This is a genomic window from Arthrobacter sp. SE2 (assembly GCF_058244265.1).
In genome coordinates, this window is sequence record NZ_JBZAYA010000009.1 from 1 (window position 1) to 55,847 (window position 55,847).

General features: G+C 63.1%; 59 protein-coding genes and 2 pseudogenes (1 of these 61 running past the window's edge). 37 read left to right on the forward strand and 24 right to left on the reverse strand.

The window, feature by feature from the left end:
- Positions 1-52: 52 nt before the first annotated feature.
- Positions 53-514: pseudogene (locus AC4CS3_RS13415) on the reverse strand (IS110 family transposase); the annotation flags it as partial.
- An 82-nt stretch (positions 515-596) separates the two neighbouring features.
- Between AC4CS3_RS13415 and AC4CS3_RS13420 the strand changes: the two are divergent.
- The 3 genes from AC4CS3_RS13420 to AC4CS3_RS13430 all read left to right on the forward strand — a co-directional run bounded on the left by AC4CS3_RS13420 (position 597) and on the right by AC4CS3_RS13430 (position 2,024).
- Positions 597-806 carry a hypothetical protein gene (locus AC4CS3_RS13420; RefSeq protein WP_490783903.1) on the forward strand — a complete coding sequence of 70 codons (210 nt, stop codon included), beginning with the start codon at positions 597-599 and terminating at the stop codon, positions 804-806.
- Between the two features lie 229 nt (positions 807-1,035).
- On the forward strand, positions 1,036-1,467 hold the full coding sequence (locus AC4CS3_RS13425; protein WP_490783904.1) for a hypothetical protein: 432 nt from the start codon (positions 1,036-1,038) through the stop codon (positions 1,465-1,467).
- A gap of 95 nt (positions 1,468-1,562) precedes the next feature.
- On the forward strand, positions 1,563-2,024 hold the full coding sequence (locus AC4CS3_RS13430) for an LPD29 domain-containing protein (RefSeq protein WP_490784049.1): 462 nt from the start codon (positions 1,563-1,565) through the stop codon (positions 2,022-2,024).
- 467 nt (positions 2,025-2,491) lie between these two features.
- On the opposite strand, the gene AC4CS3_RS13435 is transcribed toward AC4CS3_RS13430, so the two are convergent.
- From AC4CS3_RS13435 to AC4CS3_RS13460, 6 genes are all read right to left on the reverse strand, one after another.
- The gene (locus tag AC4CS3_RS13435; RefSeq protein ID WP_490783905.1) at positions 2,492-3,262 is read right to left on the reverse strand and encodes an SDR family NAD(P)-dependent oxidoreductase; all 771 of its coding nucleotides are present in this window, start codon (positions 3,260-3,262) and stop codon (positions 2,492-2,494) included.
- Between the two features lie 72 nt (positions 3,263-3,334).
- Positions 3,335-4,708, reverse strand: a complete 1,374-nt coding sequence (gene gdhA / locus AC4CS3_RS13440; protein ID WP_490783906.1) for an NADP-specific glutamate dehydrogenase — start codon at positions 4,706-4,708, stop codon at positions 3,335-3,337.
- Positions 4,709-4,762: 54 nt separating this feature from the next.
- Positions 4,763-6,169, reverse strand: a complete 1,407-nt coding sequence (locus tag AC4CS3_RS13445) for an MFS transporter (protein ID WP_490783907.1) — start codon at positions 6,167-6,169, stop codon at positions 4,763-4,765.
- A 63-nt stretch (positions 6,170-6,232) separates the two neighbouring features.
- Positions 6,233-7,531: a flavin-containing monooxygenase gene (locus tag AC4CS3_RS13450; RefSeq protein ID WP_490783908.1), complete on the reverse strand. Its 1,299-nt coding sequence runs from the start codon at positions 7,529-7,531 to the stop codon at positions 6,233-6,235.
- Between the two features lie 42 nt (positions 7,532-7,573).
- The gene (locus AC4CS3_RS13455) at positions 7,574-8,293 is read right to left on the reverse strand and encodes an SDR family NAD(P)-dependent oxidoreductase (protein ID WP_490783909.1); all 720 of its coding nucleotides are present in this window, start codon (positions 8,291-8,293) and stop codon (positions 7,574-7,576) included.
- 146 nt (positions 8,294-8,439) lie between these two features.
- Positions 8,440-9,384 (reverse strand): LysR family transcriptional regulator, encoded by a 945-nt coding sequence (locus tag AC4CS3_RS13460; protein ID WP_269992311.1) that lies wholly within the window; start codon positions 9,382-9,384, stop codon positions 8,440-8,442.
- 306 nt (positions 9,385-9,690) lie between these two features.
- Here AC4CS3_RS13460 and AC4CS3_RS13465 point away from each other — a divergent pair, with 306 nt between their 5' ends.
- From AC4CS3_RS13465 to AC4CS3_RS13485, 5 genes are read left to right on the forward strand one after another with little or no spacing between them, the layout of a single operon-like run.
- Entirely contained in the window at positions 9,691-10,569 is an 879-nt protein-coding gene (locus AC4CS3_RS13465) for a substrate-binding periplasmic protein (protein ID WP_490783910.1), read from the forward strand.
- 57 nt (positions 10,570-10,626) lie between these two features.
- Entirely contained in the window at positions 10,627-11,412 is a 786-nt protein-coding gene (locus AC4CS3_RS13470) for an amino acid ABC transporter ATP-binding protein (protein ID WP_490783911.1), read from the forward strand.
- Position 11,413: 1 nt separating this feature from the next.
- On the forward strand, positions 11,414-12,052 hold the full coding sequence (locus AC4CS3_RS13475) for an amino acid ABC transporter permease (RefSeq protein ID WP_490783912.1): 639 nt from the start codon (positions 11,414-11,416) through the stop codon (positions 12,050-12,052).
- Positions 12,052-12,696, forward strand: a complete 645-nt coding sequence (locus AC4CS3_RS13480; protein WP_490783913.1) for an amino acid ABC transporter permease — start codon at positions 12,052-12,054, stop codon at positions 12,694-12,696. The genes AC4CS3_RS13475 and AC4CS3_RS13480 overlap by 1 nt, the downstream gene beginning before the upstream one ends.
- Complete coding sequence (locus AC4CS3_RS13485; RefSeq protein WP_490783914.1) at positions 12,696-13,544, forward strand: aspartate/glutamate racemase family protein; 849 nt, start codon at positions 12,696-12,698, stop codon at positions 13,542-13,544. Before AC4CS3_RS13480 ends, AC4CS3_RS13485 begins: the two co-directional genes overlap by 1 nt.
- A gap of 412 nt (positions 13,545-13,956) precedes the next feature.
- Here AC4CS3_RS13485 and AC4CS3_RS13490 read toward each other — a convergent pair whose 3' ends face one another.
- The 9 genes and pseudogenes from AC4CS3_RS13490 to AC4CS3_RS13530 all read right to left on the reverse strand — a co-directional run bounded on the left by AC4CS3_RS13490 (position 13,957) and on the right by AC4CS3_RS13530 (position 23,275).
- The gene (locus tag AC4CS3_RS13490; RefSeq protein ID WP_490784050.1) at positions 13,957-14,673 is read right to left on the reverse strand and encodes a transposase; all 717 of its coding nucleotides are present in this window, start codon (positions 14,671-14,673) and stop codon (positions 13,957-13,959) included.
- A pseudogene (locus AC4CS3_RS13495) lies at positions 14,647-15,020 on the reverse strand (transposase); the annotation flags it as partial. The gene AC4CS3_RS13490 and the pseudogene AC4CS3_RS13495, both read right to left, overlap by 27 nt.
- 181 nt (positions 15,021-15,201) lie before the next feature.
- Complete coding sequence (locus AC4CS3_RS13500; RefSeq protein WP_234748618.1) at positions 15,202-16,797, reverse strand: GMC family oxidoreductase; 1,596 nt, start codon at positions 16,795-16,797, stop codon at positions 15,202-15,204.
- The gene (locus AC4CS3_RS13505; protein WP_234748617.1) at positions 16,794-17,354 is read right to left on the reverse strand and encodes a gluconate 2-dehydrogenase subunit 3 family protein; all 561 of its coding nucleotides are present in this window, start codon (positions 17,352-17,354) and stop codon (positions 16,794-16,796) included. Before AC4CS3_RS13505 ends, AC4CS3_RS13500 begins: the two co-directional genes overlap by 4 nt.
- Before the next feature lie 6 nt (positions 17,355-17,360).
- Entirely contained in the window at positions 17,361-18,377 is a 1,017-nt protein-coding gene (locus AC4CS3_RS13510) for an ABC transporter permease (RefSeq protein WP_234748616.1), read from the reverse strand.
- On the reverse strand, positions 18,370-19,995 hold the full coding sequence (locus tag AC4CS3_RS13515; RefSeq protein ID WP_234748615.1) for a sugar ABC transporter ATP-binding protein: 1,626 nt from the start codon (positions 19,993-19,995) through the stop codon (positions 18,370-18,372). Before AC4CS3_RS13515 ends, AC4CS3_RS13510 begins: the two co-directional genes overlap by 8 nt.
- The gene (locus AC4CS3_RS13520) at positions 19,995-20,468 is read right to left on the reverse strand and encodes a hypothetical protein (protein WP_234748614.1); all 474 of its coding nucleotides are present in this window, start codon (positions 20,466-20,468) and stop codon (positions 19,995-19,997) included. The genes AC4CS3_RS13515 and AC4CS3_RS13520 overlap by 1 nt, the downstream gene beginning before the upstream one ends.
- The gene (locus AC4CS3_RS13525; RefSeq protein ID WP_234748613.1) at positions 20,465-22,093 is read right to left on the reverse strand and encodes a GMC oxidoreductase; all 1,629 of its coding nucleotides are present in this window, start codon (positions 22,091-22,093) and stop codon (positions 20,465-20,467) included. The genes AC4CS3_RS13520 and AC4CS3_RS13525 overlap by 4 nt, the downstream gene beginning before the upstream one ends.
- A gap of 102 nt (positions 22,094-22,195) precedes the next feature.
- Positions 22,196-23,275 carry a sugar ABC transporter substrate-binding protein gene (locus AC4CS3_RS13530; RefSeq protein WP_234748612.1) on the reverse strand — a complete coding sequence of 360 codons (1,080 nt, stop codon included), beginning with the start codon at positions 23,273-23,275 and terminating at the stop codon, positions 22,196-22,198.
- Between the two features lie 256 nt (positions 23,276-23,531).
- Between AC4CS3_RS13530 and AC4CS3_RS13535 the strand changes: the two genes are divergently transcribed.
- The 12 genes from AC4CS3_RS13535 to AC4CS3_RS13590 all read left to right on the forward strand — a co-directional run bounded on the left by AC4CS3_RS13535 (position 23,532) and on the right by AC4CS3_RS13590 (position 34,119).
- Positions 23,532-23,981: a GlcG/HbpS family heme-binding protein gene (locus tag AC4CS3_RS13535; RefSeq protein ID WP_234748611.1), complete on the forward strand. Its 450-nt coding sequence runs from the start codon at positions 23,532-23,534 to the stop codon at positions 23,979-23,981.
- The gene (locus tag AC4CS3_RS13540) at positions 23,978-24,751 is read left to right on the forward strand and encodes an SDR family NAD(P)-dependent oxidoreductase (RefSeq protein WP_234748610.1); all 774 of its coding nucleotides are present in this window, start codon (positions 23,978-23,980) and stop codon (positions 24,749-24,751) included. Before AC4CS3_RS13535 ends, AC4CS3_RS13540 begins: the two co-directional genes overlap by 4 nt.
- Before the next feature lie 530 nt (positions 24,752-25,281).
- Entirely contained in the window at positions 25,282-26,100 is an 819-nt protein-coding gene (locus AC4CS3_RS13545; RefSeq protein WP_234748609.1) for an N-acyl homoserine lactonase family protein, read from the forward strand.
- Entirely contained in the window at positions 26,097-26,954 is an 858-nt protein-coding gene (locus AC4CS3_RS13550; RefSeq protein ID WP_234748608.1) for an SDR family NAD(P)-dependent oxidoreductase, read from the forward strand. Before AC4CS3_RS13545 ends, AC4CS3_RS13550 begins: the two co-directional genes overlap by 4 nt.
- A complete protein-coding gene (locus AC4CS3_RS13555; protein ID WP_234748607.1) occupies positions 26,891-27,898 on the forward strand; it encodes an NAD(P)-dependent oxidoreductase in 1,008 nt (335 codons plus the stop codon). The genes AC4CS3_RS13550 and AC4CS3_RS13555 overlap by 64 nt, the downstream gene beginning before the upstream one ends.
- The gene (locus AC4CS3_RS13560; protein WP_234748606.1) at positions 27,895-28,299 is read left to right on the forward strand and encodes a cupin domain-containing protein; all 405 of its coding nucleotides are present in this window, start codon (positions 27,895-27,897) and stop codon (positions 28,297-28,299) included. Before AC4CS3_RS13555 ends, AC4CS3_RS13560 begins: the two co-directional genes overlap by 4 nt.
- Before the next feature lie 2 nt (positions 28,300-28,301).
- A complete protein-coding gene (locus tag AC4CS3_RS13565) occupies positions 28,302-28,706 on the forward strand; it encodes a carboxymuconolactone decarboxylase family protein (protein ID WP_234748605.1) in 405 nt (134 codons plus the stop codon).
- A complete protein-coding gene (locus AC4CS3_RS13570) occupies positions 28,703-29,593 on the forward strand; it encodes an NAD(P)-dependent oxidoreductase (protein WP_234748604.1) in 891 nt (296 codons plus the stop codon). Before AC4CS3_RS13565 ends, AC4CS3_RS13570 begins: the two co-directional genes overlap by 4 nt.
- Positions 29,594-29,629: 36 nt before the next feature.
- A complete protein-coding gene (locus AC4CS3_RS13575) occupies positions 29,630-30,328 on the forward strand; it encodes a GntR family transcriptional regulator (RefSeq protein WP_234748603.1) in 699 nt (232 codons plus the stop codon).
- Positions 30,329-30,442: 114 nt separating this feature from the next.
- The gene (locus AC4CS3_RS13580) at positions 30,443-31,216 is read left to right on the forward strand and encodes a carboxymuconolactone decarboxylase family protein (protein WP_234748602.1); all 774 of its coding nucleotides are present in this window, start codon (positions 30,443-30,445) and stop codon (positions 31,214-31,216) included.
- Positions 31,213-32,706 carry an NAD-dependent succinate-semialdehyde dehydrogenase gene (locus tag AC4CS3_RS13585; protein ID WP_234748601.1) on the forward strand — a complete coding sequence of 498 codons (1,494 nt, stop codon included), beginning with the start codon at positions 31,213-31,215 and terminating at the stop codon, positions 32,704-32,706. The genes AC4CS3_RS13580 and AC4CS3_RS13585 overlap by 4 nt, the downstream gene beginning before the upstream one ends.
- A gap of 390 nt (positions 32,707-33,096) precedes the next feature.
- Positions 33,097-34,119 (forward strand): hypothetical protein, encoded by a 1,023-nt coding sequence (locus tag AC4CS3_RS13590; protein ID WP_490783915.1) that lies wholly within the window; start codon positions 33,097-33,099, stop codon positions 34,117-34,119.
- Positions 34,120-34,661: 542 nt separating this feature from the next.
- On the opposite strand, the gene AC4CS3_RS13595 is transcribed toward AC4CS3_RS13590, so the two are convergent.
- The 3 genes from AC4CS3_RS13595 to AC4CS3_RS13605 are packed head-to-tail and all read right to left on the reverse strand — an operon-like array spanning position 34,662 to position 35,771.
- Positions 34,662-35,048, reverse strand: coding sequence for a DsrE family protein (locus tag AC4CS3_RS13595; protein WP_490783916.1), 387 nt, complete (start codon positions 35,046-35,048; stop codon positions 34,662-34,664).
- Positions 35,049-35,051: 3 nt separating this feature from the next.
- A complete protein-coding gene (locus AC4CS3_RS13600) occupies positions 35,052-35,468 on the reverse strand; it encodes a DUF302 domain-containing protein (RefSeq protein WP_490783917.1) in 417 nt (138 codons plus the stop codon).
- 45 nt (positions 35,469-35,513) lie between these two features.
- Complete coding sequence (locus AC4CS3_RS13605; RefSeq protein ID WP_441871858.1) at positions 35,514-35,771, reverse strand: metal-sensitive transcriptional regulator; 258 nt, start codon at positions 35,769-35,771, stop codon at positions 35,514-35,516.
- 124 nt (positions 35,772-35,895) lie between these two features.
- Here AC4CS3_RS13605 and AC4CS3_RS13610 point away from each other — a divergent pair, with 124 nt between their 5' ends.
- The 7 genes from AC4CS3_RS13610 (at position 35,896) to AC4CS3_RS13640 (ending at position 41,351) form a co-directional block, all read left to right on the forward strand.
- The gene (locus AC4CS3_RS13610; protein WP_490783918.1) at positions 35,896-36,513 is read left to right on the forward strand and encodes a rhodanese-like domain-containing protein; all 618 of its coding nucleotides are present in this window, start codon (positions 35,896-35,898) and stop codon (positions 36,511-36,513) included.
- Positions 36,510-37,268: a sulfite exporter TauE/SafE family protein gene (locus tag AC4CS3_RS13615; protein ID WP_490783919.1), complete on the forward strand. Its 759-nt coding sequence runs from the start codon at positions 36,510-36,512 to the stop codon at positions 37,266-37,268. The genes AC4CS3_RS13610 and AC4CS3_RS13615 overlap by 4 nt, the downstream gene beginning before the upstream one ends.
- 21 nt (positions 37,269-37,289) lie before the next feature.
- Entirely contained in the window at positions 37,290-37,631 is a 342-nt protein-coding gene (locus AC4CS3_RS13620; RefSeq protein WP_490783920.1) for a rhodanese-like domain-containing protein, read from the forward strand.
- A 47-nt stretch (positions 37,632-37,678) separates the two neighbouring features.
- Complete coding sequence (locus tag AC4CS3_RS13625; protein ID WP_490784051.1) at positions 37,679-37,993, forward strand: rhodanese-like domain-containing protein; 315 nt, start codon at positions 37,679-37,681, stop codon at positions 37,991-37,993.
- 52 nt (positions 37,994-38,045) lie between these two features.
- The gene (locus AC4CS3_RS13630; RefSeq protein ID WP_490783921.1) at positions 38,046-38,408 is read left to right on the forward strand and encodes a thioredoxin family protein; all 363 of its coding nucleotides are present in this window, start codon (positions 38,046-38,048) and stop codon (positions 38,406-38,408) included.
- Between the two features lie 116 nt (positions 38,409-38,524).
- On the forward strand, positions 38,525-39,934 hold the full coding sequence (locus AC4CS3_RS13635; protein ID WP_490783922.1) for an MBL fold metallo-hydrolase: 1,410 nt from the start codon (positions 38,525-38,527) through the stop codon (positions 39,932-39,934).
- Between the two features lie 217 nt (positions 39,935-40,151).
- On the forward strand, positions 40,152-41,351 hold the full coding sequence (locus AC4CS3_RS13640; RefSeq protein ID WP_490784052.1) for an MFS transporter: 1,200 nt from the start codon (positions 40,152-40,154) through the stop codon (positions 41,349-41,351).
- Between the two features lie 110 nt (positions 41,352-41,461).
- Here AC4CS3_RS13640 and AC4CS3_RS13645 read toward each other — a convergent pair whose 3' ends face one another.
- The 4 genes from AC4CS3_RS13645 to AC4CS3_RS13660 all read right to left on the reverse strand — a co-directional run bounded on the left by AC4CS3_RS13645 (position 41,462) and on the right by AC4CS3_RS13660 (position 45,976).
- The gene (locus tag AC4CS3_RS13645) at positions 41,462-42,076 is read right to left on the reverse strand and encodes a recombinase family protein (RefSeq protein WP_490783923.1); all 615 of its coding nucleotides are present in this window, start codon (positions 42,074-42,076) and stop codon (positions 41,462-41,464) included.
- A 101-nt stretch (positions 42,077-42,177) separates the two neighbouring features.
- Positions 42,178-43,371 (reverse strand): TniQ family protein, encoded by a 1,194-nt coding sequence (locus AC4CS3_RS13650; RefSeq protein WP_490783924.1) that lies wholly within the window; start codon positions 43,369-43,371, stop codon positions 42,178-42,180.
- Positions 43,368-44,285, reverse strand: a complete 918-nt coding sequence (locus tag AC4CS3_RS13655; RefSeq protein ID WP_319801826.1) for a TniB family NTP-binding protein — start codon at positions 44,283-44,285, stop codon at positions 43,368-43,370. The genes AC4CS3_RS13650 and AC4CS3_RS13655 overlap by 4 nt, the downstream gene beginning before the upstream one ends.
- The gene (locus AC4CS3_RS13660) at positions 44,279-45,976 is read right to left on the reverse strand and encodes a transposase (protein ID WP_490783925.1); all 1,698 of its coding nucleotides are present in this window, start codon (positions 45,974-45,976) and stop codon (positions 44,279-44,281) included. The genes AC4CS3_RS13655 and AC4CS3_RS13660 overlap by 7 nt, the downstream gene beginning before the upstream one ends.
- 336 nt (positions 45,977-46,312) lie before the next feature.
- On the opposite strand from AC4CS3_RS13660, the gene AC4CS3_RS13665 reads away from it, so the two are divergent.
- The gene (locus AC4CS3_RS13665) at positions 46,313-46,948 is read left to right on the forward strand and encodes a hypothetical protein (RefSeq protein ID WP_234748599.1); all 636 of its coding nucleotides are present in this window, start codon (positions 46,313-46,315) and stop codon (positions 46,946-46,948) included.
- A 57-nt stretch (positions 46,949-47,005) separates the two neighbouring features.
- Here AC4CS3_RS13665 and AC4CS3_RS13670 read toward each other — a convergent pair whose 3' ends face one another.
- On the reverse strand, positions 47,006-47,953 hold the full coding sequence (locus AC4CS3_RS13670; protein WP_234748598.1) for a LysR family transcriptional regulator: 948 nt from the start codon (positions 47,951-47,953) through the stop codon (positions 47,006-47,008).
- 271 nt (positions 47,954-48,224) lie between these two features.
- Between AC4CS3_RS13670 and AC4CS3_RS13675 the strand changes: the two genes are divergently transcribed.
- From AC4CS3_RS13675 to AC4CS3_RS13715, 9 genes are all read left to right on the forward strand, one after another.
- Positions 48,225-49,517, forward strand: a complete 1,293-nt coding sequence (locus AC4CS3_RS13675) for an ABC transporter substrate-binding protein (RefSeq protein WP_234748597.1) — start codon at positions 48,225-48,227, stop codon at positions 49,515-49,517.
- Between the two features lie 56 nt (positions 49,518-49,573).
- Complete coding sequence (locus AC4CS3_RS13680) at positions 49,574-50,533, forward strand: carbohydrate ABC transporter permease (RefSeq protein ID WP_234748596.1); 960 nt, start codon at positions 49,574-49,576, stop codon at positions 50,531-50,533.
- 3 nt (positions 50,534-50,536) lie between these two features.
- A complete protein-coding gene (locus AC4CS3_RS13685) occupies positions 50,537-51,373 on the forward strand; it encodes a carbohydrate ABC transporter permease (RefSeq protein WP_234748595.1) in 837 nt (278 codons plus the stop codon).
- Between the two features lie 8 nt (positions 51,374-51,381).
- Positions 51,382-51,588 (forward strand): hypothetical protein, encoded by a 207-nt coding sequence (locus AC4CS3_RS13690; RefSeq protein ID WP_234748594.1) that lies wholly within the window; start codon positions 51,382-51,384, stop codon positions 51,586-51,588.
- 90 nt (positions 51,589-51,678) lie between these two features.
- Positions 51,679-52,455, forward strand: a complete 777-nt coding sequence (locus AC4CS3_RS13695; protein ID WP_234748593.1) for a TIM barrel protein — start codon at positions 51,679-51,681, stop codon at positions 52,453-52,455.
- Positions 52,452-54,011, forward strand: a complete 1,560-nt coding sequence (locus AC4CS3_RS13700; RefSeq protein WP_234748592.1) for a GMC oxidoreductase — start codon at positions 52,452-52,454, stop codon at positions 54,009-54,011. Before AC4CS3_RS13695 ends, AC4CS3_RS13700 begins: the two co-directional genes overlap by 4 nt.
- Positions 54,012-54,066: 55 nt before the next feature.
- Complete coding sequence (locus AC4CS3_RS13705) at positions 54,067-54,462, forward strand: C-glycoside deglycosidase beta subunit domain-containing protein (protein ID WP_234748656.1); 396 nt, start codon at positions 54,067-54,069, stop codon at positions 54,460-54,462.
- Positions 54,459-55,562 (forward strand): sugar phosphate isomerase/epimerase family protein, encoded by a 1,104-nt coding sequence (locus AC4CS3_RS13710; protein WP_490783926.1) that lies wholly within the window; start codon positions 54,459-54,461, stop codon positions 55,560-55,562. The genes AC4CS3_RS13705 and AC4CS3_RS13710 overlap by 4 nt, the downstream gene beginning before the upstream one ends.
- 21 nt (positions 55,563-55,583) lie before the next feature.
- Positions 55,584-55,847, forward strand: partial view of a sugar phosphate isomerase/epimerase family protein gene (locus AC4CS3_RS13715; protein WP_234748590.1) — the start only. It continues 762 nt past the right edge of the window; 264 of the gene's 1,026 nt are visible here — the first part of the coding sequence; the start codon lies at positions 55,584-55,586; the stop codon falls past the right edge of the window.

Below are 55,847 nucleotides of genomic sequence, written 5' to 3' on the forward strand. Positions count from 1 at the left end.
GCCCGCGGCCGCGTTGCCCTCGAAACCATCAAGCAAAACTGAAACACACCACTAGGAACTTCTCCAGGCGCTGGATCTCGCGGGTCCGGTCACGGGTGGCAATGGCCCGGGCCCTGGTCAGGTCCCGCAGTTCACGGATCGGTTCGGGCGGGACGAACGAGGCGCGAAGCAGCCCGTGCGCGCCCAGCTGAGCGAGCCAGGCCGCGTCAGAGACATCGGTTTTGCGGCCCGGGATGTTCCTTGCGGCCTTGGCGTTGACCAGCATTACCGGCAGCGTCTCTTCGAGGAGATAGGAGAAGGGTTTCCAGTAATCGCTCGTGGCTTCCATGACGACCGTGGTGACGTGCTCGCGTTCCAGGAAGTCCCGCAGGGCAAGGATCTGGCCTGTGGTTGCGCCCCACGTTGTGACCGTGGAGGTGTAGGTTCCGGCCCGCTGCCCGGGCAGCCGGAGACAGACCTTCGCGTCGCGTTTGGAAATATCCAAACCGGCAGCCCGCTCGTGCACGATATCCATGACTGTTCCTCCTCACACCTTGACCTCGTTATGTCGGCGTCTGCCGAGGGGAGGACAGGGAAAACAGAGGAATCTAACACTCGTGCTCCAAAGGCAACAATCCACGGTTCCCGTGGAAGCCCTCCGCGCCACGCTAGCCCACAGGCTTAACCACGGCACCATAGACGGACCGGCGTCCACCGCGGCAGACACCTCCATGATCCGCCCGAAACCTGATCCGCGGCCAGAGCCCGGGGCGAGGCAACCGCATACTTTCTCCCACCACGGCGCGACAGCGACGCTGGACCGCTAGCCCCTCCGTTCCTCCGGGGCCCGCGGCCCGAAGAATCGACTCCGGCGCTCCTGCGTCGCTTATTTCCTGCGCAGATTCCACGGTCCTTGCCCTGCGGGTAGACAGGCCTCCGTCGGCCACAGCTCCGCAAGCTTCGCCAGCAGCCAAAAAACAACGGGGGAGGAGCCGAGAGTAGCTGGCCGGGTCACGCCGCTCCCTCACCCAATCCTCTGCAAAGGACACCAAAACCATGAACGCAATCGCTACCGCGACCATCACCACCAAGGACACCGGCGAAGAGATCCACGGCATCACCGTGCTGGGCGATTACCACATGAACGGCGGCTACGACTGGATGGAACTCATCGAACAACACGGCTGGGCCGTGATCCCCAGCTGGGGGTGCGATGGCTGGGACCTGGGCCAGTGGCCCTACGTCATGGTCGCCGCCACACGCACCGCTGACAACATCGGCAACCTGTTCGGCATGGCCACGTACTGCGAGGGCGACGTTCGGACGACCTTCTATAGGACCAAGGCCCGGTTCTGGGATGCGATCAGCGAACAGGCGTTCTTCCACTGGAAGAACGGACAGGCCCAAGGACCGGAAGACCTGCCCACGGCGGCGGCTGAGCTGCCCAGCCGCTACCGCCAGCCGTGCACCGTCTGGAACGCCGCCTAACCACCGCCTGACAGGTGCCCCGCTCCGCACGGAGCGGGGCACACCACCGCCGCGAGAAGCGAGGAGCACCATGAACCACCACCTATGTCACGGCCATCGACACCGCAAAACTCATCCGCAAGGCCCTGAAAGCCGGATTCCCCGGACAAAAGTTCTCGGTTCAGACGGACAAGTACAGCGGCGGCGCCACCATCAATATCCTCTGGACCGACGGACCAAGCGAGCAAGCCGTGAAGGAAATCACCGCCGAATTCGAAGGCGGCAAGTCCGACGCCACCGGCGATTTCACCGTCCCGGTCACCCAGGAGAAGGACGGGCAGCGGACCCGCTACGGTGCCCGGCACATCTGGACCGAGCGCAGCGTCAGCGAGGAAACTTACAAGGCGATTGAACCCGAAGTTCTCGCCGCCCTGGACCTTGACGCGCCCGATCATGGCCAGTCCTACCAGGTTCCGCCGCTCGTGCTGGAGGCCTGCCCGGGCTGGCACCACGAGAGGGCCACCATCAGGGAATTCGCCCGTGCCATCGCCAACCACAGGGGAACCACCCAAGCCTAGTCAGAGGGTGGCCGGCTCCTTGGGCCGGTCACCTCCCTTGCTGGTTCCCGTCCGACGGAGCGGCCGGAAACCGAAACCTGGTACTCGCCCGCTCGCACCAGGTATTCGGGCGTCCGCTGCGCGGCCGGCTGTGGGGTCCAGGGCGCGCCGTCGCAGAGCTCCGGACCCCCTGGCCCTGTTTTGTCTACGACGATGCTCCTATAGGCGTCAAATTGTGTTTTGGGCTGCTTGCTCGGTCAACCATTGGCGGCAAGTTCGCCGCAAGGGTGTCGTTACGGAGGAGGCCTCGTTCCAGGAGGGAGATCTTGGAGGGCCATTGGCCAAGTCGGCGGGCTGCGGTCGTGATGGTGAGGCCGAGCGTGGTGCGCGTGTGGCGCAGATCCGTGTTGTTTTGGGCGGGCTTGCGGTCGCCGCCTCTGCTGAGCCGGTGACGGGTTGTTTTGTCGGATGATGCCGCCCTTACGGGTTCATCGCGCCAGGAATCCGCCGTCCACGACGAGTTCCGTTCCCGTGACAAAGCTTGCGTCGTCGCTGACGAGATAGGCTACAGCTGCGGCAAGCTCGGCAGGGTCCGCCCGCCGACCGAGAGGTGTCTCCGGTACCACGCCGCCGTCCGGTTCGGCGGCGTTGATGGGGGTGCTCACACCTCCCGGCACCAGTGCATTCACCCTGATCCCGTCCGGAGCGAGTTCGAGGGCGGCGGTCCGGGTGAGCCCGAGGAGCCCGGCTTTGCTCGCCGCATACGAGGCATACCCGATGGCTCCGGACGGGCCAAAGATCGAGGAGGTGTTCACTACTGAGCTGCGCGTGCCCGCTCGAAGAAGAGGGATCATCGTCTGCATGCCGAGGAACGGACCAGTGAGGTTCACGCTGAGGATGCGGTCCCAGGTCTCGAGCGATTCTTCAGCCAGCTTCGTCACACGGACGATTCCGGCGTTATTGACGAGAATGTCGAGTCGCCCGAACCTCGCATCGATCACCTCGTACGCGCGATGCCAGTCATCCGGGCTGGAGACGTCGAGATGAAGGTACGTGGCGTCGAGGCCTTTGGCCCGGAGTTCTTCGGCGGTCTTCCGCCCGTCTTCGTCGAGGACGTCGGCGAGATACACCGTCGCACCTTCGTTTGCCAGCCGGAAGGCGTGGGCGGCTCCCTGGCCGCGGGCGGCGCCGGTGATGAGAGCGACGCGATCGACGAGGCGTCGCGGGGATGGATCAGTGAGCGATGGGGCGGTGGACATGTTTCCCTTTCGATTGAAGCTGTGTTGGGTGGGTGTCATCCACCTCGGCAACGAATCCTGCTTGAGTCGGTCTCAGACGATTCCTTGGGCGAGCATTGCGTCGGCGACGCGGATGAAGCCGCCGATTGACGCACCGGCCACGTAGTTGTCGGGGTCGCCCGTGTAGCTCGCAGCGGTGGCGCGGACGTGGTCATGGATCTGCCGCATGATGCTTTCGAGGCGTTCTTCGGTCTCCTCACGGCTCCATGACGCCCTCGCGGCGTTCTGTTGCATTTCCAAAGCGGAAGTGGCTACACCGCCGGCGTTGGCAGCCTTGCCGGGGCCGAACAGGACTCCGGCATCACGGAGCAAGGCGACCGCACCGGCGGTGCAGGGCATATTGGCGCCTTCAGCAATGGCCTGGACACCGTTGCGGATGAGTTCCGCTGCGTGCCGTTCTTCGAGTTCGTTCTGAGTCGCGCAGGGCAGCGCGACGTCGCAAGGCTGATCGAAGACAGATCCGTCGGTCACGTACCGGGCCGACGGCCGTTCGGAGGCGTACTCGGACAGCCGGGCCCGCCGCACTTCCTTGACATGTTTGAGAAGGGCGACGTCAATGCCGGCCTCGTCGAGGATGTAACCGCCGGAATCGGAGCAGGCGATCACTGTTGCGCCAAGCGCCTGCGCCTTCTCGACGGCGTAGATCGCGACGTTGCCTGATCCGGACACCACCGCCTTGAGTCCTTCGAGCGACCACCCGCGGGTTGCGAGCATGTCCCGCAGGAAGTAGATGGCGCCGTAGCCCGTTGCTTCGGTCCTGGTGTGCGAACCGGCCCATCCGACGCCTTTACCCGTGATGACGCCTGCCTCGAAGCGGTTCACGATGCGCTTGTACTGGCCGAACATGTACCCGAGTTCCCGGACGCCGACGCCGATGTCCCCTGCTGGCACGTCGGTGTGTTCACCAAGGTGTCGGTGCAGCTCGGTGATGAAGGACTGGCAGAACCGCATGATCTCCGCGTCGCTGCGGCCGGCCGGGTTGAAATCGCTGCCACCCTTACCGGCGCCGATGCCCTGCCCGGTCAGTGCGTTCTTGAAGATCTGCTCGAATCCAAGAAAGCGGATAACCCCGAGATCGACGGTGGGATGGAACCGGAGTCCTCCCTTGAAGGGTCCAAGGGCACTATTGAACTCGACGCGGTACCCGCGGTTGACCTGCACGATACCGGCATCATCAACCCACGGGACACGGAACATGATCTGGCGTTCAGGTTCGACGAGTCTGTCGAGGATCCGGGCTTCAATGTATTCCGGATGCCGGGCCAGAACCGGGGCGAGGTTGGCGAGCACTTCGTCGACGGCCTGATGGAACACTGTTTCCGATGGGCTGCGGCGCCGAACAGTCTCGGCGAGGTCCGCGACGTAAGTGGATGGCGTGATTTTTACGCAGGGGTCCACGATGGTCATGTTTTCCTTGATTCCTTCTTGTTGCGTCGCTGAATGTCTATGACGGGCGCTGTTCTAAAGCGCTAACTTGCCGGCTGCTTTAGCCCGGGAGTGGGAGACGGATGCCGTGGCGCCGCCTGCCGGGGACTGGGCCGCAGAGGCGAGGTTGCGGTTGCGGGTTTCCTCTGCCCAGAAGATGCTGATCACAAAGCCCAGGAATGTCAGCCCGGCCCCGATAAGCATGGTGGGTCCGGTGCCGAGTCCGATGAGTGAGACCGGGACGAGGTAAGTGCCAACCGCGGCGCCGATGCGGCTGACCGCGGTGGCCAGGCCCACGGCACTGGCACGCAGCTGGGTGGGGAAAAGCTCGTTCGGGTAGATGAAGACCAGGATGTTTCCGGCACCGTTGATCAGTGCGAAGAGGAAGAAGAACGTCATCACAAACCAGCCCGGTGCGTCCGGCCAGATGCCCAGTGGAAGGAGTGCGAGGGCTCCGAAAAGGAAGCTTCCGAGGATTAGCGGACGCCTGCCGCGGCTCTCGACCCATTTCATGCCGGGGAAGGATCCGAGGAGGAATCCCAGGTTGAGGATGATCTGTCCGAGAGTCGCCCCCGCGGTATCGTTGCCAAAGCCCAAGTGCGAAAGGATGATCGGACCGTAGGTGAACAGGGCGAACTGCGGGATGGCGAAGCACATCCAAGTCAGGCCGCAGAAAAGAATACGGCGCAGGTTCATGCCGCGAAGCAGTTCAGTGAAACGCGTCCGACGCTGCGGCTCTTCCTGAGCCACCATGTCCGTGATCTCTTCAGTGGTGACTTCGCGGCCCAGTACCGATGAAATATCTCGGCGCGCCTCCTCGGTGCGTCCCCGGGTGATGAGCCACCTTGGGGATTCGTGCGCTCCCATGCGGAGCAGCATCACGATGACGCCGAACACGGCGCCGCTGGCAAGCATCCACCGCCACGAACCGTTGCCGAAGGCGCTCGTAAAGGCGAAGCCGACAAGGTAGGCCACGACGGCGCCTAGGAGCCAGACCACCGACAGCAGCCCGATCATTGACCCCCGGTGCTTTTTGGGCATCCACTCGGTAAGAAGCGACGTGGCGATGGGATAGTCAGCGCCGACTGCAAGACCCACGATGAAGCGCAAGGCGATCAGCTGCCAGCCGGCATCGATCCAGAGGCATACCACTGATCCGATGATCATCACCAACAGGTCCGCGGTGTACATCACCCGCCGGCCGATCCGGTCGGTGACCGGGCCGAAAACCAGGCTGCCGACGAAAAGTCCGATGAGGGAGACTGCACCTGCGATGCCGAGCGTCGCCGCGTTCAGGTGGAGGTCGGCGTTGGCTCCGGTGAGCGCTACCCCGATGATGCTGAGGAGAAAGCCGTCCAGGAACGGCCCGCCCGAGCAGGCTGCAATCAACCGTTTGTGATACTTCGTGAGCGGGCTGTCGTCGATGAGGTGGGTACTGCTCATTGGGGGTCCTTGGGGTTTCGGGTCACGGGGTTTGCAGCGCTCCGTCGGGCCGGACAGGATGCTTCACTGCGCGAGCTTCGCCGGGTCCGCGGCGGCAGTGGCCGCGAACGCGTCGAGCAGCCGCCCGGTGTCGGCGATCTGGTCATTCCAGATGTCGCGGGGAATGTCGATCCGGTCATCGGCTCCCTGGAGCCGCCCCAGGTAGGCGGCGATGCCGGCGTCCCCGTCCCCGGCGTCTTCGTGCATCGCAATCATCCGCGCGACGATTTTGGCCTGGACGCCGTAGACCGGGATCTGCGGGCCGCGGGGGGCGGTCATACCGATGTAGTAAATCTTCTCGAGTCCTTGCGGGATTATGCCCGCTCCATAGCGCAGAGGATTGCCCTTGCGCCGTGGGACAAGTGCGTCGTCGAGGAACGGCAAGCTGGAGTGGAAGCCTGTGGCCCACAGGATCGTGTCGTAGTCCTTGGACGAACCGTCGGAGAAATGCACGGTGTGCCCATCGAAGCGCTCAATGCCCTGGCCGATCACCCCGACGCGGCCGTGGTGGATCCAGTACAGCAGCAGGTCGTTCACCACGGCAGGACCGTCGGCGAGGGCGCGGTGCTCGGGCACGGGGAGTCCGGGGTAGTCGGTGTTCTGGCCGATCGAGACGCGGGCGAGTAGCCGCGCAATGAGGTCCTGCTCGGAGGGCGAGAACTCGGCCATGAAGTCCAGTTCGGCGCGCGGCCGGCCGAAGTACATTTTCGGCTGGAAGTACGCCCCGTGCCGGATGAGGACGTCGGCTTCGAGCCGGTGTTGTGCGACGTCGACGGCGAGGTCGCAGCCCGAGTTGCCCGCGCCGACAACTAGCACCCGCGTCCCTTGGATGTCCCCAACGTTCTTGTAGGCGCTCGAGTGGATCTGCTTTCCGGCGAAGGTGCCGGACACGGAGGGAATCTTGGGATTCCACAGATGGCCGGGGGCAATTAGCACCCCATCGTAGATCCCCGCGCCCTTGGATGTGGTCACGTTCCATCCTGCTGAGCCCAGCGGTCCGTCGGTTTCAACCGGGGTGACGGACAGGACTTCGGTGTTGAACATGATGCGCTGGTCATGCCCTCGCGCCTTCGCGAAGGAAGCAACATAGTCGCGGATCTGGTCGCGCCGCGGGAAGTGCGGGTAGTCCCGGGGCATCGGGAAGTCCTCGAAGATGGTCTGGTTGCGTGAAGTGATCAGGTGCAGGGCGTCGTAGTCGGTGTTCCAGTGTCCGCCGACGCGGTCGCTCTTCTCGTAGCAGTCCACGTCGAAGCCGCGCTGGGTCAGGACGTCGAGGGCGGACAGGCCGGCTGCGCCGGCGCCGATCACGCAGTAGGTGCTCATGGTGTTTGTGTTCCTTCCGGATGAATGGAGTGCGCGGGATGGTCAGCGGAGGACGTCGCCGCCGGAGAGGACGATGGTCTCCCCTGTCATGAAGGACGCGTCAGGGCTTGCCAGGATCGCCACCCACCGGGCGATCTCCTCGGGCTCCGCCACTCGGCCCAGCGGGATGCCCGCAGACGTGGCTTCCATGCGCCCGGTTGCCGCATTGCCGGGCGTGTTGACCCATCCTGGGGCGATCGCATTGACGCGGATCCCCCGGGGCGCCAGTTCAAGGGCCAGTTCCTTGGTCAGCATGACGACCGCTGCCTTGGAAGCGCCGTAGAGAAGCTGGCCGGGAGAGACCGCGAACGCGTCGACGGAGGCGAAGTTGACCACAGCTCCCCCATTGGGCATGTGAGCCACGGCCTCCGCGGTCGTGTTCAGGATGCCCAGCACGTTGACATCGAAAATCCTGCGGTAGAGGTTCTCGGTGAAATCGGCCAAGGTGCTGGGCGGGTAGATTCCGGCAACGTTGGCCAGGAGACCGACTTCCTTCGAGGTGCTGGCGACATATTCTGCTATGGCGTCCCGGACCTGGTCACGATTGGTGACGTCTACCTCGACCGTTCGGATCGTTTCTCCTGCGACCTCGAACTCGGTTGCCACCCGGTCGAGGGCCAGGACGTCCCAGCCTTCCTTGACCAGGGCCTCCGAGGCCGACCGTCCCATGCCGCTCGCGGCACCCGTGACGATCGCGATTCCCAGGTTCGAAGCAAGCATCATAGAAAATTCCTTAGTCTGGACTGGCTCGTTGTGCAGCAGATCACTTGAAAACTGCTGATAATCCAGTATCAGACGGGCCAAAAGGCCCGTCCACGGCCAGATGGGAGGGCCAGCCAAAGGTTTTTCCTAGGGGCGCGTGGTGCGATTCAGTCGGAGGCGCGGCCGGGGGGCCGGGTCCGAGCCATCTGAAGCCGGGCGAGGATTCGCCGGGCCAATCGCATGAATTCGGCCGTGGCCGGCGAGACCGCGCCCGCCCGGCGTGTGATGAACGCGTAATGCTCGGTAACGGGGGGCTCCAACGGAGCCCAGAAGAGTCCGTGCTCGGCGATCAGCGAGCGTCCCACGTGGAAGGATACGAGGGAGTCTCCGACGCCCTTCGCCGCGAGCTCGAGTGCGTGGGTCTGGAATTCCACCTCGACGATGGGGTCGAGTGTCACGCCGGCCGATTGGGCACGTTCCAAGAGCGAGACGCGCAGCGGATCGTCATGGGACCAGCGCGATTCGGAGAGGATCAGTGGGCGCTGCGCGAGCGTGGTTATCTCGACCGGCTCGCGGGTGTGCTCCTCCCGTCGCGAGACGTAGACCACCTGGTCAACGAACACGGACTGCGTCACCACGAGTTCGCGGCTGTCGATCGGGAGCTGGACCAATCCTGCCTCGAGATCGCCCTCGCGCACTGCATCGGCGACCTCCGACGAGTTCAAGCCTGTCACCCGGATGCGGACTCCGGGGTGCTGGGCACGAAACTCTTGGATCAGCTCGGTCAGCAGGTACAGGTGGGCGCTGCTGAAGGTGCCGAAGGACACCGTCCCCTCCTCGAGGGAACGGACTCGCCGGCTCGTCTCAGCCATCGAGACGACGTCGGCGATCGCCCTTTCAGCAAGGGGCAGAAGGTCCTGACCTGCGTCGGTGAGGATCAGTTTCCGTGCGGTGCGTGTGAACAGGGCAACCTCAAGCGTCCGTTCGAGCGCCGCGATCTGCTCGGACAAGCTCGGCTGGGCGATGTGGTGCGCCTCGGCCGCGGCGGCGAACGTCCGCAGGCGGGCCGCGGTGACGAAGTACTCAAGCTGCCTGATCGTTGGGAGAGGCACGCAGGCCCCCTATCTATAGGAACATCCTTTGTCTCCCACAAGATACTCCACATTGCTCCTAACTATCACGGTTGATGTACTTAGTGACCAACGCAGGGAAACGCTTCGTGAGAAGAGAACGAACAATCCCTCCGTCACAATCGCCGCCGCACCGGCGACGCCCCCGCTTCGCCACAGAATCTGTCCAGCCTGAAGACCTCTCCGCCATCCGGGTTCTGAATCTCCCAGCCGACCGCCCGGCGCCCACGTGGTCCGAGCGCGCCTTTTCCGGAAGCACCCGCCCCAAGCAAAGGAAGCTACCCCGCCATGATCCCCACCCCGACGCCCCGCACCTTCCGCACCATTGCCTTCCTCGGCGTCATCGCCGCCGCCGTCGCCCTTTCGGGCTGCGAGGCCCCCACATCAGCCGCGCCCGCCGTCTCATCCAACTGCACCCCGAAGGACAAGGGACTGACGACGTACACCCCCGGCACGCTAACCGTCGGCGTCCCCGAAAACCCGCCTTACACCAAGACCGAGGGGACCAGCGCCTCGGGCCTGGAAATCGACGTCGTGACAAAGCTTGCCGCAGCAGAATGCCTCAACGTCGCCTACGTTCCTATCACCTACGCAAACGGCATCCCGATGATCAGCGAGCAAAAGCGGACCGACATCAGCACCGGCGGGTGGTACGTCACTGCGGCCCGCGCCAAGCAGGTCGGCTACACGACGCCGACCTTTTACGACACCATGGGCATCGTCTCCAAGAAGGACGCCTCAACCGTTTCGGACCTCCAATCGCTCGGGGCCGTCGGCACCGGCACCGGATTCTCTTGGAACGAGGACATGACCAAGGTCCTGGGCGGGAACCTCAAGCAATACCCGGGCACCGTCGAAATGAAGCAAGACCTGATGAACGGGCGCCTGCAGGCCTCGCTCGACGGGTACGCCGTCGCCGTCGCCGCCTATAAGGGGACCGACTTCAAAGTGGAGCCTGCCAAGAAGGATGACCGGGTAGCGATCACTACATCGCAACCGACCATCGCCTTCCCCGTTGCAAAGGAGAACACCACGCTCTCCAACGCCTTCAGTGCGCTGATCGACTCTTACCGAACGGACGGGACCCTGACCGCCCTCCTGGCGAAATACGACCTTCCGGCCGACCTCCTTGTGCCGGCAGACAAGGCCGCAGCCTCCATTCGTTGACCCCCTCAGCGGGGCGCCGACCGCTCGGCGCCCCGCTTATACCCAAGGAGTTCCGCCGTGTCCCAGCAGCTGATTACGGAATCGCAACAAGTCACATCCGCAGGCGTGACGATCACGAACCTCTCCAAGAGCTATGGCGACAACCAGGTTCTCGACAACATCTCCATTAACGTCAAGCCAGGCAGCGTCACAGCACTGATCGGTCCCTCAGGATCTGGAAAGAGCACCCTGCTGCGCTGCATCAATCTGCTCGAAACCCCCGACGAGGGCACGATTACTGTTGGGACGACCACCGTTGAGGCGGGCACAAGGGTCAGCGACCGCGCCCTCCTTGACCTCCGCCGTCAAGTCGGCATGGTTTTCCAGTCCTTCAACCTGTTCCCCCACATGAGCGTTCTTCGCAACGTTGCCTTTCCGCAGGAGAAAATCCTCGGACGCAGCCGAGAGGAAGCCGAAGAACGCGCCCTCACCCTCCTGGACCGAGTAGGGCTCCGGGAAAAAGCACATCAGCACCCTGACCGATGCTCAGGCGGCCAGCAACAGCGCATCGCCATCGTGCGGGCGCTCGCGTTGAACCCCCGGGCGATGCTCTTCGACGAACCGACCAGCGCCCTCGACCCGGAGGTGGGCCTCGAAGTCCTGGCCGTCATGCGGGAACTCGCCGCAGGCGGTATGACCATGATCGTGGTCACACACGAGATGCAGTTCGCGCGCGATGTCTCTGACCACCTCGTCGTCATGGCGGATGGGCACATCATCGAAGAAGGCCGTCCCTCTGAGATCATGGCCAACCCCGTCCAGGAGCGTACCCGCCGCTTCCTCAGCGCCGTCCTGGAGCGCTGACGTGGACGCAATCGCCCTTGTCCTCCTAGGACTACCCATGACACTGCTCGTAACGGTTTCATCCTTTGGGATCGGCGCGATCGCCGGCATTCCGCTCATGCTCGGGCTGCGTTCGAATTACCCCCCAATCCGGGCCGTGTTCCGCGTTATCGTGGACTTCATACGCGGGGTGCCCACCATCGTGTGGCTGTTTCTGCTCTACTTCGGCGTGACCTTCGGCCACCTGCGGCTCAGCTCGCTCTCGGCCGCCATCGCCGGACTGGGGATCATCTCGAGCGCCTACATGGCTGAGATCTACCGCGGCGGCTTCGCAACGCTCGCCCGCGGCCAGATTGAAGCATCCCATGCGCTGGGCCTCGGCCGAACCACCACATTCATCCGTGTGCTCGCTCCCCAGGCGCTGCGCACCTCGCTGCCTTCGATCACCACCTTCCTGCTGGCCCTCTTGAAGGATTCGTCAATCGCGTCGACGATCGGCGTGACCGAAATGGTGTTCTCGGCCACCACCTTCTCGCGCCAGAACCCCGGTACCGCGGGCCTCACGCCGTTCTTCATCGCTGCAGGCGTGTACGTCGTCGTGAGCGTCCCGCTCGCGGTCGTCGCGCGGCGGCTCGACTCCCGACTCCGGAGGAACCACTGATGGACCTCGTTCAATACCTTCCGCAGCTGGGCCAAGGACTGCTCGTGAGCCTTCAGCTCACCGTGATTTCGGTGGTCTTCGGCTACGCTGTCGGCCTGCTCCTCGCTCTTGGTGTCTCATCCCGGCTGCCGTGGCTGAAATGGCCCACGCTCGTCATCGTTGAGGTCGGGCGAGGCATCCCTTCGCTCGTCGTCCTCTACGTCGTCTACTACGGTCTGCCATCCGTCGGCCTGCTCTTCGACAACTTCGCTGCCGCTGCCATCGGCCTCACGTTTACCGTGGCGGCATACTCATCGGAGATGCTCCGCGCGGGCATCCAATCGGTACACCGCGGGCAAAAGGAAGCTGCGATGGCCCTCGGACTCCCGCAACCATCGACCTTCACCCGCATCATCCTCCCCCAGGGTCTTCGCTCATCGATACCGGCCCTCATGGGCCTGGCCATCCAGTCATTCCAAGGCACGTCGCTGGCCTACTCCATCTCAGTGAGCGAGTTGATGAGCAACGCCTACCAGAGCAGTTCCATCACCTTCCAGTACCTACAGATCTACGCGATCACGGGACTGGTCTTCGCTGTCATCGCCGTGCCGTCGACCTGGACCTCTGTCTGGGTGGAACATCGGCTTGCGAAGGGGTTCGCCTGATGAAGACTATAACTTGGCTCGAATCCACGCACGGGGACCCCGAACTCCACGAGCTGTGGGAATTCCTCGCACAGCAAGTAGAAGTCCTCGCCGCAGGCCGGGCGAAGACGCAGCTGCGCCACGTCTCGGTCGCCGCAGGCGGCATCCGCACGCCTGCGAACCGGCTCATGAGCGACGCGGCCATTCTCGCCAGCAGCCTCAACACGCAGATGGAATCCGACGCCGTAGTCATCGGTTGCTGGGGCGCTCCCACAGAAGCGGTTCGATCCGCGCTCAGCGTCCCGGTCACCAGTCTGCCCGATGCCAGCATCCGGGCAGTCGGAAGCCTCGCCAGACGAGCGGTGGTCGTGACGGTTGCACCATCGCTCGCACCAATCTTCACCGACGACCTCGTCCGTTTGGGCGCAAGCGGATTCCTGCGTGACCGCCCGGTCCGCGCCTATGACCCCGAATCGACCCACGAAGATGTGCTGCGAGCCATCAACGATCCAACCGATCTCATTCATCGCTTCGACAAAGCGGCGGAAGGGGCGGTTCGTGACGGGGCCGACGCGATCGTTGTCGGCTGCGGCTACCTCGCTTCGATCTTCTCCGCCCATGGCTACGAGAGCGTCCTCAACCACCCGGATGTCCCGGTCGTGGACTGCAACCGTCTTGCCTTCGAGCACGCGCTGCAACTGCTGGCCCTGGACACGGCAGGGATACGACCTACCCAGCGGGGATACGTCCGCCCCGTCGGAGCCCGGGAGGACTTGCTCGCCGAGGCGGCAGGGCGGCTCGCCGACTCCGGCACCCCAAAGACCAAGCGCCGCTCATCCCGGCCCGGACCTGCTGCCGTCCCTGGATAGCGAAAGGGGAACAAAAGTGAGACGTCAAAACACCGTCCAAGCCAGCGGCACAGGCCGCCCCCACCTGCCGCAGACCGGGGAACACTGCCCCACGACCGGCTGGTGGCTCGTACCGGGTTCTGGCCGGCCGCGTTTCATCGCTGAAGGGGACTTGATGCCACCCTTCGATGGTCGTCCCGTGACATGGGCGAAGCAACACACTTCCGCCTCACCGTCGCGAAAGGTGACTCCGATACCCGCTGCAACACTCGTTGACGAGCCAGCCTTGAGCATAGGTCCCCCGGAGGGGAGTTCCCCGGCTCCCACCGCCGGAGGATGCGACCAGGACTACCCATTCTGCTTGCTCCCCGAAACCGACTGAATGCCCGTCCCCATGATCCTAGAGCTCCGTCACTCCCTGGCCTTGTCTTGTCTATGATGATGCACCTGTAGGCGTCAAAATTGTGTTTTGGGCTGCTTGCTCGGTCAACCATTGGCGGTAGTTCGTGGCCAGGGTGTCGTTACGGAAGAGGCCCCGTTCCAGGAGGGAAATCTTGGAGGGCCATTGGCCAAGTTCGCGGGCTGCGGTCGTGATGGTCAATCCGAGTGCGGTACGCATCTGGCGCAAATCGGTGTTGTCTGGAGCTGCTTGGGGGTTGGTGATCTGGCGGCAGATTTCCCGTGCTGCGTAGCGTTTGAGGCAGCGCATGATTTCCCGTTTGCTCTTGCCCTCCGCGGTGCGTTTGGCCACGTAGTCCTTGGTCCGCTGGCACGAGGCCATGCGGACCAGGACGACCTGATACAAGGCATGGTTGGCGTTGCGGTCGCCGCCTCTGCTGAGCCGGTGACGGGTGGTTTTGCCCGAGGACGCCGGTATGGGTGCGACCCCGACGAGGGCAGCGAACTGGGCCTCATTTCCAAGGCGGTCCGGGTTGTCTCCGACCGTGACCAGGAGCTGGCTGGCTACTTCCGTTCCGACACCGGGCAGGTCACAGAGCAGCGGCGCGTAGGTATCGAGTATTTCCCGGAGCGCGGCGTCGGCGGTGGCGATTTCTGCCGCGAGTGACTGGCATCGGGTGGCGAGGGCTTTCAGCGTCAGCAGGCACACGTGCTCGGGGTGTCTGGAGAACTTCAGTACCCGGCAGAACACCGCCACGGGAACCCTGATCGGGGCGTCCCTGGCAGCCAGCTCGCGGACCAGCGGGTACATCATTTTTTTGGGTTGATGTCCCGGGACAAATAAGCCACGGCACGGCGCATGACTTCGGCTTCCTGCTCCAGGAGCCGGATGCGCTTATTGGCCTCCCGCAGCTTCGCAGCATCATCGGACACCGCACCGGACGCGACGCCGTCCTCCCTGTCGGCGATCTTCATCCAACGGTGAAAGGCAGCCGGTGAAATACCGAAGTCCCTGGCGATCTGAGTGATGGGCGCTTCGCCCTTGCGGACGACCGCCACGACATCGCGGCGGAACTCTTCGGGAAAGGCTCTGGGCATGATGAACATCCTTCCACCCGCAAGGATCAAATCCTCACAGGCAAAGTGTCAAGCAAACCTTCAGCAGTCCCTCGCGCCGACTTTCATCGATGGGACGATCATGGGAGCCAGGTTCGAAGAAGAACGTTGCAGTTCACACGGCTCAAATGCCGAAGTTCGGGTTGCGCCCTTCTAGGCACGATCAGGAGTTGCGTGCCTCCCAGATCTTTTCCGCAGCCCGCAGGGCCAGGGCCTGGATAGTGTGGGTTGGGTTTACTGCGCCGCCGGTGGCGAAGCTGGATCCGTCCACGATGTAAAGGTTCGGCACGTCGTGGGCACGATTGTCCGCGTTCACTACCGAATTGGCAGGGTCTGAGCCCATTCGTGCGGTACCCAGGAGATGCCATCCGAGGATGGAGTCAAATCCGGTCGTGCGCACAGAGTCTGCTCCGGCGGCGTAAGCGAGTTCCGTGGCGCGGCGAACACCGTGAGCTCCGAGTCGCTTCGAGTTTTCCGAGAGTGTGTAGTAAGTCTTGACGCCGGGCAGGCCGAAGGCGTCAACGTTTTCAGTGTCGAGCTCTACACGGTTGTGTTCTTCAGGGGCGTCGTCGCCGCAGACCCAAATGGTTGCCTCGTGGTTGAGGTGGTGTTCGAGGGTGCTGTGATGGTCGATACCCCAAGGAGCGGTGGCCAGGGCGGTGTTCAAGGGTGAATATCCGCGCATGGCCGCCATTGTGAATCCGCGCTTGTGGTCGTTGGCGGGGTCAGTCTCGTAGAAATGGCGTGATGCTACTGTCGCGCCCCACGCTCCCTGGTCGGCGTCTGTGGGTTCCTCAAAGCGGGCGATGACCATGGTTTGCACGTGCGGCATGAAGTTCTTGCCGACTTGCCCGCTGCTGTTGGCCAGTCCGTCGGGAAACTTGCTTGACTTGGACATGAGCAGGAGCCGTGGCGTGCCGACGCCGTTTCCGCATATGACGACCGTGGTCGCGCGGGCTTCGTGGACTTGTCCGTCTTCGTCGTAGTACCGAGCTCCCGTGGCGCGGCCGGTGGCATCGACGACGATCTCGCGGACGCGGGATTTTTGTTTGAGCCGTGCACCATATGAGAGGGCTTCCGGCCAGTAGGTGTTCGATGGCAGTGCCAGTGCGCCACTTGGGCATCCGAAGGCGCAGAATCCGCGGTTGGCGCACGCGGGCCGGCCTTTGTAGTCCCGGGACAGGATGGCCTGCGACTGGGCCCAGTAATACCACCCCAGCCTGTCGAAGCCCTCGATCCATCGGTCACCCATCTGGCCAATGGGGACGGGCGGAAGCGCCACTCCGTGCCGTCCGGGCGAGACGGGGTCCCCGCCGACGCCGGACACCCCCATCATTTTTTCGTTCAATTCGTAATAGGGAACCAGGTTTTCGTAGCGGATCGGCCAGTCGACCCCAAAGCCGTCCTGGGTTTTCGCGACGAAATCCGAGGGCTGGAACCGCCAGAAGTGCCCGCCGTAACCGATGGCGCTTCCGCCGACGGATGAGTACATATAGACGTCGACAGGGTTGTCGCCGAGGTTTGTGACCGGGTAGTCGGCCGGACCGCGCCGTTTCCCGGGACTGGGGTTCCAGTAGTGGCGGCCCCGCACTTCCCAGTCGGCATGATTTTTCGGGATGTCTTCGTCGTTGACCCAGTCGCCCTGCTCCAGGCAGAGCACCTTCAGGCCACGTTTTGCCAGGCTCCACGTGAGAGCTGCACCAGCTGCACCGGCGCCGATAACAAGAACGTCGGCGGCGTCGACTGTTGAATTGCTCAAGATACCCTCCGGTAGTGGTCCGGACGTTGGGCGACAAGTGCCAGCCGCGTTGTGTCGAATGGTTTGAGGGGGACGCCCTGCACCGTGTTTTTGATGTTGAACCCGGTGCGCTTCTTCACGACATCCTGTACGGCAGGTGCCCGATAGTACGCCTCATAGGTGAGTTCAAGGATGACCGAGAACGCGTCTATGGCATCCTGCGTTTCGAGTTTCTGCATGACCGATCTGCGCTGTTCGGCATCGAGTGCGCTGAAGAGGCTCCCGTATTCACGGGCTGCGAGCAGTTCGGCAGTATCGATGCCGGCGAGGAGGCTAAGGCGGAGTTCGGGTGCTTTGCGGATGGTGGCGTCTATGTACGCGACCGCATTGACTTCCCGTGCGGCAGGCCAATCCTCGTTTCCGGGGATGATCCCGTCAACCCAGGCGTTGAGCGTGTCACAACGGCTCTGGTCAAGGACGGTAATGGTCTTGGTGTCATCGAAAGTGACGTAGGTGCGTCCCATCACGGGGGCATAGAGATTTCTGGACGGGCTTGCAGCCCTGTCATCGAAGGCCATGAGTTGTTACCTCCTACGGCGGCGGGTGTATGCATCGAGGGCGACGGCGCCGATGATGATTGCTCCCTTGATGATCAACTGGCTGTTTGTGTCCAGGCCGATGGAATCGGAGACATTTGTGATGCAGGCGATGATGAGGATGCCGATGCCGGTTCGCCACATCGATCCTTCGCCACCGAATAGCGATGTTCCGCCGATGACCACGACTGCGATTGCGTCAAGGGCGATGCTAGAGCCCAGGTCGGCCTGGCCTACTCCCACACGTGACGCAATGATGAGGCCTCCGATCGAGGAGCAAAGACCGACGACGACGTAGGTGATGGTTTTGAGCATTTCGACGCGGATTCCAGCCAGGCGCGCGGCTTCGGCATTCCCGCCGATGGCGTACAGGGACTTGCCGTAGACGGTGCGGGACAGCACGAATGCACCGACGATGAATATGGCAAGAAACAGCCACGTAGCGTTGTAAATGCCGAAGGTAGTTGCCAGACCCAGGTCCTGGAACCCCTCCGTTGAGACGACAATCGGCGTCGAATGCGAGTAGATGTAGGCGCCTCCGCCGAATACCGACGCCGTGCCAAGGGTTGCCACGAATGCGTTGATGCGGAGCTTTGTGACGAGCAGTCCGTTCACCAGGCCCATCACTACACCCAAGACGAGGGCCAGGGGAATGGCGGCCTGAAGGGGCATCCTGTTCGCCATGTCTGCGTATACGACAGCTGTCGCGGCGTAAATCGCCCCAACCGACAGGTCAAACCCTCCTGCGATCATCACCATGGTCATGCCGACTGCCACAATGCCGAGAGGGGCGTTCTGGGACAGGATTTGGCTCAGATTGCCCGCGTTGAGGAAGCCCGGGTACACAATTTGGGCTCCGATGACGACAATGAGCAGGACCCAGACCATGCCGAAGTGCAGGAATACCGTGCTCGCGATGTGCTTTAACGAAGGGTTGCCCAACGCGGGAATCGTGCCGGCCGTTCCCTTGGCATGGCCTAAGTTGGCCATCTTGGTATCAGACACCTGAGTTCTCCTTATCGTGGGTCTCGCCGAATGCGGCGCTAAGAATTTCGTGCACGTGCACGGGGTGGTCCGTTCGGCTAAGTTCAGCGACGCCTCGCCCGTCTTTAAGTACGAGCACCCGGTCTGCGACCGCGCTGACTTCTTCCAGTTCTGATGAGGCGATGATGACACCGACTCCGTCATCAGCAAAGCGCCTCAGTGCGCGAAGTATTTCCGCTTTGGCGCCGACGTCGACGCCTCGCGTTGGTTCGTCGGCCAGTAGCAGCTTGGGCATCTGGTATCGCCACCTGGCAAGGAGGAGCTTCTGTTGGTTTCCCCCTGAGAGGTTTCCCGCCTTGGTCTGGAGGCGTTTCGGGTCGAATCCGAATTCCTCGACCATTTGAGCCGTGAGGTTCCGCATCTTTCTGGTGGATAGGACGCCAGCGTTCGCGGACTTGCCGAGCGCGGCCATGGCGATGTTCTCCATGGCGGTCATGCCGAGCACCAATCCCTGGCCCTTACGGTCCTCCGGGATAAGCGCGATTTTGGCGTTGAGCGCGCTTCTGGCCGTCCGGGGCCACGCCACGGCGTCACCGTCGACGCGCATTGTTCCTTGTGAGCGGGGTTCCAGGCCGGCGAGGCAGCGCATAAGTGTCGTACGTCCGCTGCCGACCAGACCACCGAGTCCGACTATTTCGCCGGGCTGAACTGATATGTCGATGTCGTAGAGCAATCCGGGCAGGTTGATGCCCGTGGCCACCAGCGGCGGTGCCGGGCTCCTGTCAGGAAGCTGCTGGCGTAGCGGGACCGGCCGATCAGCGATCGCCATATGTTCCGCCGGCGGGGGTTCGGGGTCGAGCAGTTCGTCGTGGAGCGGGCCTGTGTTTTCGCCGAGCATCTCGGTGACTAGGAGATCCCGCGTCCACTCGGCGACCGGGCCAATGCGTGACACGCGGCCGTCTCGAAGAACGGTGATATGGTCTGCGACTCCGAGAACTTCTTCGAGGTTGTGTGAAACGAAGATCATGGTGACGCCTTGGGTGCGCAGATCCCTGACGAGACGGATCAGCGCATCGCGTTCGGAGGTTGAAAGAGCCGCGGTGGGCTCGTCAAGGAGGATGATGCTCGCGTCGGCGACGAGGGCGCGCATGATTTCGAGGATCTGCTGGTCAGCGATGGAGAGCGTGCCGGCGAGCGTGCGGGGCGGGATTTTGACTCCTACTCTTTCGCACAGCTTCAGATAGCCTTTGCGGACATCCCTGCCCCTGGCCACACCGGCAACGGATGGCGTCATGCCCAGATAGACGTTGTCCTCGGCGGACAGACCGGGAACGATGGTCAATTCCTGGTAGATGGCTACCAGGCCTGCGGCGCGGGACGCGCGGGGAACGCCGGGCGTTGGTTGGACGCCATTGATCAGCACTGTTCCCTCGGTCGCGGCCACCCGACCGGTCAGGATCCCGATCATGGTCGATTTTCCGGCCCCGTTCTGTCCGACAAGCGCCTCGACCGTTCCGGAGGGTATGGACAGATCGATTCCCTTCAGCGCCTGGACTCCGCCATAGGTTTTGACGATTCCGGTGCAAGCTATGGCGATGCGTGGATCAGCACCGGGGGAGGGGAAAGTGTCGGCGCTCATCAGCTGGCCGCCTTCGTCGTTGGTTGGGGTGACGCCGCTGGGGACTCGCCGGGGGCCAGGGCCACAGGTGTGGGCCGGTAGATGGGTCCCCGGGAGAGTACGGCGCTGGTCAGTTCGGCGAGATCATCGTCGAACTCAATGGGGATCTCCGATCGCGTTGAGTACCCGACGCGTTCCTGGACAGTGGGGTTGAGGTAGTAAGCGGCCGTCACAGCTTCGGCCAGGGCGCCGAAGTGCGCGGTACGTTTGTCATCCAGCTCGTAAAACGTGCCCGGAATGTCTGTGCCGAGTTCGATCAGGGCGGCGCGAACCCGGTTGATGAGGTCCGGTCGCACGCTAAAAACTTTGTCTATTCCTGCTCCGGGAACGTCCGCTTCGCTGGCCGAGGGCATCTTCGAGCCGCGGGGGATCAGAAGGTCCGCGATGCTTGCGAGGCATGCGCGTTCTGCGGAATCGAGGGTAACGGGGATCATGCTGTCACCTGCTGTCGTCGTGATGCGATCGCGTGTTCGGTCGCCCGTAGGGAGAATGCCGCGATCGTGGGGGTGGGGTTCATGCCCGAGGAAGTGGGCCAGGTACTCCCGTCGACGATGATCAGGTTGGGCACGTCATGGGCGCGGCCCCATTGATCGACGACGGACTGCGCGGGATCGGTGCCCATCGTGGCGGTCCCGAGGATGTGCCAGCCGGTCTCCCGTATCATCGGGGCGACGATCGTCTCTTTGGCACCGGCTTCAGTGAGCGATTCGATGGCCCGGTCGACGTTGAAGGCCAGGAGGTCCTTCGTGTTTTGTGAGGTCTTGTAAATCAACTTGGCTCCTGGCATTCCACGATGGTCGATGCTGGCTCGATCGAGCAGGACTTCGTTGTGTTCTTCTGGAAGATCCTCGGCGACGATGCCCCAGGCGACAGAGTGGCCGAGTCTGGAGGCGACGGTCTTGTGGAAGTTTTCTCCCCAGATCGGCTTGCCGCCCCAGGGGAATGCGGCTGTCATCGCCTGAGGTCCGCCGGTCGGGGTGACATTCCATTTCGCCCCTCGGAGGAACCCCCGGCTCGGATCTGTTTCGTAGAACTGAAGGGAATATGCGGGCTGTCCCCAGACGCTTTTCCAGGCCTCCAGATCTTCGTCGAAGACTCCGACAACCGCCGCGAAGGGGTGCATCATCAGGCGCTTGCCCACCAGGCCCGATGAGTTAGCCAGCCCGTTCTGAAACTTCCGGCTTTCTGACATCTGTAGCAGACGGGGGGTGCCAATCCCATTCGCTGCGATGACGACAAGATCGGCCTCCTGTCGTCGGTCCATGCCGTTCTTGTCACGGAAGACCACTCCCGTGGCGATCCCTGCGGAATTTACCTCTATTTCCCGCACGGTTGCACCAAGGATGAGACGGGCACCAAGGCGGATCGCGTCAGGCCAGTGGGTGACGTCAGGGGAACCTTTCGCCTTGTTGACGCATCCCCACATGCATGCACCCCGCTGGACGCACGCTCCTTGATTACCGTACTTCTCGGTGGCGATGGCGTTGCTTCCCGGCCACCAGTGCCACCCCAGCCGGTTGTGGGCCTTAGCGATCATGCGGCCGGCCCGGCCCAGGGGGGCCGGCCGCATCGGATAGCCAGTGATGTCGGGAAAGGCAGGATCGCCGGGGAAACCCGACACGCCGAAATCGCGCTCGATCCGGTCGTAGAAAGGGCTGAGATCCTCATAGCTGAGCGGCCAATCCTCAGCAACGCCGTCGAGCGTCCTCACTCGGAAATCCGAGGGCATCAGGCGCATCCAGATGCCGGCGTACATCACAGCGCTGCCACCCACGCCGTTCCAGATCAGCGGTTCGACATCAGAGTCCGTTGTGTCGATGGTGTAGTCCGCGGGCGATTGCCGCACTTCCGGAGACGGCGACCATTGCTTGCCCGCACTTAACTCCAGGTATTCATCAGTGACGTGCGAGGTCCCGTAGTCCGGCCAGGCGCCCTGTTCGAGACAAACCACGCTGAATCCTTCTTCGGCAAATCTCTTCGCCGCTACGGCGCCGGCGGGGCCTGCTCCGACAACGACCACGTCTACCTTGCCTCCAGCGACTTCGCCAGATTCTCGCATTCTTAACACCCTTGCTGTCCGTGTGAATATTTCGACTCGGGAATCGTGTGACCTGATGCTGCTTGTGTCTGAGCTGGCGCATCCACCACCGGGCGCAGTGCCCTAGTACTCGGCGTTGAACTTAAGGCCATCTGCCTTGTTCAGGATCTGAACACCGGACTGCAGCGCATCACCGGTCAGCGTCGCGCCGTCGTTCGGGAGATAAGTCGGTACTTTCTTGCCGGCGAAGGCGTCGGCGATCGCGTTGACGGACTGCTGGGCCATGGTTGCGGGGTAGTAAGGGGATGAGGCAGCGACGGCGCCGCTGCGCAGCTGGTCGATGGCCCACTTTGATGCGCCCTTGTCATACAGCTTCACCTTGTCGAGCATCCCTGCGGCCTTGAGCGCCTGATAGGCGCCCTGGGTGACGTCAGAATTGGCTGCGCTGAACACGACGGTCGTGTCCGGGTTTGCCTGCAGCAGCGGGGCCAGTTTCGACTGGCCCTGGGCCAGGGAGTAGTCCGTGTCAACGACGGAGATGATGTTGAACTCCGGATGGGCCGCCTTGGCTTTTTCGATCGCGGCGTTCAGGTTCTTGGTCACACCGAAGAGCTGCGGACCGCTCAACGCGATAACGGTCTGTTTCCCTGGGTTTTCCTTGGCCATGTAATCGATGTAGCCGTCGAATACGGTCTGGCTGTCGGTGCCGCCGATGTAGTTCAGTGTTCCTGGCGTGTACTGCTCGTCCTTGATCTTCAGTGCCCTGCCACACAGGGGTACTGCGATGACGGAAACGACGATTCCTTTGGACGCGGCGGTCTTTGACATCGGGTCGCACATGATCTGGTCGTTGATCGGGTCGATGATGGCTGCATTGAACCGGCCGCTCTGCAAAGCGTTCTGGACCTGATTGAACTGAGTCGTTCCGTCCCATTTCGCATCGAAAACCGTGACGGTGGCGCCCGGGATCTTTTCGACCGCTGCCTTCACGGTGTTTGTGGATGCCTGCAGCCAGGCGTTGCTCGTTCCCGGCGCAAAGTAGGCCAGACGTATCGGGCCCTGCACTTCCACGGGCGTTCCCCCCGCATCGATGGTGACCTTCGGGCCAGCCGAGGAGGAGGACGACGACTGGGCTCCACACCCCGTGGCGAAGACAGCAACAACTGCGACAACTGCGAGAGCGGAAAGATTACGACGTTTCATGGATAACCCCTTTGTTATGTGATGACGCTGGCCCGAGCGAAGGTGCCACGTCGAGTTGGTTCCGTGATGTTTCCAAAGAGGCATCGAGATCTCGGTGGAGGCTGCATGCAAGGGAAACATCTTCATCAACTTGTATGATCGTACGACGATCTTCATATGACGTCAATCACTTGTTTTGAGATAGATCCGCTTGTTTACTGAGTATGGTTATTTTCAACATTGTGTGATCGTATGACGATAACCTGAAAGGAAATCAATGCCGAAGAAACCAGCACCACAGCAGCGCCATGTGCGGGTCCTCTCCTATGACGAAGCCAGGCTCGTCCTGGACGCCGCACTTGCCAGGGCGAAAGAGATATCGGTACCGGCAAGCGTTGCTGTTCTAGACGCCGGCAGGGAACTTTTGGCGTTTGGACGACATGACTTGGCCCCATTGCTGACCGGAGAAGTAGCGCGCGCCAAGGCCTACACCTCAGGATCGCTCCGGCAGCCATCCGGAGCTCTGCTCGAGCCCACCCGTCCCGGTGGAGACTTCTACGGCCTACAACACGGGTCGGATCACGCACTCATCACCTTCGCCGGCGGGATGCCTCTTTTCGACGGCAAGGATCTCGTGGGGTCGGTCGGGGCCAGCGGCGGTTCCGTCGAAGAAGACACGGCAATCGCACAAGCGGCAGTGGAAGCATTCGAAGGGATGGGAAAATGACGAAAACAACAGCTGGTCTTCTCACGGGGCGTCGGGTAGTGCTTACCGGAGCCGCAGCCAATATCGGCGCAGCCATTGCCGACAGGTTCGGCGAAGAAGGCGCCTCGATCGTCATTGGTGACATCGACACCGGAGCGCAGGGCACAGTGGACCGCCTCAGGGATCAAGGCGTCCAGGCCCTGTTCGTGCGCACAGATGTGTCCGACGCCGCCAGCATGGAAAACCTGTTCCACGAGGCAGCGTCGTTCCTTGGCGGCATCGACGTTATCGTCAACAACGCAGGAGTGCAGCGATCCGCGCCAATCACGGAACTCGCGGAGTCGGACTGGGACCTGCACATGGCCGTTAACGCGAAGTCGTGCTTTCTCGCGGCCAAGTACGGCATCCCCTTCCTCCGGAACTCGCCTGGAGATAAGTCCATCGTCAATATGGCATCGGCCGGTGGCATCAAGGCGCCGCCGGGACTCACCGGGTACTCCGCATCAAAAGGCGCGATCATTGCCTTCACAAAGACTCTCGCCGGTGAGCTCGGCCATGAAGGAGTCCGCGTCAACTGCGTTGCCCCGGGCTGGATAGACACCTCCTTCAACGATCCCGTTGTGGCCCACATGGGGGGCCGGGACGCGCAAGCGAAATCCATCGAAGCGAGCGTTCCGCTGCGGCGCCAAGGTACGCCCGACGAAGTGGCCGAAGCCTTCCTGTTTCTGGCCTCAAACGCATCGACGTTCGTAACAGGTCAAACTCTGATCGTCGACGGTGGATCGTCCTGACGCATCGTCCGGTGCTCGCTCTGCCAAGCCGGGGGGGCGCGCTACCATCGATCAAGAGATATTGACAGACCGTACGATTGTCGTACAATTTGTTGTAACGACCGTTGCAGACTGCGACCGCTCCAATGAGTTACGAGGAGGTAACTAGTGAACTTCAATGAAGCCGATATGCAGCACAAGAAGTTGGCCTGGTCCTGCTGGGTGCCTTCCGGTGGCTGGTGTCCGTGACGGGGGTGGGCACGGCCGTCGAGCTCCACCGGCGCCCCCGGTCCACGGGCAGCGCTATCAGCTTTAACATCGCCGCCGCCGGCCCGGGACCCTCTATCGGCGCATTCCTGGCCTCCAGCACCGGCAACCTCCTCGCCCCGCCTTCTTCCAAGTCGTCATCGCCCTGATCACCCTGTGGCGTTGCGCAAGTGTCTTCCGGAGAGCAGCAAGCAGGACATTTCCAGGATGAGATCGACCGGCATGCGAAGTCGTCCGAGCCGGTCGAGGCTGACAAAATATTTGCCCAAGCGAGGATTACGAGCATGACGAACAGCGATACGTATCAAGTCAGCATTGTGAAATTCGGTACCCGATCCACGGTGAAGAGCGATGTTTACCTGAACTTTCACATCTACAAAACGGCTGATGAGCCCGTGGATATGGACTACTTCTTCTGGGTGATCCGCAACGGGCGACGTACCGTCGTCGTCGACACGGGCTTTTCCCGGCACGGCGGGGAGGTGCGGAACCGCACCTTCCTCATCGAGCCGGCGGCGGCGTTCGCGGCCTTGGGCGTGGATCCCCGAGAGGCGCCGCAAGTTGTTGTCACCCACGCGCACTATGACCACATCGGAAATCTGGATCTGTTCCCGGTATCGAACATCATCATGGCCCGCGCTGAACTGGAGTTCTGGCTCAGCAGCTTCGCCTCCCGCAAACAGTTCAAGCACTCGATAGAAACCGAGGAACTGGATTACCTGAAGCGTGCGGCGGGGGAGGGCAGGATCACCACCTTCGACGACGACTACACGGTGGCCCCCGGCATCCGCGTCTCACGGGTTGGCGGCCACACGCCTGGCCAGTCGATCGTCACGGTGCAAACCAGCGAGGGCCAAGTGGTGCTCGCCTCCGATGCCATCCACTACTACGAGGAATTCGACCAGGACATACCGTTCATGTTCGTCAACGACGTGCGGGAAATGTATGCCGGATTCGACACGATCCGGAAGCTGATGTCCACAAACGCCAGCCATCTCGTGACAGGCCACGATCCCTCCACGCTGGAGCGGTTCAGCCCCGTCAAGGCTGGCCCGCTGGCCGGACTAGCAGCAACCATCGGCAGAAAGGAAGAACAGTCATGACCATCCTGCGTTTTGACGGCAAAGTGGCCGTCGTTACCGGCGCGGCCGGCGGCCTGGGCAGAGCATCGGCCTGGCGGCTCGCTGCGGAGGGCGCACACGTCATCGTCGTCGACATCAACGCCGACGCCGCCGCCGAGGTCGCGCGATCGCTGCCCACCAGGTCTATCGCCGTGGCAGCCGATGTGGCGAACGAGGCCGACGTCCACAACTACATGCAGGAGGCGCTGGACGCCTTCGGCCGCGTGGACCTATACCACCTGAACGCCGGGATCTTCGGCAAATTCGCGGCACTGCCGGATGTCGAGGTGGAGGATTTCGACCGGGTCATGGACGTGAACGTCCGCGGGCAGTTCCTGGGCATGCGGGCGGCATTCCGGCAGTTCGCCGCGCAGGGCACCGGGGGCAACATTGCCATCACGGCGTCGATCGCAAGCCTCACGGGGGCTGCGGACCTGCTGGCTTACCACACGTCCAAACACGCCGTTGTGGGACTGGTTCATGGCGGCTCCGTCTACGGCGGTCCGCTGGGCATCCGGGTCAACGCGGTGGCGCCGGGAATCGTGCCCACCGATCTTTTCGCCGCCGCCGCAACCACCACCGGTGGCAAGAATGACATGGCGCAGCGCGCCAGCACCACCCCGCTGCGCCGGGCCGGCACCGTCGAGGAGATCGCCGGCGTCGTGGCCTTCCTGCTGAGCGATGACTCGGCGTACGTGACCGGCCAGGTGATCGCGGCCGATGGCGGAGCCTCCATTGTGAACACCGTCAGGCCCAGCGGCGGCGCCGGGGCGTGGGACACCACCAGCGTGGACGAGGCCATCTATGGCAACAACTTCCAGAGGACAGGACAATGAGCGAACTCCGTATTGGATTTATCGGCCTTGGCAACATGGGCGGCCGCATGGCCACCTGCATCACAAGGGCTGGAAAGGAAGTACTGGGCTACGACCCCGTCTCAGCAAATGTCTCGGCAGCAGGCGCCACGTCCGCCGGAAGCGCGGCGGACGTGGCGGACGACTCGGACATTATCCTCCTCTCCCTGCCCAAGAGTGCGGTCGTGGAGGCCGTGTTGCTCGGCAACGGGGGCGTCCTGGATCACCTCCGAGACGGGCAGATCGTCGTGGACCTGAGCACCTCCGCCCCCGGCTCCACTCGCATGATTGCCGGAAAAGTCGCCGCGGTCGGCGCGAGCTACCTGGACGCCGGCATCTCCGGTGGAGCGGTCGCCGCAGAAAAAGGCGAATTGGTCCTGATGGTGGGCGGTGAAGAGATCGTCCTTGATCGTGTACGGCCGACGCTGGAACTCTTCTCCAGTAGAATCTTCTACACCGGAGCATCAGGGGCGGGCCACACGACCAAGCTCATCAACAACTTCCTGAACGCCATCACCTTGTCGGCCACGGCGGAAGCAATGGTTGCCGGTAAGAAGGCCGGCCTGGACCTCGAGGTGCTGCTGGATGTCATCAACAACAGCTCAGGGGTCAGTTTCGCGTCGCTGAATAGGTTCCCGAAGATCATCAAGGGGGACTACCTCAGGGGCGGCCTCACCAACGCCCTGATGATGAAGGACGTGCTGGCTTACGTGGAACTGGCAGGGGACCTCGGCGTGGCAAGTCCCAATTCCGCCGGTCCGCTGGCGAGCTTCGGTCTGGCCAACGCCCTCGGCTACTCCGATCAGATCAGCAACACAGTGGTCGACGCCATCGGTGACGTGTCCGGCGGCGTCCGGCTCTTCGACCCGGCTCCGGCCGGCCGTCATGCGCCCGAAGAGCCCCACTCAGCGCAGGAGCGGCCATGAGGATCATCAACGGACCTGGGCAGGATGGCACGGCAGGCAAGGCCGGTTCGCAGTTCAGCGGCACCGCTTTCCCGTACCTAACGATGGCGTCCACGGATGGCGTCACGATCAACACCGTCAACTTCACCCCCGGCGCCAGAACGTACTGGCACCACCACGAAAACGGCCAAATCCTCCAGATCCTTGCCGGGCGCGGTCTCATCCATGCAGACGGCGAGGACAATCCCCGTGTGCTCAACGCCGGCGATACCGTGTGGTGCCCGCCGGGGGAACGCCACTGGCACGGGGCTGCAACAGACTCGTTCATGACGCACACGGCAGTTTCCCTTGGCCTGACCCATTGGGCCGAACCGGTCGAAGAATCCGACTACACCAAAACCCCAGAGCTCCGGAAGGAATAACCATGCACCCCAACGAAACCCACGCCAGAACGTACGAAGAGGGACTGGCCACCCGCAAGGAGGTGCTTGGCGCGAGCCACGTGGAACGCTCCCTCGGGCAGGTGTCCGAGTTCAGCCGTCCGATCCAAGAACTTGTCACCGAGTACTGCTGGGGCGCCGTCTGGAACCGTGAAGGCCTGGACCGCCGCAGCCGCAGCATGATCAACCTGGCAATGCTCACCGCCCTGAACCGCTCCCACGAACTTGGGGTCCACGTCCGCGGCGCCATCAACAACGGCGTCACGGAACAGGAAATCCAGGAAATACTTATGCAGACTGCCATCTACGTCGGCGTCCCGGCGGCCCTGGAATCCTTCCGGGTGGCAGAGAAGGTGCTGAACGAACTCAGGGTTAGTGAGACGCCATGACCACAATTGCCTTCATCGGTCTGGGGAACATGGGCTCGCCGATGGCGCAGCGCCTGCTGGCCGCCGGCCACAGGGTCAGGGGCTTCGACCTTTCCGAGGATGCTAAAGCCAGACTCACGACCGCAGGAGGAGCCAGCTTCGGATCACCGGCAGAAGCCGTCTCCGGAGCAACCGTCGTGATCTTGATGCTGCCAAACTCCGATGTCGTCGAAAGCGTCATCACCAGCCCCGAAGTGACAGCCGCGCTGGCCGTTAACACCCTGGTGATCGACATGGGCTCCAGCGAACCAATGCGCAGCAAGGATCTGGAACAGCGGCTAAGGACACACAACATCCGATTCGTCGACGCCCCTGTATCCGGTGGCGTGATAGGTGCCGAGAACGGCACGCTCACCGTCATGGCCGGCGGCGACGAGCAGGACCTTGCGGAAGCTGGCGACGTGCTGGATGTCTTTGGAACAGTCAAGCGGGCAGGCCAAGTCGGAGCGGGACACGCTGCAAAGGCCCTGAACAACCTCATGTCGGCAACCCACCTGCTCGTGAGTAGCGAAGCCATCCTGGCCGGGCAGAGTTTCGGGGTGGAACCGGAGCTGCTGCTGCAGATCGTCAACGGGTCCAGCGGCAAAAGCGGTTCGACAGAGAACAAATGGCCCAACTTCATCCTGCCAAGGAGCTACAACTCCGGATTCACCCTGAGACTGATGCTCAAGGACATGAAGATCGCCATAGATCTCGCGGACCAGGTGCATGCAGCCTCGCGGCTCAGCCATGCGGCAGTGAAGCTTTGGGAAGAAGCGGCCGAAGCCCTGCCGGAGAGTGCCGACCACACAGAAATCGCCCGCTGGGTGGCTGAGACTTCACAAGAGCCAGCAGCCAGCCACGGGTAACATGGCTCAATTTCACACGCAGGAAGAAGGAAGACGATGAACGGTCCCAACTCGTTGGCCGAAACCTGGACGTCGGAGCCGCTCGGGCGCGTCGCTGCCCCGGTCCGTGAGCAGGTGGCGGACCGCTTGCGGGCAGCGATCACCGGTCTGAAGCTCCAACCCGGGCAACGTCTGGTGGAGCGCGAACTCATGGAACAGCTCGGCGTCTCCCGGACCACGATCCGGGAAGCGATCCGGGAGCTTTCTTCCGAGGGACTGGTGACGGTGGTACCCCAAAAGGGCGCTGTCGTCAGCCGGCCTACGCGGTCTGAGTCTGAAGACCTCTATGAGGTGCGCGGGGCTCTGGAGTCCATGATTGTGCTGCGGTTCATCGAACGCGCAACCGACTCTGAAATCGAACTGCTGCAGGCGGCCGTAGCCCACTACCGTTCCGAAACCGAGCAGCACATCGACGACATGCAGGTGATTCTCACGGCCAAGGATGGGATCTACGCTGTCCTGATCGCAGGGGCCCGCAGCCAGCCGCTCCGCCAGCTCATCGAGCAGATTCAGGCCCGGGTGCACGTGCTCCGAGCCACATCGCTGTCCCGCCCGGGACGCGCGATCGAAGCCGTAGTGGAGATGGAAGCGATCGTCGCGGCCATTGTCAAACACGATGCTCCCCTCGCTACGGCGCTCTACACGGCACACATCCGACGAGCCGCGCGCACCGCACTTGCGGCTTTCGACGATTAGCGACAACTGCTCTTTCACCCTGCATATCGACTATCTCCTGGCACGCCATGCCCTCAGCGTTGCCGGTTGGCAAGTGATTACCGAAGCCGGCCCAGACCTTAGTAAGGAAGACCTGTGGATTTAACCCCCCGACAGCAGGAAGTCAAACAGAACTTTATCGACGTCCGTGGCTCCTGGAGCCATTCATGGGAGGCCATCCTGGCTCTCAGCCCCGAGTTCCTGTCCGGTTACCTCTCCCTCTCATCCGTGCCGTGGACAAAGAACAGGCTAGAGGACAAGATCAAGGAGTTCATCTACATCGCCGTGGACAGCGCCGCTACCCACATGTATCTGCCGGGGGTGCGTCAACACGTCAAGGCAGCATTGAGGCTTGGCGCCTCCTCAGCGGAAATCATGGAGGTCGTGGAACTGGCCAGCACCCTGGGCGTGCACGCTATGAACGTCGGCGTGCCGATTCTCTGTGAAGTGCTGGACGAATCCGGCATGCGGCCCGCGAAGCGGCCGCCCACTGAGGACCAGGAGAAAGTGAAGAAGGAATTCACCCAAAACCGCGGCTGCTCGAACAAGACCTGGGACGACATTCTGGAACTGGATCCAGAATACGTTGAAGCATACGCGGAGTTCTCCTCGGCCTCCTGGAAGTACGGGCCCTTGGCGCCCAAGGTCAAAGAATTCATTTACATCGCGTGTGATACCGCTGCCACACATCTTTACGAACGCGGAACCAAGCTGCACATGGAAAACGCCCTGCACTACGGCGCCACAGTGGAGGAGATCATCGAAGTGCTTGAGATAGCCAGCGTTATCGGTATCCACGCCGCCACGACCGCCGCCCCCATCATCCTTGAAGAAATCGCCGCATTCGAAGCAGAAAAGACCGCATCATGAACACACAACCCACCGTTACTGCGGAACGCGAGAGCGCCATGCTGGCCACTGTTCCCACCGGTCTGCTGATCGACGGACACTGGCGTCCAGCCGCGTCCGGGAAGACCTTCGACATCGAGGACCCGGCTACGGGCAAAGTGCTGCTTAGCATCGCAGATGCCGGACCCGAAGATGCCGCCTCGGCCTTGGATGCCGCGGCGTCGGCGCAGGATTCCTGGGCAAAGGTCTCCCCGCGTGAACGCGGGGAGATTCTTCGAAGGGCCTTTGAGATAGTCACGGCCCGCGCGGAGGATTTCGCGCTGCTGATGACCCTTGAGATGGGAAAGCCGTTGGAAGAGGCCCGCGGCGAGGTGACCTACGGGGCGGAGTTCCTGCGCTGGTTCTCCGAGGAAGCCGTCCGTGCATTCGGCCGATACTCGGTGTCCCCGGACGGGAAGTCCCGGATGTTGGTGACCAAGAAGCCGGTGGGCCCCTGCCTCCTGATCACGCCGTGGAACTTCCCGCTGGCCATGGCGACCCGCAAGATCGCCCCCGCGGTCGCCGCCGGCTGCACCATGGTGCTCAAATCTGCCAACCTGACTCCGCTGACCTCGCAGCTCTTCGCCGCCGTGATGGTCGAAGCCGGGCTGCCGGCCGGTGTGTTGAACGTGATCCCGACGTCCACCGCGGGCGCCACCACGGGCCCGCTGATCAAGGATTCCCGATTACGCAAGCTCTCCTTCACCGGTTCCACAGAGGTCGGCCGCCGGCTGCTCGCCGACGCCTCCGAGACTGTCCTGCGGACCTCGATGGAGCTCGGCGGCAACGCCCCGTTCGTGGTGTTCGAGGACGCCGACGTTGACGCCGCCGTCGCAGGTGCGATGCTAGCGAAACTGCGGAACATGGGCGAGGCCTGCACCGCAGCGAATCGCTTCATCGTCCATGAGTCTGTGGCACAGGAGTTCGCGAAGAAGTTCGCAGCGAAGATGGCGGAGATGACCACCGCTCGCGGCACCCAAGCCGAGTCCAAGGTCGGTCCGCTGATAGATGCCAAGAGCCGGGACAAGGTCCACGAACTCGTCACCGACGCTGTGCGCGATGGTGCCGTCTTAATCATGGGCGGGGCACCGGTGGAGGGTCCGGGCTACTTCTACCAGCCCACCCTCCTCCTCGATGTACGCGAGGGCACCCGGATCCTCTCCGAGGAGATTTTCGGGCCCGTCGCGCCGATCATCACCTTCGTCACCGAAGATGAGGCCGTGCGCCTGGCAAACAACACCGACTACGGCCTCGTGGCCTACGTCTTCACGAAGGACCTCAACCGGGGCCTCCGGATGGGCGAACGCCTCGAGACCGGCATGCTCGGCCTGAACGCTGGAGTGATCTCCAACGCAGCTGCACCGTTCGGCGGCGTCAAGCAGTCCGGCCTGGGCCGCGAAGGCGGCCTCGAAGGCATCGAGGAATACCTCTACACCCAGTACATCGGCATCGCCGACCCATACGCCAGCTAACGCTGCCGGACCGCGCAGGCCCCGCGCCGGGTGCCTTCCTTTGGCTGAATGGAGCACCCCAATCGACAGTCGTTATCGAAATGCATGTGGACTGCCCCGCCAACATCCAAGACCGGCCAAGAAGGCGATAAAACGCGGCCCAGGGCATCCTGGGGTTGCCGTAGTATCCGGGAAGGATCGGGCGGATTGGCTTTGCGGGCTGCTGAGTAAGGCCCGGCGCCCGCTCGGACCTGGCCACTGCCATGTTCGCGGCTGATGCAAATACGGCGGCATAGATCACTCCCCTGGTTTTGCGGGCAAGTCCACCGGGGTACCCTGTGATTCGTGATCGCTCGCTTTCGTTTTCGGATGCCATTTCGGATGTTTGTGCCGGCCAGTCTTGGGGATGGGGTGCCTGTTGAGTCGCAGTCGGGCGACTACAAGGTCCGGATCTACCCGCCTTATCGATCAATGTTGCCGTGGGACCCTGAGACCGCTGAGATCGCGGTCCTGGATGCCGCCCGACTGCTTGATCGTGACCTGACCGTCGTAGCCGATCCGGAATCGTTGTTGAACGGGGAGCCCTGCATCGAATGTGACGCCATGCAAATCGACTTCGTCGCAGACGATTTCGACCGCCGACCGGGTCCCCGAGAGGACCCGCCCACCGAGCTTGCTAGAGAGCTTCTCAATAACTGGATCTCGCGCCTACGCCTGATCGCTGGAACTGGCTGGATCCCCCGCATAGCCGCTGGGCCTTTCACCGCACGGATGGACTATCTGCACGATGACGGATCAGAGCTGGACCCCGATCCGGATCTTTATCGGAGGCGGCAGTTCGGGTCTGGGAGCTTTAACGCCGTTGCGCTGACTCCCGGCCTGTGGGCAGCGGTCGGAAACCTTCCTTTGAGCTACGAGGTCTCAGCGTCCGAAGAACTGTTTCTCGATGCTCAAGCTCTCGCAGCCCAACAAGTTGGACCTGCGCTGGTTCTTGCCTTTACCGCTCTGGAGACGCGGATGACGATGGCGCTAGACATCCTGGCTCGGATGCACACGGTCCATCCATCCGTCTGGGAGTGGGTGAGCAACCGTCGTATATCGACGGATGAGCTATTCATTTCCCTTCCGCTCGCGGTCGCCCAACGCTCATTAAAGGAGGAGGCCCGTCTGTGGGAGGGCTTCCAGAAGCTTCGGAAGGCGCGGAACACGTTCGCGCACGAAGGGAAGGCCCCCGTGGACGCAGTTGAGGGTGCACGTCTGGTTGGTTTGACGCGGGAAATTCTGGACTGGATTGACGGTCTCCTGCCGCCGACGGCGCAGCGTCCCCGGTATGACGGCTCGGCGGATCAGTTTCAGCGTGTGATGCTGTTCGCCACGCCCATGGCGGTTTCGGACGCGGGTGACCCTCCTGCTGACGGCGGAGCACAACCGTAGGTGATGTCGGGCCTTACTCAGCAGCCCGCAAAGCCAATCCGCCCGATCCTTCCCGGATGCTACGGCGACCCCTAGTCACGCTCCCGACCGTCAGGCTTCACGCTTGGGCCGTCAACTGGCCTATTTGATTTTCCTTCGACCGAGGCCCCATCCAGGCGCCAATGGTCCTCCATCTGCGAATAAGCTCCACAGCGCCTGCGGGATCCGTCGCCACAAACTGCCTTCCGAGGTCACCCTTGCTCATGAGGACACCGTGAGACACACACCTGTTGGACACGTCTCATGCCGAACTATCTCGCATATCCGATGAGTGCCATACTGCAAGTGTCACATAACTCGTCCAAGTAGTCTGCTAAATTGACATTGATTAAGTTACGGATTAAGTGACGCGAGTTTCTCGCCTGGGAGCCCTTTCTTGTCATTTTCAGAAGTCGTCTGCACGGAATGTCAGAAGTCGTCTGCACTGGTTGGATGTCAGCATGTAGAAGACCTGACTCGTTTTGTCCGGCGCGGGGCGGAGGATTCCGGAGATTTGCCAGGTGTTAGAGCCTGGCGTAGGCCCAGCCGTCCCATTGGCGATCGGCAAGGTGGGCGATTGCCGCAGGAACTGTGCCAATGCCGGAGATGAGGTCTTTTTCTTCCAAGTCGGCTGAGCGCATGCTGTTGCCGCAAGCGAGGATTCTCACGTTCAGTTGCCGGGCGTCGTTGATGGCTTCGGTGGCGGGGGAGCCTGCAGCAAGGAGTTTCACGCCGGCCCCCTGAACAACCAATTCAATGCCAGTCTGAGGGTGGAGTGCTGCGCGGGCGTTTGTGGCGCTGCGGATAATACCGGCCAGGACGTTCGGTTCAAGCGGGCCGGCGGCGTGAATGAGAAGACCCTTGCTGTTTCCGGTATTCGCGGCTTCTGCGGTTGTTCGGGTCGTTGACATCATTTACTCCGTTACTTCACCGAGCGCTGAGAGGGCTTTGCGGAGGCGCGTGCCGGCGTCGTGCGCCACTTCCTTGACCGCCGCAACGTTGCTGAGCTGGACCATGGTCTGCGGGTCGATGGCTTCCACTGTGGTGGAGTCCGCGGAGCTGTTCCGGCGCACCACCACGTTGCAGGGCAGCAGCGTACCCATTTCGGGTTCGGCGGCGAGGGCACGGCTGGCAAGGGCGGGGTTGCAGGCCCCGAGGATGACGTAGTCGCCGAGGGCGTCCGCGGCTTCGGCGCCAAGCTTGGCTTCGAAGGTGGACCGGATGTTGATTTCCGTCAGGATCCCGAAACCCTGCGCGGCAAGGGCCTCACGGGTGCGTTCCAGCGCTTCGGCCCAGGGCAGGGACACAGTGGTGGCCAGGGTGTACGTCATGGTGCTCCTCGAAGTTGATGACGGTCCGGTGTTGAAGCTGGCTGGTTAGGCGAGCGAGAGGAAAAGCTTCTCCAGGTCCTTCCGGTCCATGGTCTCGTCCTTCTGGACAATGCACTGCTCTAGCCCGGTGGCGATGATGGCGAAGCCCGCCCGGTCAAGGGCCTTGGACACGGCCGCCAGCTGGGTGACGACGTCCTTGCAGTCCCGGCCTTCCTCGAGCATCCGTGTGACGGCTGCGAGCTGGCCCTGGGCGCGCTTGAGGCGGTTAATCACGGGCGTTAGTTCGGCTGGGTTCAGTTCCATAAGAGGGTCTCCATCGGTGGGGTGCTGCGCTCAAGCATATACCCCCATGGGTGTTTTGACTACCCCCGGGGGTATCTGCAATACTCGGTGGGGTATCCACCAGCCCCCCTTTTGAGAGGCCCCCATGACACCCCCTTCCACAGCAACCACTGTGACCGCACTCGCTCCCGAGACCCTTCAGGCCTGGTTCAAAGAGCACCAGGACCTCGTCGTGATCGATGTGCGCTCCGCCGCCGAATTCGAATCCATGCACATCCGCGGGTCCTACAACGTGCCGCTGCCGCTGCTCTCGGAACACACCGACGAACTCGCCGCCCGGCTGGGCTCGCGCGTGGTGCTGGTCTGCCAGTCCGGCGTCCGCGCAGAGCAGGCCCGCCAGCGCATGGCCACCGTCGGCCTGGACACCGCCTATGTCCTCACCGGCGGGGTTCCCGGCTTTGCTGCCGCTGGCGGCGACGTGGTCAAGGGCAAGGACCGCTGGGATCTGGAACGCCAGGTCCGCCTGGCCGCAGGCTCACTGGTGATGTTGGGCCTGATGGGGGGCAGGTTCGTCTCCCCCAAGGTCCGCATGCTGGCCGGCGCCATCGGGACCGGGCTGACGTTCTCGGCTGCCACCAACACCTGCGCCATGGGCAAGGCCCTGTCTGTCATGCCGTGGAACAAGGCCGCCAAGGAGCCCACCCGCGAAAGCGCCATTCTGCAGCTTCCCGTGCAGAAGGCTGACGAGGGCGCTGCGGCATGATTCCGGCCTTGGTTCTGGGGCTCGTCGTCGGCGTCGTCCTGGGCGTTGTGGGCGGCGGCGGCTCCATCATCGCCGTTCCGGCCCTTGTGTACGGCGTGGGCATGAGCCCCGCCCAGGCCATTCCCACCTCGCTGCTGGTGGTGGGCATCTCCTCGCTCGCGGCCCTGCTGCCCCGGATCCGGGAGGGCCTGAACTGGCCCGTGATCGCACTGGTCGGGGCCGCCGGCATTCCGGCGGCCTGGGCCGGCGCGGCCGTCGGCAAACTCCTGGATCCGAACGTCCTGATGCTGGCGTTTGCCGTGATCATGGTGGCCGCTGGCATCCGGATGCTCATGAAGACCCGCGAAACGGAGGGGGCCTGCAGTACCGGGCCGCACCGGGCTTTCCGGTCCTGCGCCCCGAAGGCCGTGGGCGTCGGACTGCTCGTCGGGTTCCTCACGGGGCTCCTCGGCGTGGGCGGCGGCTTCCTCATCACTCCCGCACTGACCATCTTCCTGGGCCTGCGCATGAAGCAGGCCGTCGGAACCTCTTTGGCGATCATCGTGGTCAACTCCGCAGCCGGATTCAGCGCCCACGCGGCCGGCTACACGATCGACTGGGCCACCACCCTGGCCTTCGCCATCCCCGCCATCCTGGGCTCACTCATCGCCGCCCGGGTCGCCCGCCGCCTGAAGGACAAACACATCCGCATCTCATTCGCGGTACTCATCTTCGCCGTCGCAGCCTGGGTTACCGCCAGCACCATTACCGACTGACCCTTAGAACAGGAGAATCCCATGGGACTCATCGATTCCCTCAAGAAGGCCTTCGCCAAGCCCTACAAGACGATTTCCGTGGCACAGGCCAAGGAACTCCTGGGCTCCGGAGCCACCCTCATCGACGTCAGGTCAGCCCAGGAATGGCGGACCGGCCGCGCGCCGCAGGCCAAACACGTCCCCCTGGACAGGCTGCAGGCCAATACAGCAGGAATCCAAAAGACCCGGCCGGTGATCGCCGTCTGCGCCTCCGGCGTGCGTTCGGCCTCAGCAGCCCGGCTCCTGGCCGCCAAGGGATACGACGCCTACTCGGTGCGCGGCGGCATGGCCGCCTGGCGCCAGGCCGGCGAACCCGTCCGCTAGAAGAGAACCCGCTGAACAAACACCCGCTGCACCAACCTGCCAAAACCATTTCGAAGGAGAACCTCCATGGTGAAATCACCATCACCGAAGCCGAACAGCGCCGCTCCACCGCCCGGATCCTCGACGTCCGCGAGGACTTCGAGGTCGCCGAGGGCATGATCCCCGGCGCCCTGCACATCCCCATGGGCCACCTGCAGGCCCGCCTGGGCGAACTGGACCCGGCCGTCCCCGTGATCGCCGTATGCCGCAGCGGCAACCGCAGCGCCGCCGTCGCCGACGCCCTCAACGGCGCCGGCTACACGGCAGACACCATGGCCGGCGGCATGACCGCCTGGACCCGCGCCGGACTCCCTACCACCTAGACCCCCGCCGCAGGGCACCCTTCCACACCCGCCCGAAAGGACACGACAGACCATGGCAACCATCGACATCACCAACCAATCTTTCGCCCAGACCCTGGAAGACAACGGCATCGTCTTCGTTGACTTCTGGGCAGCCTGGTGCGGCCCCTGCCGCATGTTCGCCCCCACGTACGGCGCCGCAGCCGAACGGCACCCGGACATCACCTTCGCCAAGGTGGACACCGAAGCCGAACAGGCCCTCGCCGCCGCAGCGAACATCACCTCCATCCCCACGCTCATGGCTTTCAAGTACAAGACCCTCGTCTTCTCCCAGCCCGGCGTGCTCAACGCCACCGGCCTGGAGGAAGTCATCCAGGCCGTAAAGAACCTGGACATGGACAAACTCCGCGCCGAAGCCTCGCACCAGCACGCCTGACCGCACGGGCCGCAGCGAAATCGCCTTGGCGACAGCCCTTGCGTTATACCCCCTGGGGTATTTAAACTTATTGCCAGAGACAAAACTTCCCCCTTTCAACTGAAGGAGAGCACCACATGCTTATCGAGCGCATTTACGACGAAGACCTCGCCCAGGCCAGCTACCTGATTGGCTGCCAGGCCAAGGGTGAAGCGATCGTGGTGGACGGGCGCCGTGACATCGCGGTGTACCAGGAGCTTGCAGCGAAGAGCGGCATGAAGATCGTGGCCGTGACCGAGACCCACATTCACGCGGACTATCTCTCCGGCACCCGCGAGCTGGCCGCCGCCACCGGAGCCAAGATCTACGTCTCGGGTGAGGGCGGCCCGGACTGGCAGTACGAATTCGACGGCGATCGGCTCTACGACGGCGACACCATCACCCTGGGCAACATCAGCATCAAGGCCGTCCACACCCCCGGGCACACCCCGGAGCACCTGTCCTTCCTGGTCACCGACGGCGCGTTCAGCGATAAACCCGGCTACCTGCTCTCCGGAGACTTCGTGTTCTCCGGCGACCTGGGCCGGCCGGACCTGCTGGATGAAGCAGCCGGCGGCATCGACACCCGCTTCCTGGGTGCCAGGCAGCTCTTCGCCAGCCTGCGCGACAAGTTCCTCACCCTGCCCGACTACGTCCAGGTCCACCCCGCCCACGGCGCGGGCAGCGCCTGCGGCAAGGCCCTGGGCGCCATCCCGTCCTCCACGGTGGGCTACGAACGCCTCTACGCCTGGTGGGGCCCCTACCTGGCCGCTAACGATGAACAGGGCTTCATCGACGAACTGCTCGACGGCCAGCCCGACGCGCACGCCTACTTCGGCCGGATGAAGCGCGAAAACCGCGTGGGCCCGGACGTCATGGGCGAACGCACCCCGCTGCCCGAGCTCTCCACCGAAATCGTCGCCACAGGCCTGGCCGAGGACACCCTGACGTTCATCGACACCCGTTCCAACGCCGAGGTCCACGAAGGCACAGTGGCCCGGTCCCTGAACGTTCCGTCCGGCAAGTCGGTGTCAAGCTACGGCGCCTGGGTGGTCAACCCCGAGACGGACAAGAATCCGCTGGTGCTCCTGGCGAAGGACCAGGAACAGGCGCAGGACATGTGGGACCACCTGGTCCGGGTCGGCATCGACAACGTGGCCGGTTATGTCACCGGCATCGAGGGGCTGCCCACCTTCACGCCGAAGCTGATCCAGCCCGAGGAAATCGACGGTTTCGACGCCGCCATGGTCCTGGACGTCCGCAACAAGACCGAGCACACAGCCGGGCATGTCCCGGGCTCGTACCAGCTCAGCGGGGGCCGGATCATGTGGCACCTGGATGAACTGCCCGTCGGCGGCACCATCGTCTCCTACTGCCAGTCCGGCGTACGGAACTCCGTGGCGGCCAGCGCCCTGCGCCGCGCCGGGTACGACGTCGTCGAACTCGACGGCAGCTACGCCGCCTGGAACGCCTGGCAGCAGGCCCGCGAATCCGTCTCCAGCAACTAAAACAAAAACAGCAGCGCATAGCGCGACATGAAGGCAAAGCTCTGGCGGCGGTACGGGAACCCGGCCACCGCCAGAGCTTTGCTCCGGCCATCGTTCCGACATCTGGAGTACATCCGTGAAATCCGGCAGCACCTCTTTCCCGCAGCGCCCCGGACAACACGGGACCCCCTCGCGGCCAGCGCTCACCCTGGGCCTGCGTCAGAACCTGGCCCAGTTTATGCTCCTGGTCACCGTCAACGCCCTCGTCGGCGGGACCCTCGGACAGGAGCGCACCATCCTGCCGCTGCTGGCCGGACAGGTCTTCCACCTCGACCTGTATACGTCGGCCCTGACATACATCCTTGCCTTCGGGGTGGCCAAGGCCGCCACCAACTACTTCGCCGGAACCCTCTCGGACCGTTACGGCCGCAAACCCGTCCTCGTGACGGGCTGGCTCATCGCCCTCCCCGTCCCCCTGCTGCTGATCCTCGGGCCCTCCTGGAGCTGGATCGTCGCCGCCAACGTGATCCTCGGCATCAGCCAGGGCCTGACATGGTCCACCACTGTGGTGATGAAAATGGACCTGGTCGGGCCGTCCCGGCGGGGCCTCGCCATGGGCCTGAACGAGGCCGCCGGCTACCTCGGCGTAGCCGCCACTGCCCTGGCCACCGGCTACATTGCCGCGAGCTACGGTCTGCGGCCAGGCCCGTTCCTGCTCGGAGCCGCCTACATCACACTCGGCCTGGGCCTGTCCGTCTTTGCGGTGAAGGAAACCAGAGACCATGCCAGGGTCGAGGCGTCCAGCCACACGGCAGCCCACTCCGGCGCACACCGGGACCTGAGCAACCGGGAGATCTTCACCCTCACCAGCTTCCGGGACAAGTCATTATCCTCGGTCAGCCAGGCCGGCATGGTGAACAACCTCAATGACGGCCTTGCCTGGGGCCTGTTCCCTGTCCTGTTTGCCAGCGCCGGGCTCAGCGTCGAACGCATCGGCATCCTCGCCGCCGCGTACCCCGCCGTCTGGGGAGCCGGTCAACTCGTCACCGGCGCCATGTCTGATAAATACGGCCGTAAATGGATGATCGTCGGCGGCATGCTGGTCCAATCTGTGGCACTGGGCATGGTCGCAGTCGGAACGAGCTTCGGTGTCTGGCTGGCTGCCGCAATCTTCCTGGGCCTCGGAACCGCGCTGGTTTATCCCACCCTGTTGGCCGCAATCGGCGACGTCGCACACCCGGAATGGCGGGCGCGTTCGGTGGGTATCTACCGGCTCTGGCGCGACGGCGGTTTCGCTGTCGGCGCGCTGCTCGCCGGCGTCCTCGCGGACGCCCTCGGCATCCCGGCAGCTGTTGCCGTCGTCGCCGCCCTCACTGCACTGTCCGGCATCCTCGTCGGGGTCCGCATGCGCGGATCGGACCACCTGACAAAGCGGTAGCAGCCTGCCCGCGCGATGTCATGCAGTTCGCAGGAAGGGTATCCTGGCCGGGGCCACCGGGGTGGCAGCGAACCGCTGGTTCACTTCGTTCGTATCAGGACCTCATATGGTCACTTTGTGTGAAGGAGTTTGTGGCCGTCCGGACGCAGGTCGCCGGTCGGCGACACATGCCGGTAGAGGGTCTGGCGGGTGATGCCGAGCTCGTTGCAGAGTTCGCTGACTTTGGTGCCGGGCTTACCCATGGACGCCATGGCGAGCCGAAGTTTCGCCGGCGTCATTTTGTACGGACGTCCGCCGTTGCGGCCGCGGGCCCGCGCGGAGGCGAGCCCGGCAAGGGTGCGTTCGGAGATGAGCTCGCGTTCGAATTCGGCCAGCGCGGCGAAGATCCCGAAAACAAGCTTTCCGGAGGCCGTGGTGGTGTCAATGGCGGCGCCCTGCCCGGTGAGAACCTTCAACCCGATACCGCGCTCCGTCAGGTCGTGGACGATGTTGACCAGGTGGCGCAGGTCCCGGCCCAGCCGGTCAAGCTTCCATACCACCAAGGTGTCCCCGTGCCTCATGGCCTTGAGACACGCGGCAAGCTCGGGACGGTCATCCTTCTTCCCGGACGCTCTGTCTTCGTAGAGGGAGTCCGCGTCAATGCCGGCGGCCAGGAGCGCGTCGCGCTGCAGATCCGTGGTCTGCGACCCGTCGGCCTTTGAGACGCGCATGTATCCGACCAGCACTGGTATCTTCCCCTGTCATTTATACGTTCGTTTAAGTGACATCAGTCACTCAAAGCACGGCGTTTCCAAAAATTGTCACTTTACCCGTCATTTATTCTACGTCATGCAAAGGATGCATGAGTGCTGATAGGTGACATGGTTTCCAAGGGAATGCCGAGCTCGGCGAAGTCGGCCCTCAGCCGGGTCACGGACTCCGGTGTTCTGCATCCTATGAGGGCGAAGTTGTAGAGGGCCTGCGCCTCCGCGGGGTCTTCCCGTGATGCCTGGATCGCTTCCTCCAGTGCCTGCCTGAGCGGTTTCGGATAGACGGCTTTTTCCTGCGGGTTTTCCTTCGCCGGTTTGCCGTTATCGATTTCCCGGTACGGCTCGGGCAGGAAGAGACTGGCATGTGTTCCGCGTCCGGTGACTGTCCCTGCCTCGAGGAGGGCGATGGCGGCGGCCGCAGCTTCCATGGTGTGCCGTTGCACCGTTTCCGGTTGCTGTTCGTACGGGCGCCAGAGCCCCTGTCCGTCGCGGGCGGGATAGCCGGCTTCTTTCCATATCTGGCGGATGGTGCCGGTATCGGATGGTCGGTTCTCGGAGAGGGGGCAGCTGAGCTCATCGATGACGGTGCGAAGAAGCCGGAACCAGATCCCGGCATGGACTCGTCGGCGCGGAAGGTCAACATGGCCGAGCGCGAAGGCGTGCTGGGTTCGTTGATCCAACGTCAGGATTTGTTGCGGTGCCGGCCTGGGTGCTGGCCGGTCGAAATCCCACATTCCGAAGTAGCTGCGCGCGGCGAGGGTTGCCTCCAGCCAGCAGCCGTGGGCCGGGCAGCTGGAGACGATGGGGATTGCCCAGAGTAACTGGTAGGGATGAGGGGATGGGGTCGCTGCCACACATTCCGGACACCCTCTCGCCGGCAGTCGGTCCGGCAGCCACGGCCGCCACGACGGGACCAGCCGCGCTTTGTGTTTCCCGGCCGGCCGCAGCACCGACAGCTGCCGGGTATAGGTGGCGAAGCCGTCCGTGCCGGGGTCCATGTCATCGAGCAACCACGGAACCCATCCGGCCACACTCATTTGCCGCAGCCGGGCAGGGGCGACCCCGGTCCGCTCCGCCAGGACCTCGATCATGCCAGGGCGAGGCGCCATGTCGATGTCGTCAAGGTCGCCCGTCCCCAGCTTGTAGCCGATGTCATCGCCCAGGTGCTCTGTGTCGGTCCCGTAGCAGCCGGCGATCCGGCGCAGCCAGGAGGAGAGCGCCTCACCGTCGGTCGGCGCAGGATGCACCGGCCACCGTGGGGGTCCGCTCACAGCAGTTCCCGTTCGAACAATCGCCGCCGTTCGGTGGGTCCGGCGTACTCGGCCATGGCCAGGGTGCGGTGGTTGATGCTCTCTTCACCGCTTTCCACGGCGGCGATCGCCGCCGTGGTCAAAAGCCGGGTGAGTTCTCCAATGGTTCCCTCGCTTCGGGCCAGCAAATACCTGGCCATGTCCGCGGTGGCGATCCGGGACGGTCGGTGCAGCGGCAGCGCGGCGGCGAAGCTGGCTAACAATGACAGGGTGTCGGCGCCGTTACTCCACAGGGGGAGGACGACGGGTTCGAATCTGTTCTCCAACTGGTCATCGGATCGGACCGCAAGATACGCCTCCCGTGTTCCGACCCCGATGATTGGAATGCGCAGCTCGTTGCCGAGGAATCGCAGCAGGTTCAGGAACTCGCGGCGGCTGTTGCCCTGCCCGGCGAGGACGTTATGCAGTTCGTCGATGACGAGCATGCGCACTCCCGTGGCACGCAGCAGGTTCAGCGACACCTGCTCCACCTCGGCCAGACGCCGCCGGGGCTGAAGAGGCGCGCCGAGGGCGGCGAGGAGCGCGATGTAGAAGCGCAGCACGGAAGGCTCGGACGGCATCTGCACACACAACACGGGGATGTGTTCCCGGTCCGCTTCGGTCCTTGGCAGGTGCCCGCGGCGGAACTTCTCCACGATCATGGACTTGCCATTGTTCGTCGGCCCGACCAGCAAAAGGTTGGGCATCCGCTGCTTGTCCGGCCAGCGCAGCAGCGTCTCCAGCCGTGCCACCGTTTCCACGGCCCGCGGGTAGCCGATCCACCGGTCCGCCCGGATCAGTTCCACCCGCTCTTTTGCTGGCAACCGTGCCGCGTCCCGCACCGCCGGATGCAGGTGGGACAAATCAGACGCGACGCCGTCGGGCGCTCTCACCACTGCTCGATCTGATCGAACCGGGACACCTGGGCCGCTACCGGCTCGGCGTCCGGCATCTGATCGTCAGGCGATTGAGGCGGCATTGGAGGGCCCGGGCTCTTGGCGCGCTTCTCCGTTGCGGTAGCCGCTATGTTGCGTCGCTCGGTGTCGCGGCGCATCCGTTTGGTTGTTTTCGTCGCGGTGCCCGCGATCTCTCTCATCTGTTCGATCATCCGGAACAGGGCCGCCTCATCCACCTGCGAGATGCCGCGCTCGTGGAGCCGTGCCAGGGCGTGTTTGTGCTCCCACAGGCTCACGGCCGGATTCGCCATGGTCCGATACGGTACCTCTATATAGAGGTGCCCGTCCGGTTCCAGTACCCAGATCCGGCTGATGTCCCGCGGGTCGCGGCGGATCAGGAAAGGGCCAAGCGTGTCGCGGCGGCTGATCCAGGGCGACAGCGCGTTGGAGAAATAGTGGACATGGTCGATGACGAATCCCGTCCGGGTCAGGGTGCGCCGTATGACCGGGAGGAAGTCGACCAGGAAGGCTGTCGGGTTCGATACCACGGCCGGCATCCCCGTGGCCGCGACTCCGTCGGTCCAGCGGCCAGCCGGTGTCTGTCCCAAGGTGCTGTGAATGGTGCCGTGGTAGCCGGCCACGGCGAGGGTCAGCCATTTCTCCAGCTCGCGAAGGGTGAGCATCGCCATCCGGTCCGAGTCATACCGGCCGCGTTCGACCGGATTGGAGAATGTGGTCCCGGGAAGTTCGTGGACCTGGGCCATCGCGGTGCCGATCACCCGTTCCACGATCCCGCCATAGTGCGGCCGGCCCTGCGGCCGATAGGCCAGCTCGATCCCGTGCTGCTCACACCCGCGCCGCAACGCCTCACTCTTGAATTCGCTGGCGTTGTCCAGATACAACTGCCTCGGTTTTCCGCTCATCGGCCACTGCGCCTCAACACCCAAACTCTCAAGCCAGGGCCGTTTATCGGTGCCGGCATGCGCCAGACACAAGCCGACCGACACTGCCGACGGCGCCTCCAGAGTCACGACCATGCCAATAATGCATCGGCTGTAGACATCGATCGCGGCGGTCAGATACGGCCGGCCGATCGGTTGCCGTTCCAGTTCGTCGACGACGATCACGTCGATCACCGTGTGATCGATCTGTACCTGCTCCAAAATGTCCCCGATCAACGGAACCTGGCCACCGGCGGACTGCAAGCCACGCACCGCATCCGCTCCGCCCCGGCGGCGGCCCACCTCCACCGGGTTCAGCGCCCGGATCCGTCGCTCCACGGTGTTCCTGGCCGGAACAGGAAGTCCTCGTGCCCGGCATGCTGCCGCGATGTCGCGATACACCGCCGCTAACGTCCGCTTCTGCCGGGTCAGGAACTGCTTACGCACCAGCTCGCGGACGAGGTCCTCGACCGCATCAGAGAGGCGCAGGGTTCCTTTCCCGCCGGAGGAACGCCGCGGGGCCAAATCCGTCAGCAGACCAGATCCGTCACGGTGCCGTTTGATCAATACATAGACCTGGCGGCGGGATACCCCCAACCCCGATGCGGCCGCATCAACCGCTGCCCTGCCGACAACCGCCTTCGCTGCCAACGGTGCGATCACTGCCGAAACTATCTTCGTGCGATCCCACACAACGTCCGGCATGGTCAACGTGCCGGACTCGCCAATGCGCACCGGTTCCGAGTCCACTCCGCCACCTCCCTGTTGTGCAGAGGAGTATCAAGCAGAAACGAGGTTAGTGCAGACGGGTACTGAAAAACCAGTGCTCAACACTCGCCTGCACAACCCCGAAAAGACGCGGGCCGTCGTGCAGGCTGGTGCTGAAAATGACATTTCTTCGATGTGTCCGCAAACGACCGTTATCGGACGCGGCACCAATGGTCTGTCCCTGGCTTTGTAGACAATGTCGCATGGTGGTTTCGACGGGACTTCTGGGGCCGCCGCCGCAACTCGGCCTTGGCGGGGCGATACCTTCACACAAGAGGGCAGGTGCCATTCTCGCTGTGGCAATGAAGTGGGTTCAACATGAGCAGACCTTTTGCTGAGCTCGGCATCGGTCCTGGAATCGAGATCGTGGCGTCCCAAGTCCTGCCCACTTACCCCGTGGTGACCGACGACTTTGCCCGCTCGTGGCACAAGGGATTCGAGAAGCTCGGCTTTCCACTGATCCGGATCCAAAGCGCCAAACCGGAGTTGCTCCGGCGACTGCTCCCGGTTGCCGAGCGCCTCGAGCTGAAGCTGGCGTACGAGATTCATGCGCCGCTAGGGCCGAACGCACCCGAGATCATGAAGGTTCGGGATGTCTACGAAGAACTCGACTCTCCGCTTCTCGGGTTCGTCGCGGACTTCTCGTCAACCATGCGCAGCATTTCTCCAATACTGCTGCGCGCGGTTCGGCGCGCTGGGCTGGACAACGCGGCCATTGAGCAATTGCAATCCATCTGGGCCACGGATGCCCCCATGCGCGAGCGGCAGGAACAGTTCATCGGCTATCTGCGAGGACGCGACTTTGATCCTGTCCGGCTTGGCTCGTTCGCCCACCTGGCGTTCAACATGCACGGCCATGTCGCCGAGCTCGGCGAAGTGGACCCGCCGCTGCTGGTGCGCAAGCAGCATGACCTCATTCGTCGTAGCCTGCGTGCGGCCCTCGCGTCAGCTTGATCCTGCAACCGTGAGGCGTGACGCTCGGCCGATGATCCCGGCCGGGCGTCACAGTGTTTAAGGCAATTCCTTCGCCGAGGCGCCCGCCGCCACGATTACAGCGGCCTCCGCAAAGAGACCGCGCATCCACTCATGTTCCGAATCGCGATTGTGCACCGGGTGCCACCAAAGTGCGTTGACCAGCGGTGTAGCGCTGAACGGCAACGGCAGGACCCGCACTCCGTCCAGTCTCAGGGCAAAAGGTGTCAGAGCTGCCTGGATCAGTGCGATCCGGTTGGTTCCGACGACAAAATGGGGAAGGGACTGGAAGCTCTCAACAACCACTTCAACGCGAGGCTCAATGCCCAGTTGCTGGATCTGGCGCTCCGCGGAGGTGAATGCAGAGCGTGATTGGTAGGACATGACCCACGGCAGTTCGGCGATGTTTTCCATCGTGATCTGATCGCCGACGGCCTCGTTGGACGAGGAGACAACGGCCACCCAGTCGTCCCTCCATAGGTCCAGGTAGGGCAGTCCGGTGAGGAAACCGTGGGGGATCACCATCCCGTCCACCGAGCGGAGGCGGTTGACTGCGTCCTCGACGATGATTGGGTTGTGGAGCATGAATCTGAACCGGACTCCGGGGGCACGCTCGGTCGCGAGTTCAGAGGCGACCCTGCCGATGGTGGTGAAGCCGTAGTCGGAACCGTAGATGGAGAACTCGCGTTCTGACTCGCTGGGCTCCCATGTTGCCTGGCTTTCGAAAACGCGTCGGGCGGCCTCGAGGGCGGTGGTGGTGTGCCCGGCGAGGCGCAGAGCGAAAGGTGTCAGCTCGTAGGTGTTGCCGCGGCGTGCCAGGATGGGGTCGCCAAAGTGGGACCGGAGGCGTGCTAGTGAGGCGCTGAGCGCAGGCTGGCTCAAATGGAGCCGTTCGGCGGCCCTGGTGACGCTCCGCTCCGTGATGAGGGCGTCCAGCGAAATGAGGAGATTGAGGTCGAGCCGGGAAAGCAGCGCATGTTTGGTCACGACGAAACGATCCTTCGGAAAGCAAGTTAGTCAGTTTCAGCGTATCAGCGGTATCGATAGCGTCGGCGGTGCTCATCACATCGCCCGATGAAATTGTCGGCCGCTTGGCCCTATAGCGCTGTGCCAGTTGTTCCGCTTCTGCAAACCTCCGTGCAACTTATGTCGAGTATCGCCAATACTTATGTGCTTTTTATGCACATGTCCCGCATACTGGGTAGTGACCGGGGTCACGACCCCCGAAGTTTCGACAAAGAAGTCAGAAAGGCTGGACATGACACAGCACCGTCGCTTTCCGGGCCTGAAGGCCGGCGCCCTCGCCGTCCCCACGGTCGCAGCCCTCATCCTTACCGGATGCTCGGCCTCCACCGGCGGCACCACCAGTGCGGGAGGATCGCAAGAGATTTCCCTGGCATTCGCTACCTCCAACAATATTGAGAGTCCGTACCAGAAGCTGGGCGAGCAGTATATGAAGTCCCACCCGAACGTGAAGATCACGTTCAATCCGCTGCCCAATGATTCATACGACCAGACCCTGCGGACACAGCTGCAGGCGGGCAACGCCTCGGACGTGATGGTCACCTCGCCGGGGTCCGGGACGGGCCGGAGCATACTGCCATTAACCCAAGCGGGGTTCCTGGAACCGCTCGATGATGCCGCCAAGAAGCTCGTTCCGGTTGGAAGTGAATCTCTCTTTGGCGCCGACGGAAAGGTTTACGGTCAGGCTCCGGAAATCACCGTCGTCGGACTGGTAACAAACGAAACCGCCTCCAAGGCCGCCGGCGTCTCCGAATTCCCCGCCGATTGGGCCGCGTTTGAAAAAGAATGCTCGTCCGTTGCCTCGACCGGTAAGTCGGTCTTGGCGGTTGCCGGCTCAGCTGCACCGAACACGGGATTGATGGCGATGACCCTCGCGGCAACCCGCGTGTACGCCGTAGACCCGAAGTGGAACGAAAAGCGTGCTGCCAATCAGACGACGTTCGCCGGCAGCGAGGGTTGGAAGAGTGCTCTTCAGGCGGTTGTGAAGATGAACAATGCAGGTTGCTTCCAGAAAGGCGTAGCCGGTGGCGGCTTCGACGCCATCACCAAAGGCCTGGCCAGCGGAACCTCCTTGGCCGCTTTCGTCCCCGGTCCGTCCTGGCTGCAGTTGAAGACGGCGGCCAAGGACGCCGACTTCGTGGTCAGGGCCTTCCCGCCTGCATCGAGCTCTGACAAAGGCTTCGTCTTCGCAAGTGCCAACTACACGTTCTCCATCAACGCAGCATCCAAGAACAAGCAGGCCGCGAAAGACTTCCTCGACTGGGCCGCCCAACCCGAGCAGACTAAGTCATTCGCCGAAATCGACGGTGCCCTTCCCGTGAGCGGAATGGACAGCTACGACTTCTCGTCCAGCGCCTACAAGAATGTCGGCGATCTCCTGAAAAACGGCAAATATGGTCCTCTCCCGAACACGCAATGGCCTAACTCATCCGTCTACGATGCACTGTCAACTGGAGTCCAGGGCCTGATTACGGGCCAGAAGTCAGTTGACGATGTCCTCAAGGCGATGGATAGCGCCTGGGGATAGTGGCCAGTTCCAACAATCTAGGTTCCGATGACTCAATGGGACAAGCAAGGAATATCATGACTGCGACGATGCAATCGAAAACCGAAGCAGCCAGTGCGCCCCGGCGAGGCAGGCGCGTCCCGGGGATGGGCGGAAAAGCCCGTCCCCGGGGCGGAGCCCTGCAGTTGGGCCACTGGTGGTGGGCGCTCCCCGGCGTGGTCCTCGTTTTCGCCATACATTATGTGGCAACGGGGATCGGCGGCTTCTTTGCCTTCACCAACTGGACCGGCATCGGCTCGTTCCGGATGGTTGGGTGGGAGAACTTTGCTGCCATCTTCAGGGATCCGACGAAGGTTGGCGCCCTTGTCAATACTTTGTTCCTGGCCTTTGGCTCGGTTTTCCTGAGCAACGTCGCGGGCCTTGCCTTGGCGCTCGGCCTGAATCGGGTCCTGAAAACGCGCTACGTTCTGCGGACGCTCTTCTTTATGCCCGTGGTGCTCAGTCCGCTCGCGACGGCCTACATCTGGAAGTACATCTTCGATTTCGACGGACCGATCAATGTTTTCCTCAACTCCATCGGCGCGGGCGACTTGGCAAAGCCTTGGCTTGCGGATCCCACCTGGGCGGTCTGGACGGTTCTGGTCGTACTGGTGTGGGGCACTACAGGCATAACGATGGTGATCTACATGGCAGGTCTGACCGGCGTCCCGGTGGAAATCGAAGAGGCAGCTGCGATTGACGGCGCAAACCTGTGGCAACGTTTCTCGAACGTGACCCTTCCGGCGATTCGCCCGGCGCTGGCCATTGCCACAACGTTGGGCATTGTGCAGGGTCTCCGGGTGTTTGATCCAATCATGGCCCTGACGGGCGGCGGACCGGCAGGTGCGACTGAAACGCTTGCCACACAGGTCTACAAACAGGCGTTTGCCCTCGGCAACTTCGGTGCGGGCGCCGCCCTCGCCCTAGTTCTCGCGCTCATCATCCTGATTTTTGCAGTCATCCAGCAGCGGCTGACGCAATCGAAATCCGAGGACTGAAGAATGTTCCGCTACACCAAACTGTCCCTGCTCCGCGAAATCGGTCTTTGGGCGCTGGCCCTGATCTTCCTGTCGCCGTTCTACTTCCTCATCACGACGGCATTGAAGTCCGACGGCGAGAGCTACACGACCTCACCCCTGGCCCCGCCGTCGAGCCCTGACTTCAGCAATTTCGAGGCGGTATTAACAGCGCAGGGAAACTCAAACGTCGTCTTGGGCCTCGTCAACAGTATCGTGATCACCGCCGGCAGCATCGTCGGACTGGTGCTCCTGGGGTCGATCACAGGGTATGTGATCTCGCGAAGCACCCGACGGTGGAGCAAGGCAGCCTACTACCTCTTCCTGGTTGCCATCATCCTTCCTGGCCAACTGGGTGCCGTGCCGTTGTATATGGGTGCGCGTGCAGTGGGCCTGACGGGTTCAGCGTGGGGTTTGATCGTCCTTTACACGGGAATGCTCCTGCCGCTTGCAATCTTCCTCTACGCAGGCTTTTTCCGTGGACTGGGCATTGAATACGAAGAGGCGGCAACGATTGACGGCGCCAGCAGAACCCAGATTTTTTCCCGGATTGTGCTGCCTATGATGGCCCCGGCTACTGGAACGGTAGCCATTTTCGCCGGCCTCATCGTGTGGAACGACTTCTTCACGTCGCTGATCTTCCTTGGCGGCTCGGCGAACCAGACGCTGCCGGTGGCGATGTACTACTTCATCGGTTCCCTTGTGTCTAAGTGGAATTCGATCTTCGCCATCGTGATCGTGTCGATGATCCCCATCCTTGCGTTCTACCTCTTCGCGCAGAAGAAGTTCATCCAGGGTTTTGCCGGCGGCCTGAAGGGCTGATCGCCGCAATGACCGACAACCGCGCGGCATTCGAGCGCTTCGTGGAGCTCTTCTACACCCGGAAACGGGTGCGGGAGGCCTTCGACTACCTCGTCGCCAATGAGTACCGGCAGCACAACCCGACTATTGCTGTGCATGTGCGGGCGTCCGGACCAGGTCGCCCGGACGCCCGCGGTAGCCGACATCTACCGCTTCGAAAACGGACGGATCGTTGAGCACTGGGATGTGCTCCAACAGGTACCGGAGCATTCCGTCCACAACCATCCCATGTTTTAACTAACCCCTCGATCTCCCGGGAGACACGCATGTTCCAACTTGCGCCTAATATCGACCTTTTGTTCACAGAAGCAGGCGAAAGTGCCGCAGAACGGGTCCGTGCCGCCGCTGCCGCAGGCTTCGACGCGGTAGAGATGTGGGGCCCCGCCGGCAAGGACATTTCGGCCCTTAAAGCCGCCTTGGAGGAAACCGGGGTCCAACTCATGGCCCAGCTGGCAGAGCCGCGCATGCAGTTCATGATCCCGCCGCGCGACCACGCACCTTTTTTCGCCGGCCTGGATGCGGGGGTTGAGGTGGCGCACAAGCTGGGCTGCCCCCGCATCGTCGTGGGAAGCGGCACGGGATTCGGCGGCCGCAAGCGGCAGGACCAGCTCGACGATCTGATTGAGATCTTTACCCGGGGTGTGGCGCACATCGAGGGCTCTGGTGTCACGCTGGTCCTTGAGCCGGTGAATGTCAGGGTGGACCACCCCGGAGCACTGCTTGACCGGACGTCCGAGGCTGCCTATATCGCCCGGGGCGTGAACTCGCCTGACTTCGGCATTCTCTACGACCTGTACCACTCGACCGTGGAGGGCGAGGATGTCGCCGCCGAGCTCGCCAACGCGGGCGAGCTGATCCGCTATGTGCAGATCGCCGACGCTCCTGGGCGGGGCGAGCCCGGTTCAGGTTCGATCGATTGGCAGGCGCGTCTGGGCGAGCTGCGCGCGAGCGGCTACGAGGGCCCGGTCGGGTTGGAGTACTACCCGACGATCGAATCCGCCAAGTCGGTAAAGCTCATTCAAGAACTGGCGGCCGGGTCGTGAGCCACAACCGGTACCCCGCCGCCGTCGACGTAGCCATTGTCGGAAGCGGCCCGACGGCGTCGGCCTATGCGCGGATCCTCAGCGAAGAAGCGCCGGGCGTCACGATCGCCATGTTCGAAGTGGGTCCGACGGTCAGCAATCCGCCCGGCGCACACGTGAAGAACATCGAGGATCCGGAGCGCCGCAGCCACGCGCAGCGCGCCTCCGAAGGGCCCGGCGCCGGCTCGCAAACGGTGAACTCGCCGGGAGCCGTCAAAAGCGGTGACCGCTTGGCCCGTCCGGGCACCTTCCTGCTGCCGGACGGCTACGCCTTCCCGGACGAGGACGGCCTTCCGGTCGGGGCTATGTCCAGCAACGTCGGCGGCATGGCAGCTCACTGGACTGCTGCCTGCCCGCGTCCTGGCGGTCGGGAGCGCATCGCGTTCCTCCCCGACCTGGAACACCTTCTGGACGAAGCGGACCGCTTGCTGGGCGTCACGTCCCACGCCTTTGACGGCGCGCCGTTCTCGAATCTGGTCCGTGAGCGACTCGCCTCCGCGGTGGATGAAGGCCGCGGCCCGGCATTCCGAGTCAAGCCGATGCCCCTCGCCGTGCACCGGCGGGAGGATGGGTGCCTTGTTTGGTCCGGTGCCGACGTCGTCCTGGGTGATGTGACCCGCGCAAACCCTCGCTTTGAACTCTTTGACGAGTCGTTGGTGACGCGCGTGGTGCTCGACGACGGCAGGGCAGTTGGCGTCGAAGTCAAGAGCCGCCGCACAGGAGAGATCCACCCAGTGGCCGCCCGCTATGTTGTGGTGGGGGCTGATGCTCTGCGCACTCCGCAGCTGTTGTGGGCCTCGGGGATCAGGCCTGACGCGCTTGGACGTTACCTCAATGACCAGGCCCAGGTGGTGTTCGCCAGCAGGCTGCGTGACGTGAAGGCCGAAGATGGACAAATGGCAGCCAACGGCGCGCTCAGCCAGCAGAGCGGCGTGGCCTGGGTCCCTTACACGGACGAGATGCCTTTCCACGGCCAGATTATGCAGCTGGACGCCTCTCCTGTTCCGCTTGCTGAGGATGATCCTGTGATCCCCGGATCCATCGTGGGACTGGGCTTGTTCTGCGCCAAGGACCTCCAGCGCGAGGACCGCGTGGCGTTCGACGACGACACGCTGGATGCGTACGGAATGCCCGCCATGCGGATCCATTACCGCTTGACGGACCGCGACCATGAGGTACTCGAGCGCGCGAAGCAGGAAATTGTCCGCCTGGGCAACGCAGTGGGTGAGCCGCTCGACGAGAGCCCGTTCATCCTGCCGCCGGGGGCATCGCTGCACTACCAGGGCACCGCCCGGATGGGCGCTACCGACGACGGCGAGAGCGTGTGCTCTCCCGACGGTCAGGTCTGGCAGGTCCCCGGCCTCTTCGTCGCCGGCAACGGCGTCATCCCCACGTCCACAGCGTGCAATCCCACGTTGACCGCGGTGGCCCTTGCCGTCCGTGGCGCCCGTAAGATCGCCGAAGAATTGAGCACTCCTTTACTTATGTCAGAATCAGACAATAGAATGAGTAAATAATGAAGAAGTGGCCATTGAGCACATTTCCGCGCAAGGCACAGACAAGGAGGTCTCGATGATTGCCGACCGCATGATCGAGCAGGGAACATTCACCACACAGGGCGGCCGTACCGCCGTCGAGGTCCGCATCCCGTGGTATCGCGCCCTGCCGGGCTCGTGCATCGCCGGAGCATCGCTGACGGTCGACGGCGTCAGCGCCCCCGAGGATTCGCTGCGCTGGACCATGAACAACCGCACCTTCAGCTTCGAGGAACTTGTTGAGGAGACCGCTGAATGGTGGTTCCCCCTGGACTCGGCTGTCCTGTCCGGTGACCTGTCCCTGGCGGATGACGGGGCCGAGCACGAGGTTCGCGTGGATCTCAAGCTCTACATCCCGTACATCATCACAGACCACGGCGTGCTTCACATCGAAGAGCACGACACCAAGACCATGAAGGTGGCACAGCGATGACCAGCCTCGGCACGCCGATTCAGGGCGTCACCCTTTACAGCTTCACCCGCGCCTTCCACGCCCGGCAGTACGACCTCGATGGACTCATCCGCAAGGTGGCGGACGAAGGCTTTGGCCCGGGCCTTGAAGTCATTGGATTCTCGAGCCTTCGCGGTTTCCCTGACCAGATCGACGACGCCTTCGTTGGCCGGTTCCGCGACCTGGTTTCCGAAGTGGACCTGGTCCCCACCTCACTGGCCGTGAATGTGGATACCGGCATCCGCCGGGACCGCCTCATGAACCATGACGAGCTCGTCGAGTACATGCGGCGCCAGATCGAAGTCGCCGCCAGGCTCGGCTTCCCGATCGCCCGCGTGCAGATCTCGCTCACCCCCGACGCCATGGAAAGCCTGCTGCCCGTGGCCGAGAAGTATGGCGTAACCCTTGCGCTCGAAGTCCACGCAGACCAGCACGGGACCCACGAACGGATCCTCGCCCTTCGCGACCGATACGAGAAACTCGGTTCGCCCCTGCTCGGTTTCACCGCCGACTGGGGTGCCACCGTCAGCGGCTTTGCACCCTCGCTGCTGGAGGCCTACCGCCGTCGCGGAGCTTCCGAGGAACTGCTCCGACAGGTGGTGGAGATGTGGAACGGCTTCTATGCCGAAGGACCCCCCAACACCCAAAAGGCCCACGGTGAGCGCTTCGGTGCGTTCATTGGGCTGGCTGCGCGCAACGGCCGACCAGACCTTGGCATTGACTTCGCCATCAACGGAACAGGGCTCTTCGGTCCTGCGCCCGTCGACACCTGGCTGGAAATCATGCCGTGGGTTCGTCACGTCCATGGCAAGTTCTTCGGCATCGACGAGAACGGCGAGGAGCCCTCGGTTCCGGTGCGTGACCTCGTCCGACAACTGGTAGAGAACGGATACTCGGGTGCGATCTCCAGTGAATACGAAGGCTGGCACTGGAACAACTGGCAGGATCCGTTCGACATCATCCGCGGCGAGCAAGCCGTTCAGCGGTCAGCCGCGGCCAACGCCGGTTCGACGATGATCACCGACGCGTCAGAAGCCCGCCGCATCCTCAACAGCTACCTTGCCCAGCCCGTTCGCGGCTGAAAAAGAAGGGACAAAACCGACATGTCAGAAGGCATCGCTGGCTCGGGCATCGAGCTTGGCATCACCCTCTACTCTCTCACCTCTGAATTCGCCGCCGGACTCTACACGCCGGAGACGCTGATCAAGGCCGTCGCCGATGAGGGCCTGGGGCCCGGGGTGGAGTTCAACATCGCACAGATGCTTCGCACCTACCCCGACGTCGACGACGACTTCGTGCGCCTGTGGCGCGACAGCCTGGACCGTTACGGTTTGACGCCCAGCGCCGTGGGCACCAACCTGGACATG

Coding starts and splice junctions, on each gene's coding strand:
- AC4CS3_RS13585 (WP_234748601.1), top strand. CDS start 31,213: ATGAACACACAACCCACCGTTACTGCGGAACGCGAGAGCGCCATGCTG.
- AC4CS3_RS13685 (WP_234748595.1), top strand. CDS start 50,537: ATGTTCCGCTACACCAAACTGTCCCTGCTCCGCGAAATCGGTCTTTGG.
- AC4CS3_RS13695 (WP_234748593.1), top strand. CDS start 51,679: ATGTTCCAACTTGCGCCTAATATCGACCTTTTGTTCACAGAAGCAGGC.
- AC4CS3_RS13600 (WP_490783917.1), bottom strand. CDS start 35,468: ATGACGTACACCCTGGCCACCACTGTGTCCCTGCCCTGGGCCGAAGCG.
- AC4CS3_RS13620 (WP_490783920.1), top strand. CDS start 37,290: ATGGGACTCATCGATTCCCTCAAGAAGGCCTTCGCCAAGCCCTACAAG.
- AC4CS3_RS13665 (WP_234748599.1), top strand. CDS start 46,313: ATGAGCAGACCTTTTGCTGAGCTCGGCATCGGTCCTGGAATCGAGATC.
- AC4CS3_RS13550 (WP_234748608.1), top strand. CDS start 26,097: ATGACCATCCTGCGTTTTGACGGCAAAGTGGCCGTCGTTACCGGCGCG.
- AC4CS3_RS13690 (WP_234748594.1), top strand. CDS start 51,382: ATGACCGACAACCGCGCGGCATTCGAGCGCTTCGTGGAGCTCTTCTAC.
- AC4CS3_RS13640 (WP_490784052.1), top strand. CDS start 40,152: ATGCTCCTGGTCACCGTCAACGCCCTCGTCGGCGGGACCCTCGGACAG.
- AC4CS3_RS13570 (WP_234748604.1), top strand. CDS start 28,703: ATGACCACAATTGCCTTCATCGGTCTGGGGAACATGGGCTCGCCGATG.
- AC4CS3_RS13525 (WP_234748613.1), bottom strand. CDS start 22,093: ATGCGAGAATCTGGCGAAGTCGCTGGAGGCAAGGTAGACGTGGTCGTT.
- AC4CS3_RS13705 (WP_234748656.1), top strand. CDS start 54,067: ATGATTGCCGACCGCATGATCGAGCAGGGAACATTCACCACACAGGGC.
- AC4CS3_RS13435 (WP_490783905.1), bottom strand. CDS start 3,262: ATGTCCACCGCCCCATCGCTCACTGATCCATCCCCGCGACGCCTCGTC.
- AC4CS3_RS13465 (WP_490783910.1), top strand. CDS start 9,691: ATGATCCCCACCCCGACGCCCCGCACCTTCCGCACCATTGCCTTCCTC.
- AC4CS3_RS13530 (WP_234748612.1), bottom strand. CDS start 23,275: ATGAAACGTCGTAATCTTTCCGCTCTCGCAGTTGTCGCAGTTGTTGCT.
- AC4CS3_RS13545 (WP_234748609.1), top strand. CDS start 25,282: ATGACGAACAGCGATACGTATCAAGTCAGCATTGTGAAATTCGGTACC.
- AC4CS3_RS13710 (WP_490783926.1), top strand. CDS start 54,459: ATGACCAGCCTCGGCACGCCGATTCAGGGCGTCACCCTTTACAGCTTC.
- AC4CS3_RS13535 (WP_234748611.1), top strand. CDS start 23,532: ATGCCGAAGAAACCAGCACCACAGCAGCGCCATGTGCGGGTCCTCTCC.
- gdhA (WP_490783906.1), bottom strand. CDS start 4,708: ATGACCATCGTGGACCCCTGCGTAAAAATCACGCCATCCACTTACGTC.
- AC4CS3_RS13610 (WP_490783918.1), top strand. CDS start 35,896: ATGACACCCCCTTCCACAGCAACCACTGTGACCGCACTCGCTCCCGAG.
- AC4CS3_RS13630 (WP_490783921.1), top strand. CDS start 38,046: ATGGCAACCATCGACATCACCAACCAATCTTTCGCCCAGACCCTGGAA.
- AC4CS3_RS13605 (WP_441871858.1), bottom strand. CDS start 35,771: ATGGAACTGAACCCAGCCGAACTAACGCCCGTGATTAACCGCCTCAAG.
- AC4CS3_RS13680 (WP_234748596.1), top strand. CDS start 49,574: ATGACTGCGACGATGCAATCGAAAACCGAAGCAGCCAGTGCGCCCCGG.
- AC4CS3_RS13485 (WP_490783914.1), top strand. CDS start 12,696: ATGAAGACTATAACTTGGCTCGAATCCACGCACGGGGACCCCGAACTC.
- AC4CS3_RS13520 (WP_234748614.1), bottom strand. CDS start 20,468: ATGATCCCCGTTACCCTCGATTCCGCAGAACGCGCATGCCTCGCAAGC.
- AC4CS3_RS13425 (WP_490783904.1), top strand. CDS start 1,036: ATGAACGCAATCGCTACCGCGACCATCACCACCAAGGACACCGGCGAA.
- AC4CS3_RS13450 (WP_490783908.1), bottom strand. CDS start 7,531: ATGAGCACCTACTGCGTGATCGGCGCCGGCGCAGCCGGCCTGTCCGCC.
- AC4CS3_RS13480 (WP_490783913.1), top strand. CDS start 12,052: ATGGACCTCGTTCAATACCTTCCGCAGCTGGGCCAAGGACTGCTCGTG.
- AC4CS3_RS13455 (WP_490783909.1), bottom strand. CDS start 8,293: ATGATGCTTGCTTCGAACCTGGGAATCGCGATCGTCACGGGTGCCGCG.
- AC4CS3_RS13560 (WP_234748606.1), top strand. CDS start 27,895: ATGAGGATCATCAACGGACCTGGGCAGGATGGCACGGCAGGCAAGGCC.
- AC4CS3_RS13515 (WP_234748615.1), bottom strand. CDS start 19,995: ATGAGCGCCGACACTTTCCCCTCCCCCGGTGCTGATCCACGCATCGCC.
- AC4CS3_RS13575 (WP_234748603.1), top strand. CDS start 29,630: ATGAACGGTCCCAACTCGTTGGCCGAAACCTGGACGTCGGAGCCGCTC.
- AC4CS3_RS13445 (WP_490783907.1), bottom strand. CDS start 6,169: ATGAGCAGTACCCACCTCATCGACGACAGCCCGCTCACGAAGTATCAC.
- AC4CS3_RS13505 (WP_234748617.1), bottom strand. CDS start 17,354: ATGGCCTTCGATGACAGGGCTGCAAGCCCGTCCAGAAATCTCTATGCC.
- AC4CS3_RS13635 (WP_490783922.1), top strand. CDS start 38,525: ATGCTTATCGAGCGCATTTACGACGAAGACCTCGCCCAGGCCAGCTAC.
- AC4CS3_RS13565 (WP_234748605.1), top strand. CDS start 28,302: ATGCACCCCAACGAAACCCACGCCAGAACGTACGAAGAGGGACTGGCC.
- AC4CS3_RS13595 (WP_490783916.1), bottom strand. CDS start 35,048: ATGTCAACGACCCGAACAACCGCAGAAGCCGCGAATACCGGAAACAGC.
- AC4CS3_RS13615 (WP_490783919.1), top strand. CDS start 36,510: ATGATTCCGGCCTTGGTTCTGGGGCTCGTCGTCGGCGTCGTCCTGGGC.
- AC4CS3_RS13675 (WP_234748597.1), top strand. CDS start 48,225: ATGACACAGCACCGTCGCTTTCCGGGCCTGAAGGCCGGCGCCCTCGCC.
- AC4CS3_RS13540 (WP_234748610.1), top strand. CDS start 23,978: ATGACGAAAACAACAGCTGGTCTTCTCACGGGGCGTCGGGTAGTGCTT.